The organism is Thermopolyspora sp. NPDC052614, from assembly GCF_040678635.1.
In the GTDB taxonomy this organism is placed as follows: domain Bacteria; phylum Actinomycetota; class Actinomycetes; order Streptosporangiales; family Streptosporangiaceae; genus Thermopolyspora.
The window spans coordinates 298,947-354,762 of sequence record NZ_JBFATZ010000001.1 but is presented as its reverse complement, the minus strand read 5'-3'; the positions used below and the strand labels follow the sequence as shown (position 1 = coordinate 354,762).

Sequence of the window (55,816 nt, the reverse complement as noted above, 5' to 3'; positions counted from 1 at the left end):
TGGTAGTAGTTGTGGCAGCCCGAGTCCATCGCCGAGGCGTGCGCGGCGAGCTGGCGGTCCAGCCAGCGCACGTGCCGCTCCAGCGCGCGGGGGTGGGTGTCGACCAGCTTGGCGCGCTTGCGCAGCACCGTGCGGATGGCCCGCACCGCGATCTCCGCCTGGCGTTCGAGCTGGGCGATGATGGAGAAACCGCCGTTGGTGTTCGGGCCGTACAGGATGAAGAAGTTGGGGAAGCCGGGGACGGTGGTGCCGAGCAGGGCGCGCGGCCGGTCGCCCCAGTAGTCCTGGATGCTCTTCCCGTTGCGCCCGATCACGGTGAACTGGGACAGGAACCGGGTCGGCTGGAACCCGGTGCTCAGGATGAGGACGTCGGCCTCGTGCTCGACGCCGCGCACGTCGACCACGCCCTTGGGGGTGACCTCCTTGACCGCGTGCGGGACCAGCTCGACGTTCGGGCGGTTCAGGGCGGGATAGTAGTTGCTCGCATAGATCGGGCGTTTGCATCCCCACGGGTACGACGGGGTCACCGCCTGACGGGTCGCCGGATCCTTGATGGTGTCGGCGATGTAGCGCAGGCACAGCTCGCGCATCCGTTGCTGCTCGCGTCCCTTCAGGTCATACGCCTTGAAGCGGCGGGCCGAGCCGAGGAACAGCCTGAGCCGGTAGAGCCTGCGCAGCAGCGGGTAGCGCCGGAAGCGCGCCCGCTCGGCGGGGGTGAAGTCGCGTTCGCCCTTCGGCTCCACCCACCCGGGCTCGCGCTGGAACACCTGGAGCCGCTCGACGTGCGGCGCGATCGCGGGCACGACCTGCACGGCGGTGGAGCCGGTGCCGACGATCGCGACGCGCTTGCCGGTCAGATCCACCTTCTCGTCCCAGCGCGAGGTGTGGAAGCACGGTCCCTCGAAGTCGTCCAGGCCGGGCCAGGACGGGTAGTTCGGGACGTTCAGCAGGCCGACGGCGCTGATGACGAAGCGGAAGCGGCGTTCGACGCCGTCGTCGGTCCGCACCAGGTAGGACCCGGCCTCGTGGTCCCAGGTGACCGACTCCACGCCGACGCCGAACCGGAAGTGGGGGCGCAGGTGGAAGCGGTCGAGCACGGACTCGGCGTACTGCTGGAGCTCCGGCTGGGTGGCGTGGGTGCGGGGCCAGTCGTGGGGGGCGAAGGAGAAGGAATAGGCGTGGGAGGGGATGTCCACCTCGCAACCGGGGTAGCGGTTGTCCCACCAGGTGCCCCCCGGACCCGGCGACCGTTCGAAGACGGTGAAGTTGGAGATCCCGGCCTTCCGCAGCTTGACGGCGGCGGCGATGCCGCCGAAGCCGCCGCCGATGATGGCGACCGTTCGGGTCTCCGGCGGGGATGCGGACATGAAACTCCTTCGTACGGTTTTCTGCGTTCAGCGTCTGCGGTCGGCGTCCGCGGTCGGCGAATGCGGTCGGCGTCCGCGTTCAGCCGGGTTCAGCCGGGTTCAGCCGGGTTCAGCCGGGTTCAGCCGGCGTTGTCGGGCGGCAGGACGCCGAAGACGGCGAGCTGCGTGGCGGTCATCTCGTAGTAGCCGATGAGCACGGTGATCTCGAACAGTCCCCGCGCCCCGAGCAGGGCGACGGCCCGCTCATAGGTCGCGTCGTCCAGGTCGCCCGATTCGATCAGGGTCCGGGCGACCTCGAACGCGACGCGTTCGCTCTCGTCGGTGAGGCCCGGGTCGCGGCCCGCGCACAGCTCCTCGATCTCCTCGGCGGTCATCCCCGCCAGGGGGGCGGTGAGCCGGTGGGCGTACTTCTCGTACGGGCTGTCGCGGTGGGCGGCGACCAGGAAGGTCACGATCTCGCGGATCCGGTGACTGATCGACAAGTCGAACCTGATGGCCGCGCCGAGCAACTCGAACGCCTCGCCGACCGGCGGGCTGAGCAGCCAGGCGTTGGTGGGGCCCTCCAGCCGTCCGCGCTCGTCCACGAGCGGGTACGGCTGGGGCTTGCCGACGCGCCGGCCGCCCACGATCCGGTCGTAGATCTTCCGCTGGGCGGCGTCGAGGTCGGCCACCTCGAAGCGTTCGAGCCTCGTGGCCCGCCCGCTCACTGGTCGGCCTCCGGCGGCATCGGGTACTCGTCGGCGTTCAGCACCCAGCCGTCCATCTTCGAGAAGTCGAGCCTGGGCGGGGAGAAGATGTCGATCAGGTGGTTGGTGCCCGGCGCGATCGCCTGGCTGGTGTGCAGCGCCGGGGGCGGGATCACGGTCAGGGAGGGGCTGTCGCACCGCTCGTGCTGGTCCTCGCGCCACTCGCTCAGGTCGGTCGTCCACGGCCAGCGCAGGTGGTGGATGTACTCGCCCTCCAGGACGAGGGAGCACTGCTCGAAGTCGGCGTGGGTGTGCGGCGACATGCGGGTGGTGTCGCGCGGCCCGGTACGCGGGTCGATGTAGTTGACCATGAAGGTCGAGGAGCGGAAGAGCCGGAACGGCGGCTCGGCGAGGGCGGGCACGGTCAGGTCGTAGGTGCGCAGGCGGAAGCCGCCGACCGGGTCCGGCCAGGCGACCAGGGGCGCGACGTGCGGGTGGGGCTCCCGGTAGGAGGCCTCGTTGGCCGCGCGGACCGACGGGGGCGCGCTGCGCACGGTGAAGAGCGTGACGACGCGGCCGTGGCCGCTGAGCCGGACCGTGCCCTCCTCCGGCGGCACGAAGGTGAGGGTCTTCCCGGCGATCTCGGTGGTCTCCTCCCCCAGCGTGATCCGCGCGGTGACGGTGTCGTCCGGCAGCAGCACCGCGCACTCGTCGGCGTACTCGCCGACCTTGCCCGGCAGGGCGAAGCCGGTCTCGCCGGCCAGCGCCGTGTAGCCGATGATCAGGTGCTGGCTGCGGCCGTACCAGGTACGGCTCTCGCCGTCGGTGACGGAGGGGGGCAGCGCGTAGAACTTGACGTGCTCGGCGTCCGCGACCGGGCCGGGCTTGGTGACGGTGGCGCTCGATCCCGGCAGCTTGGAGCGCGCGTCGCTCGGATCGTAGGGCATGGGTTGTCTCCTTGGATGACGGCCCCAGCGACCGGTTCCGGTGACCGGACCGGTGGTCGGCTCGGGCCGCGGCTCAGGCGGCCGGCCCGTGCCGCGTACCGACGCTGGGTGCTTAAGGTGGAGGTCAGAGGGGCTAAGGGCGGAAGGTGAGGGGCCTTCAGCCCTCGGCGCGCAGCGGCAGGGTGCCGGCGGCCCGGCGGATCTCGGCCGCAGCCGTCCCGAAGATGGTCGCGTCGTTGCTGATCATGACGTAGGAGTAGCCGCGCTCGACGGCCGCGCGGGCGGCGGCCGCGTCGCGGACCGCGGTGCCGACGGGCAGGTCGCGGGCCTTGGCCAGGCCGAGCAGGCGGTCGACGTGCTTGCGCAGGTCGGGGTCGTCGGCGGGGAGGCCGGTGGAGAGGGTCAGGTCGCCCATGCCGACGAACACCGCGTTGAGGCCGGGGGTGTCGAGGATCGCCTCGGCGTCCTCCAGCGCGCCCATGTCCTCGATCTGCGGGATGCGCAGGGTCTCCTCGTTGCCGCGCCGGACGTAGTCGGCGGTGACGTCCAGGCCCCAGGCGCCGGCGCGCGAGGTGGTGCCGAGGCCCCGGGTGCCGAGCGGCGGGAAGAGCATGCCGCCGATCGCCCGCTCGGCGTCGGCCCTCCCGGTGACGTGCGGGACCAGGATGCCGTCGACGCCCATGTCGAGCACGCGCTGCAGGTGGCTGCCGCCCGCGTCGGGCACCCGTACCAGGACGTGCACGCCGAGCCCCTGCGCGACCACGGTCGCCCGGTACGCCGACTCCAGGCTGAGCGGGCTGTGCTCCATGTCGATCACGATGAAGTCGAACCCCGCGCGGGCGAGGAGCTCGACCGTCTCCAGTGCCGGGATCTTCACCCAAGTGCCGACCAGACACCGGTCGGCGTCGCGGATCCGTTCGAGCATGCGCATCGGGGAGCCTCCTGCCGGGAGATGCGTCGTTCTGTAATCCAGGATGTCCGTCCCGCTCACCGGGATGGGGACACCGTAGGCACCTCCGATTCACCACGTCAATAGCGCCGCGTGCACGGAAACTTTGCACGCTGGAAATGCGGCTGAAACCTTGACTAACCCGGAAGGGCCTGGTCTACAGTCCCGCGTATCGAATTAGCGGACGGCCGACCCGCACTGCGGGACGAAAGGAGGGACGCCGCACAGTGGCATCCCACGGCGAACCCAGAAGCCTGGACATTCCCAGCGGCGACATCCAGGTGGTGGCGCGGGTCGTGCAGCTGCTCCGGCTGCTCGGCGAGGCCGGCAGCATCGACATCGTGTCGGCGGCGCAGGAGCTGGGGGTCGGCAAGTCGACGGCCCACCGCTACCTCGCCTCGATGGAGAACCACGGTCTCCTGCAGCGCAGGGACCGGAACCGATACGAGTTCGGCACGCTGCTTGCCGAGCTCGGCACCATGGCGTTGTCGCGTCTCGGGGTGGTCAACCTGGCCCGTCCGATCATGGAGCGGGTCAGCAACCGGGTCCGGCACACGGTCGTCCTCACCATCTGGAACGGCCGCGCGCCGGTGGTCGCCCAGGTGCACGAGGACAGCAGCCGGACCGCCCACGTCTCCATAAGGGTCGGCAGCACGCTGCGGCCCGGGACCGCGCAGGACATCATCTTCCGCGCGTTCCAGAAGGAGTCGTTCAACCTCCGGTACCGGGACGCCCCGGGCGATTTCCTCCCGGGACTGGAGGACGAGCTGGCCGAGGTACGCCGGACCGGGGTGGCGATCCGGTCCAGCGCGTCCGAGGGCGTGCGGGCGGTCGGGGTGCCGGTCCGGGACCCGGAAGGGATGGTGATCGCCGCCCTGGCCGTGGTCGGGGTGACCTCCCTGGTTCCCGACGACGAGGACAGCGACGTCGTGATGGTCCTGCGCGAGGGCGCGCAGGCGATCACACAGGCCCTGCGCTCTTCACGGGAGGGCGCGGGCGAGTAACGCGGAAGCCGTAGCGGCCTATTCGGGTGGAGGGCGAGACGGTCCGAGCGGCACGGATGGCGGGGGACCCGAAATCGCGCGTCGTGCAGGTGACGCACGGCGAGCAGTGCGAAGAGAGGCAGAAATATGAGGAACAAGCGTCTTCCCGCCTTGTTGGCCGGTGCGCTCCTCGTCGCGACGGCGGCCTGTGGCGGTGGCGGCGGTGGTGGCGGTGGCTCCGCCTCCACCGAGAAGGTCCTGACCTGGGCGAGCACCGGAGGTCAGTTCCAGGAGGACGAGAAGAAGGGCCTGCAGGAGCCCTTCACCGCTAAGACCGGTACGAAGTTCGTCAACGTCAGCCCGGCGGAGCCGGCCCAGGTCAAGGCCATGGTCGCCGCCGGCAACACCACGTGGGACCTGGCCAACATGAGCTGGATCTACGCCGGCGCGTACTGCGGCCAGCTCTTCGAGAAGCTGGACACGCCACTCATCGACCGCAGCAAGTTCCCCCCGGGGACGACGCACGACTGCTTCGTCCCCACCTATCGTTACGCGAACGTCTTCAGCTACAACGCCGACGACTATCCGAAGGATCCGCCCACCAAGATCGAGGACTTCTTCGACACGAAGCGGTTCCCGGGCAAGCGGATCGTGCAGGACTACCCCAAGAACGGCCTGCTTGAGGCGGCGCTGATCGCCGACGGCGTGCCGATCGACAAGATCTACCCCCTCGACGTCGACCGGGCCTTCCGGAAACTCGACACGATCAAGGATTCGCTGATCTTCGCGCCCAGCTACGGCGCGGTGCAGCAGATGCTGGTGGACCGGCAGGCCTCGATGGTGATGACGGTGACCGCCCGGTCGATCGTGACCAAGCAGAGCGGCGCGAACCTCAAGCCGGTCTGGGACTTCACCACCACCGACATCGGCGCGCTGGTCATCCCCAAGGGCGCCCCGCACAAGGAGCTGGCCTTCCAGGCGCTGGCGTTCGTCACCGAGCCGGAGCAGGCCCGCGCGTACGCCCAGCTCACCGGGATCGCCCCCGCCCGCCCGGACGTGGACATCTCAACCATCAAGTACACGGACGTGCAGAAGGAGTTCAATGCGTTCCTGCCGGACCGCGGCCGGCTCCTTGAGCAGAACAAGGAGTGGTGGATCAAGAACACCGACGCTCTCGTCGAGCGTTGGACGCGCTGGAAGGTCAGCTAGCCGATGACGGCCGAAGCGGTCGCCTCCCCTCAGGGTGCCGCACCGCCGCAGCCCGGCCCCGACCGGCGACGCGTGTTGTCGCCGGCCGGGCGCCGGCGCGCGGCGGGGCTGCTGCTCCTGCTGCCCGCCCTGATCGCGCTGACGGTGTTCTTCGTGCTGCCGCTGGTGAGCATCGTCGTCGACAGCTTCGTCGACCCGGATCCGACCCTGGAGAACTACGCCCAACTGTTCACCGACGGCTACACGCTGCGGGTGCTGGGCCGGACGCTGGTGGTCGCGCTGGTGGTCACCGTGGCGGGGGTGGTGTTCGCCTACCCCTACACGTACATGATGACCCTGGCCGGGCCGACGACCCGCGCGGTGATGGTGACGGTCGTGCTGGTGCCGTTCTGGACCAGCATGCTGGCGCGCAACTTCGCGTGGATGGTCCTGATGCAGGACGGCGGAGTGGTGCAGGGGGCCCTCGGCCTGGTGGGGCTGGGCGGCACGCGACTGCTCGGCACCACCTTCGCCGTGACGGTCTCGATGACCCAGGTGCTGCTGCCGTTCATGGTGCTGCCGATGTACAGCGTCATGCAGCAGATCGACCGGCGGCTGCTGCTCGCCGGGCAGAGCCTCGGCGCCGGCCGGCTGTCCTCCTTCTGGAAGGTGTACTTCCCGCTGTCGCTGCCGGGCGTGGTCGCCGGCGCCTCGCTCGGGTTCGTCCTGGCGCTCGGCTTCTACGTCACCCCGGCCCTGCTCGGCTCGCCGCAGAACGCGCTGATCGCGCAGGTGATCAGCACCCGCACCCGGGATCTGCTGGACTTCGGCGGCGGCGGCGCGATGGGAGTGTTCATGCTGGTCGTCACGCTCGCCGTGCTCGCCGCCAGCCGCGCGCTCACCGGGCGGGGCACGGCGGTCAGCGCGGGACAGGCGCTGCCGGGAGGGAACGAGCGATGAACGCACGACCCTGGCTGAAGATCGTCGCGGTGCTCATCGGGCTCTTCCTGACGGTGCCGACGATGATCGTCATACCGATGAGCTTCTCGGCGTCCTCCACCTTCCGGTTCCCGCCGACCGAGTGGTCGCTGAAGTGGTACGAGAGCCTGTTCACCTCCCCGCAGTGGACGGACGCGATCCTGAACTCCCTGCAGGTCGGGCTGATCGCGGCGGGCCTGGCCACCGTGCTCGGCACCGCCGCGGCGATCGGGCTGAGCCGGCTGAGCGAGCGGGTGCGGGGCCTGGCCACCGGGTTCCTGCTGTCGCCGATCATCATCCCGAACATCCTGATCGCCCTGGTGATCTTCACGGCGTTCCTGCGGGCCGGGCTGACCGGCAGCCTGTTCGGCATCGCGCTCGCGCACACGGCGCTGGCCCTGCCGTACGTGGTGATCGCGGTGACCACCCGGCTGCAGGGCATGAACCCGGCCCTCGGGACGGCGGGCAGCAGCCTCGGCGCCAGGCCGTGGTCGGTGTTCCGGAAGATCACCCTGCCGCTGGCGCTGCCGGGCGTGCTCTCCGGCGCGGTGCTGGCGTTCGTCATCTCCTTCGACGAGGTCGTGATCGCGCTGTTCCTGCAGTCGCCCACGGCCACGACCCTCCCCGTCCTGATGTTCAACAGCGTGACCGTGCAGATCGACCCGACCATCTCGGCGGCGTCGAGCGTCACGGTCCTGGTGGTGAGCGTGCCCATCCTGCTCGCCCAGATGATCGGCGTGCGCCGAGCCAAGAGAGAGAGGCAGCGATGACCCCTCCCGCGACCGACGGCGGGCGCATCGAGCTCACGGACCTGTGCAAGAGGTACGGCGCGGGCCCGCTCGTCGTGGACCACGTGACCATCGACATCGCCTCGGGCGAATTCCTGACGCTGCTGGGACCCAGCGGCTCCGGCAAGACCACCACGCTCAACATGATCGCCGGGTTCACCGAGGTCACCTCGGGGCACATCCGGCTCGCCGGGAAGGACATCTCACTGCTTCCGCCGTACAAGCGGAACTTCGGGATGGTCTTCCAGAACTACGCGCTCTTCCCGCACATGACGGTGGCGCAGAACATCGCCTTCCCGCTGCGGGAGCGCAAGGCGCCCAAGGCGGAGATCGAGCGGCGGGTCGGCGAGGTGCTCGAGCTCGTCGATCTCGCGGGCCTCGGGCGACGGCGGCCCGACGAGCTGTCCGGCGGGCAGCAGCAGCGCGTCGCGCTGGCGCGGGCGGTGGTGTTCTCGCCGAGCGTGTTGCTGCTCGACGAGCCGCTGAGCGCGCTCGACCGCAAGCTGCGGCAGAACCTCCAGCAGGAGATCAAGCGGCTGCACGAGGAGCTGGGGCTCACGTTCGTGTTCGTCACCCACGACCAGGACGAGGCGATGGCGCTGTCGGACCGCATCGCCGTGTTCAACAAGGGGCGAATCGAGCGGATCGGCAGCCCAGCCGACCTGTACCGCGACCCCGGCACCCGGTTCACCGCCCGGTTCCTCGGCGAGTCGAACCTCTTCGACGGGCGGCTGCACGCCGACGGCGTCTACGAGTGGGGCGACCACAAGTGGGCGGTGCGCGTGGCCGAGGGCACGCCGGAGGACCGCGACCTGGTGGTGCGGCCCGAGCGGCTGCGCATCGCCGCCACGGCGGCCGAGGTGCCGCCCGGCGCGAACCAGGCGCCCGCGACCGTGACCGGGCTGTCCTTCCAGGGCACCCACCAGCGCATCGACCTCGACTACGGCGGCGGGGTCCTCGGCTGCGCGGTCGTCTCGCCCGACGAGGCCGACGGCCTGCGGCCCGGCGGCCGGGTCATCGCCCACTGGGATCCCGCCCACCAGGCGCTGGTGACCAGGGACTGACGGCCTTTTCAGCACTTACCAGGACCTAACAGGACCTAACACCTACCAGAGAACGATCTGGGACCGATCGGGGGACCGACCCGGGACCCGGCGAACAGCAAGAATCAGGAGAACGAACGCATGGCCATCGCGGCCCCATCACTGCTCGACCCCGAACTCGACGGCGACCGGCACACTCCCGACCCGGAGGCCGACGCACTGCTCGTGGGCAGCGTCGACCTGCACCAGCACCCCGGCCCCAGCCCGTTCCCCCGGCGCATGAGCATCCTCGACGCGGCCCGTGACGCGGCCGGCGCCGGGTTCCGCGCCATCGTCGCCAAGTCGCACCACCACAGCATGGTCACCGACATCCTCGCGCTCGGCCCGGCCGGGCTCGACGACCTGCCGGTGGCCGTACGCGGCGGCGTCGCGCTCAACGACCAGGTCGGCGGCCTCAACCCGTACGCGGTCGAGATGGCCCTGCGGATGGGCGGCAGGGTGGTGTGGTTCCCCACCCTGTCGTCCACCACGCACATCGAGCACCACCGGCATCACGACACCGGGTTCCCGACCTCGACCGTCCAGCTCCGCGACAACACCCCGATCACGATCCTCGGCGAGGACGGCGAGGTGCTGCCCGAGGTGCGGGACATCCTGTCCGTCATCGCGGCCGAGAACGCCGTGCTGACCTGCGGCCACCTGGGCGTCAAGGAGACCACCGCGCTGATCGGCGCGGCGCGGCGGGAGGGCGTGGAGCGCATCCTGGTCAACCACCCCTGCTTCGTCGTCGAGGCGTCCAGCGAGCAGGTCGGCGAGTGGGCCCGGCAGGGCGTGCACATCGAGCACTGCCTGGTGATGTACTTCGGCCGGCCGGGCCGCCGCAGGGACCTCGGGGAGCTGCTCGCCTTCATCAAGGCCGCCGGTCCGGAGCTGACCGTGCTGTCCTCCGACTCCGGGCAGAAGCACAACCCGCTTCCGGTGACGCTCTTCCGGCGCGGGGCGCGCGGCCTGCTCGACGCCGGCCTGCCCGAGGACGACATCCGCCGCATGCTCGGCGACAACGCGGCGGGGCTCCTGTTCCCATGAGCACCGTCCCGTCCGTTCCGAACGGCGCGACCTGCGCGACCTACGAGGTGCTCGCGATCCGGTTCGCCGCCCGCGCCACCACCCGCTCCAGCCTGTTCCTCAACCACCACGTGTACGGCCCCGACGGGCCGATGGACATGGACTTCTTCCTGTGGGTGGCCCGCAACCGGGAGCGGACCGTCATCATCGACACCGGGTACGGCCAGGCGGCCCGCCAGACCACCCGGCTGCCGCGCACCGAGCTGGCCGAGCCGGTGGCCGCGCTCGCCGGCCTGGGCGTCCACCCGCAGGACGCGCCGATGATCATCGCCACGCACGCGCACTACGACCACATCGGCAACCTCACCGCGTTCCCCCGCTCGGAGATCGTCATCGGCCGGGCCGAGTTCGACTTCTGGACCGGCCCGTACGCCACGCGGCAACTGTTCGCGCACACCACCGAGCCCGGCGACCTCGCCCACCTGGTGGAGATCCGCGACCAGGGCCGGGCCACGTTCGTGGACCAGACCACCACCGTGGCCCCCGGCATCGAGGTGATCCCCGTGGGCGGGCACACCCCCGGCCAGCTCGTCGTCTCGATCGCCACCGCGACCGGCCGGGCCGTCCTCACCTCGGACGCCGCCCACTTCTACGAGGAGGTGGAGCTGGACCGGCCGTTCGCGTACCTGACCGACCTGATCGGCGTGTACCGGGCGTACGCGCTGCTGCGCGAGATGGCCGCCGAGCCGGACGTGGTGCTGGTGCCGGGGCACGATCCGGACGTGATGCGCCGGTTCCCCGTCGTCGACGGCGCCGACGGCCTGGTCGTCCGCATCGCGTGACCGCCCCGCACGCATACGAAGGAAGGAAGTGACAGCATGCCGGACCGGGAGGGAAGGTTCGCCGGGAAGGTGGCCGTCGTCACCGGCGGCGGCAGCGGGATCGGCGCGGCCACCGCGCTGCGGCTGTCCCGCGAGGGGGCGGACGTCGTGGTCGCCGACATCGACGGCGAGGCGGCGGCCAAGGTCGCGGGCGAGCTGCCGGGCCCGGCGGCGGCCGTCGCCGCCGACGTCTCCACCGTGGCGGGCGTGGACGCCTACATCCGCACGGCGCTGGACCGCTTCGGCCGCATCGACCTGCACCACCTCAACGCCGGGCTGCTCGGCACGATGGCGCCGCTGCCCGACGTCGAGCCCGCCGACTTCGACCACGTGATCGCGGTCAACCTGCGCGGCGTCTTCCTGGGGCTGCGCGCCGCGTTCCGTCGCTACCGGGAGCAGGAGAGCGGCGGGGCCGTCGTGGTGACCGCGTCGATCTCGTCCCTGCGCGGGGCCGCCGACCAGTTGCCGTACCAGACCTCCAAGCACGGCGTGCTCGGCCTGGTGCACGGCGCGGCCATGTACGGCGCGCCGCGCGGCATCCGGGTCAACGCCGTGGCCCCGGGCCTGATCCCGACCGGCATCTTCGCCGCGTCCGGCCTCGCCGACCGGGCGGCGACCCTGTCCCGCCGGGGCCGTACCGTGCCCATGCGCCGCGTCGGCACCGTGGACGAGATCGCCGGGGTCGTCGCCTTCCTGTTCAGCGACGACGCCTCGTACGTCACCGGCGAGGTCGTCTCCGCCGACGGCGGCGCGTTCATGGTCAACACGGTGGTCCGCTCCGGCGGCTCGGGCGCCTGGACCCCCGAGGACTGACCCCCGAGAACTGACCCCCGAGAACTGACCCCCGAGAACTGACCGCCCCCCGCGCCCGCGTCAGGCCGGGCCGCCGGGGTCCGCGGTCTCCTCGCCGCGCGGCAGGAGGCCCGGGTCGCGGGGGGCGAGCTCGGCGTCGGCGCGTTCCACGACCTGGCGGGCGCGGTCCATGCCGCCGGCGTTGCCGAGGCTGGTGTAGATGTCCAGGGCCCGGACGGCGTGGCGGCGGCCCTCGTGGGGGTCTCCGGCGTCGATGAGACAGGTGGCGAGGGCGCGCAGGCTGCGGGCCTGCCACCAGCGGTCGCCGAGTTCGGCGAAGTGGGCGGCGGCGAGGCGCAGCACGGAGATCGCCTCGGGGAGGCGTCCGCGGCGGCGCAGGGCGTAGCCCTCGGCGAGTTCGGAGCGGGCCACGCCCCAGGAGTCGCCGAGGCGTTCGAGCATCTGTTTGGCGTCCTGGACGTACAGGTGCTCCAGCAGGAGGTTCTGCGGGTCGCCGATGCCGCCGGCGGCGCGCAGGGCGCGGGCCTCCTCCCACTCCTCGTGGCGGTCGCGAAACGCCTTGATCGCGAATCTGAGCGCGTTTCCGGCGAGGATGTACTTGGCGGCGGCGCCCTGGCCGTCGCCGCGTTCGGACAGGACGCGGGCCTCGGCGGCGAGGACCTCGCCGAGGACACGCTGGGTCTGGGCCTCGGAGTAGCGGTTGCCGTCGCGCTGGAAGACGGCCAGGGCCCGCTCGACCAGCTCGCGGGCCTCGGCGTACGAGCGCTGGGCGAGCCGCAGCTCGGCGAGGTTGCGCTGGGTGCGGGCGAGCCACCAGGGGTCGTCGATCGCCTCGAACGCGCCGAGGGCGTCGAGCAGGTGGTTCTGGCCCCGGTCGAGGTTGCCGGAGTTGAACAGCGTCATGCCGATGCTGCGCATCGCCCGCGCCGCCCACCAGGTCTCGCCGAGCCGGTTGAAGATCTCCAGGGCGCGTTCGGCGTCGGCGCGGGCGCGTTCGGCGTTGCCGAGGTTGCCGACGACGACGGCCCGCTCCAGCAGGGCGATGCCGAGGGCGCGGTCGTCGCCCATGGCCTCGGCGGCCTGGTAGGTGATCTCGGCGACGCTGCGCCAGTCGGCCCAGAACGCCCGCATGGAGTGGCACAGCGAGCAGAACGCCCGGCCGATGCCCCACGCCTGCTCCCACATGCGCTGGTCGCGGGCGAGGTGGACGGCGGCGAGCAGGCCGAGCCGCTCGGCGGTGAACCAGTCGGAGGCCGGGGACCGCACGTCGCCGTCCGTCCGCTCCCCCACGTCCTCGGCGGGGCGCCGTACCACGCCGCGGCGGCTCCAGTCCTGGGGCCAGCGGTAGGTGGCGTACGCCTCGGCGCGGCGGCGGTAGCCGGACAGGAAACGCTCGATCGCGGCGCGGCGCGCCGGCTCGGGGTCTTCGCGCAGGGTCTGCTCGCGGGCGAACAGCCGGACCAGGTCGTGCAGCCGGTAGCGCATCTCGCCGGTGGCGTCGCGGCCGGAGGTCTCGGCGAGCTGGGTGTCCACCAGGGCCTCAAGCTGGTCGGCGCCGTCCAGTTGCGAGGTGTCGAGCAGTTCGCCTGCCGCCCACGCCCGCACGTCGGGGGCGGTGAGCAGGCCGAGCAGGCGCAGCAGCCGCCGCTGCAGGTCGGTGCAGGCGTCGTAGGACAGTTGCACCGAGGCGCGCACGCTCTTGTCGACCTGCGGGCCCAGTTCCAGGTGGTCGAGGCGGCGGCGCTCGTCGCGCAGGCGGTCGGCGAGCTCGCGCAGGCTCCAGCCGGGGCGGGTGGCGAGCCGGCCGCCGCAGATGCTGATCGCGAGGGGCAGGTGGCCGCAGAGCCGTACGATCTCCTGGGCGGACTCGACGTCGGCGGCGACACGCTCGTCGCCCGCCAGCCGGGCCAGCAGTTCGATGCCCTGGGCCTCGGTGAACGCGCCGAGCTGTATGTCGTAGTCGTTGCGCAGGAAAAGCGGGCGGCGCGAGGTGACGAGGACGGCGCAGCCGGGCTCGGGCGGAATCAGCGCCTGCACCTGGTCACCATTCTGCGCGTTATCCAGAAATATTAGGATTCGGCGGTCTTTGGTCCAGGTCCACCACAATTTCTGGAGTTCGCGCAGGCCGCCGGGGTCGGTGGTGAGGCGCACGCCGAGGGCGCGCAGGAAACCGGTGAGCACCTCCTCCGGCCGCACGTCCGCCGTCTCGTCCCCCGCCACGTCCCCCGCCACGTCCCCCGCGGTGCCGCGCAGGTCGAAGTAGAGCTGCCCGTCGGGGAAATCGCGGAGCACCTCGTGCGCGAACCGGGTGACAAGCGCCGACTTGCCCACCCCGCCCTGGCCGTAGACCGACACCACCAGCGGCGTCACCGGGGACCGGCGGCGCTGCGCCGCAGCGAACCGGTCCCGCAGCTCGGCGAGCACGTCCCCGCGCCCGGTGAAGTGGGCGATGCGCGGCGGAAGCTGCGCCGGAGGCGGCACGTCCTCACCGCCGGGCCGTACCGGCCGGCGTTCGCCGCCGCCCTGCAGCGAGGTCGCCCACGTGCCCACCCCGACCAGCAGCGAGGCGACCACGGTGATGGCGATGCGGACGGCCACCGGCAGGTCCCAGATGTCGATGGAGGTGAGCATGCTGGTCGCGACGGCCGTGATCGACCCGGCCGCGGCGGGCGCGGCCAACCGCGTCCGGCGAGAACCGGCGCGCTCGTCGTCTCCTCTCCGCTGCAACGCGGGCATGCGATCCTTTCGAAACGGGCCGCCTTATGCGGCTTCAGACGCTGCCTGTCGCTGTGCAATAGCTATGCAATGGATTCAACCAGACGAAAGCGATTTTCTCGGTGGGTTGCCGAAGCGACGGCCGAGGCCGCACGAGCTTCCGGTTCCCGCCGTCCACGGTGGCGGCGCGACACGCACGATCGACGCGCGCCGGGCGCGCGAGCATGGCCACGGCCGCGATCCGGTCCGGCGACTGCCGGGGCCGTACGAGCTTCCGGTTCCCGCCATCCACAGTGGCGGCGCGACACGCACGATCGACGCGCGCCGGGCGCGCGAGCATGGCCACGGCCGCGATCCGGTCCGGCGGCCGCCGTCGCCACGGCCGATGATCATCCCGGTGACGGTGAACGCGTCGCTCGACGCGGAGGACACGGCGAACGCCATGCGGCCGCGGGGTTTCGGCACGGCCCGGCGGGCGGACCTGGAGGCGGAAACCGGCCTTCGACCGGACCAATGACGCGTAATCGGCGTTTTTTCCCTGCTCTCGGCCGTTATGACCACTGCCGAAATCACTATCTTGACGGGTACGGTATGGGTACCGTTTACCCATTATTCTCTCAAACTTCCCCTAAGGGACGGCATGACGACCGCGAGGACGAGGCACAGGGTGGCCTCCGGCGCGGGCGGGCGGGGTTCGGCGGGGGTCGTCGTTCACTCCGCTCCCCTCATGCTGCCGGTCGCCGGTCCGCCGCTGCGCGAGGGCGCGCTCGCCGTACGGCGGGGGCGGGTGCTCGCCGCCGGGCCGCGCCGCGAGGTCGCGGGCGCCTTCCGCGAGCACCGCGAGGTGCGGTGGGACGGGGTCGTCGTGGCCGGGCTGGTCAACGCGCACACGCACCTGCAGTTCAGCTGCCTGGCCCGGCTGGGCCGCCGCCGGTACGGCTCGCTTGAGGAGTGGTCGACGGCCTTCGACGCCGCGTACGCCGAGGCCAGCAGCGCCCCCGACGCCCTCGCGACCGGCAGGAGACGCGGCCGCAAGGTCGACTGGGCGGCCGCCGCGCGCAAGGGCGCCCGCGCGGCGATCGCGAGCGGCACCACGGCCGTCGCCGACGTGGTCACCGACATGGAGGCCGCCGCCGCGTACGCCGAGGCGGGCCTGACCGGCATGGCGTACCTGGAGGTGCTCGGCGACACCGAGGAGAGCTGGCACGCCGAGGGCCGCGAACGCCTCATCACCGCCCTGCAGGAGGCCGGGCTGCCGATGGGCGTCTCCCCGCACGCCGTCTACGCGCTCGACGTGGCCGTGCTTGAGGATCTCGCCTTGCTGGCCAGGTCGTACCGGGTGCGCCAGCAGATCCACCTGGCCGAGTCGGCGCACGAGCGCGAATACACCGTCCGCGGCACCGGCCCGCTGGCCCGCATGGTGCGCGACCTCGGCTTCGACTTCGCCGTGCTGCGCGAGGGCGGCACCGGGCTCGGCCCGGTCGACCTGCTCGACGGCATGGGCGTGTTCGGCGAGCACTGCCACGTCGCGCACGCCGTCTACCTCACCCCCGACGAGCGACGCGTACTGCGCAAGCGAGGCACGGTGATCGCCTTGTGCCCCCGGTCCAACCGCACCCTCGGCCTGGACACGCCGCAGGTCGCGGCCCTCCTGGAGGAGGGCAACCCCATCGCCGTCGGCACCGACTCCCTGGCCTCCAGCCCGTCGATGGACCTGCTGGAGGACGTGCGGCTGCTACGCGACCTCGCCCGCGAACAGGGCTACACCGACGCCGACCTGGAGCGCCGCCTCGTCGGCGCGGCCACCGAGGGCGGCGCGCGGGCGCTCGGCATGGCCTCGGGGCCGGGGCGCATCGGGGCGCTCATTCCGGGAGCGCGGGCCGACTTCGCGGTGTTCGACATCGACACCGGTACGCGGGAGCCGTACCGAACCCTGATCGAGGAGGGGCCGGGCCGCTGCGCGGCCACGGTGATCGCGGGACGCCGGGTGTGGCAGCGGGCGAGAAGCTGAGACCGGTGACTGGGCCGCCGCGGCACCTTCCGGGCTCAGCGTCCCTGGAACTCGGGCTTCCGCTTGGCCAGAAACGCCTCAACGGCGCCGGAATGGTCGGCGGTCAGACCCAGCCGCGCCTGGGCACGCCCCTCCGCCGCCAGCACCGTGCCGAGGTCCCGCCCCCAGGACTCCGCGATCAGCCGTTTGGACTCCGCGTAGGCGGCGGTGGGCCCGGCCGCGAGCCTGGCCGCGAGCTCACGGCCCGCCGTACCGACCTCCGCCTGCGGCACCAGACGCCCCGAGATGCCCCACTCCACCGCCTGCCGGGCGCTGAACGACTCGCCGAGCAGCACGAGTTCCCTGGCCCGCGCCTCGCCGACGGCCCGGGTGAGCGTCAGCGACAGCCCGGAGTCGCAGGTGAGCCCGATCGCGGTGAACGCCGTGGCGAGTACGGCCTCCTCGGCGAACACCCGCAGATCGCAGGCGAGCGCCAGAGCCAGCCCCGCGCCGACGCACGTGCCACTGACGGCGGCGACGACCGGCTTGCCCATCGTGGCCAGGAGCCGAACGATCGGCGCGTAATCCTCCTCGACGGTGTCGAACGCGTGCTCGGCATCGGCGCGCAACGCCGCCGCGTGCTCGGCCAGGTCCTGTCCGGCGCAGAACGCGCCGCCCGCACCGGTCAGCAGCACGGCCCGGACGGCGTCGTCGGACGCCACCTCCTCCAGCGCCCGCCGCAGCGCCGTTTTGAGCCCGGCATCCAGCGCGTTGCGCCGCTTTGGGCGGTTGAGCGTCACGACGGCCACGGCGCCGTCACGCTCCAGGACAACGGGGGCGGCGTCCACCTCAGACCTCCCTGCCGTCGGCCGGGGCCTTGAGCAAGGCCGTCCGCTCACCAAGGGTCAGGCATTTCAACACCGTCGTCTCCTTCCGGCGGCCGGAGCAGCCGTTCCGCTGCACAGGATGCCCGGTCCGTGCAACCGTATTACTGACCGATCGATACGTAAATGCGACACCCCTCTGGCCTGGCCTGCCGGAATGCTGCGGTACAGATGACGTCGGCCCGGGGGAACGCGGTACAAAGCAGCGGCCCGGACCAACGAGTCGATCTAAGCTGTGGCCATGGGGCGTAGCAGATTGCGATCGATCACCATCGAGGGGTATACCTCGATTCGCTCAGCGCGGGTGCAGTTGCGCGATCTCAACGTCCTGGTCGGCGCCAACGGGGCGGGCAAGAGCAACTTCATTTCCGCTCTCGCCCTGCTCGGCCGCATCGTCGACGGAGAGCTCAACCTCTTCGTCGGGCAGGCGGGCGGCGCGGCCGCCCTGCTCCATGGCGGGCCCAAGGGCGACGCACGCATCGCGCTGCGGCTGGATTCCCCGCCGAACGAGTACCGTGCGACGCTCATCCCCTCGGCACGGGATGAGCTGATCTTCGGCGAGGAACGCATCCTGTTCCACGGCGACGGGTACCCCGAGCCGTTCGTCTCGTCACTGGGCCGAGGCCACCGGGAGACCCACCTGCTGGATGAGATCGGCCGGTTTGGGCAGCAGTCGGTCGCCGGTCACGTGGTGGACATCCTGCGCGGGTGCCGGGTCTTCCACTTTCACGACACGAGCAGGAACGCTCCCGTCAAGCAGACCGGTTACGCCTCCGACAACCTCGCGCTGCACCCCGACGCGGGTAACCTGGCCGCGATTCTGCTCCGCCTGCGGGAAACCGACAGGGCGTCTTATCGCCGGATCGTACGGACCGTCCGGCAGGTCGCCCCGTTCTTCCGGGATTTCGTCCTCGTCGAGGAGAACGACCGCCTGCGCCTGCGCTGGCGGCAGGACGGCTCCGACGTGGTCTTCCCCGCCGACGCCCTGTCGGACGGAACGCTGCGGTTCATCTGCCTTACCACGCTCCTGAGCATGCCCGATCTTCCCCAGTTGGTCGTACTGGACGAGCCGGAACTGGGCCTGCACCCGTACGCGATCGTCCAACTGGCCGAGATGCTGCGCGCGGCCGGCCGCGAAAGCCAGGTGCTGATAGCCACGCAGTCGGTGACACTGATGAACCAGTTCGAGCTCGACGACCTCATCGTCGTCGAACGCGCCGAGGGTGCTTCGGTCTTCAGCCGCCCCGATCCGGAACACCTCCGGGACTGGCTGACCGACTACTCCCTGGGGGAACTGTGGGAGAAGAACCTGCTCGGCGGCCGACCCCAGGCAGAGTCACGGTGACCGGAGTGCGCCGGCTGCACATCCTGTGCGAGGGGCAGACCGAGGAGACCGTCGTCCGCGAGGTCATCGACCCGTATCTGAGTTCGGCCGACATCGTCGTCACCCAGTCGATATTCACGACGAGACGACCTGCGGGCGGTGCCGCCCCACAAGGGTGGGCTGGCCGCGTGGGGCAGACTCGCGAGGGAGATCCGTCTGCTTCTGCGCGACCCCTCGATCACCACGTTGACGACGCTGCTCGACTACTACGGGCTTCCAGCGGATGTTCCGGGGATGTCCACGCGGCCACCGGGGACACCGCATGAACGCGTGGCCCATGTCGAACGTGCCATTGGCGAAGCCATCGGCGACCATCGCTTCCTGCCCAACCTGGTCCTGCACGAGATCGAGGCGTGGGTGCTGCTCGGTCACGATGAGCTGGGGGCGTTGAGCGGCGATGCCACGCTGCCCGCCGCCGTACGCAAACTCGTCGCCGACGCGGAGGGGGCCGAACTCGTGAACGACGGCCCCAGCACCGCCCCCTCCAAACGACTTCTGAACCTGTGCCCGCGCTACCGCAAGACGTCTGATGGCCCCCTGGTCATAGCCGAGGTCGGCATCGACGCGATCAGGCGAGCGTGTCCGCACGCCGACGCCTGGTTCGCCGCGCTCACCGCCGCCTTGGTGGGGCGGGGTGCAGGCCGTACAGTCTGAGGCGTGCGGCACACGCGATATGCCCGTAACGGAATGGTTTGTACGGTTGATCACCTCGCCTCGTTCGCCGGGTTGCTGATGCTGGAGCGCGGCGGGTCGGCGGTGGACGCCGCGATCGCGGCGAACGCGGTGCTGGCGGTGACCTCGCCGCACATGTGCGGCCTCGGCGGCGACCTGTTCGCGCTCGTCCACGCCTCGGCCGGGCCGCCGGAGGCGTTGAACGCGTCCGGGCGGGCGGGGTCGGGGGCCGATCCGGAGCGGCTGCGGGGCGAGGGGCATCGGCGGATGCCGTTTCAATGGGACATCCGGTCGGTGACGGTGCCGGGATGCGTGGATGGCTGGCTGGCGTTGCACGCGCGGCACGGGCGGCTGCCGCTGCCCGAGCTGCTGGCGCCGGCGATCGGGCACGCGCGGGACGGATTCCCGGCCGCGCCGCTGCTCGCCCGCATGGCCACCGCCATGCCCGAGGTCCCGGAGCCGATCTCCGCGGGCGACCTGATCCGGCGCCCCGGCGTGGCGCGGGCCCTTGAGGCGATCGCCAAGGACGGGCGGGACGGCTTCTACCTCGGCGAGTTCGGGGCCGGGCTGATCGAGCTCGGCGGCGGGGAGTACGTCGAGGAGGATCTGGCCCGCGGCAACGCCGAATGGGTGGAGCCGCTCGGCGCGCGGGTGTTCGGGCACGATGTGTGGACGATCCCGCCGAACTCGCAGGGATACCTGCTGCCGCTGTCGCTGACGATCGCCGCCGGTCTGGAGCCGCTGAACGACCTGGACGACCCGGACGACGCCGCGTGGGCGCACCTGCTCGTCGAGTCCGCCCGGGTGGCGGGCCACGACCGGCCCGATGTGCTGCACGACGGCGCGGACGTCGGCCCGGTGCTGGCCTCGGCCGACGAGCGGCGGGCCATGATCGACCCGACGCGGCGGGCGACCGTGCGGGACCTGGCGTCGCCCGGCGACACCACCTACCTGTGCGTGGTGGACGGCGACGGCATGGGCGTCTCGCTGATCCAGTCGAACGCGGCCGGGTTCGGCAGCATGCTCTTCGAACCCCGAACCGGCATCAACCTGCACAATCGCGGGCTGGGGTTCTGCCTGACGCCCGGTCATCCGGCCGAGTACGGGCCGGGGCGGCGTCCGCCGCACACGCTGACCCCCGCCCTGGTGACCCGGCCCGACGGGTCGCTGCGGACGGTGGCCGGGACGATGGGCGGCGACGGGCAGCCGCAGATCCTGCTGCAGGTGCTCACCCGGCTGCTGCGGCACGGCGAGTCGCCCGGCCGGGCGATTCGCTCGCCCCGCTGGGTCACCGGCACGGGGCCGACCGGCTTCGACGCCTGGGACTCCCCCGACGAGGCGAGCGTCCGCGTCGAGGAGGGCTCGCCGTGGGCCGACGGGCTGCGGGAGCGCGGCCACACCGTGGAGGCCCGGCCGTACGGGGGCGGCTTCGGCCACGCCCACCTCATCGACGTACGCCCCGACGGGACGCTCGCCGGCGCGTCCGACCCGCGCGCCGTCACCGGCGCGGCCATCGGCCGATGACCGCTTGACCTTGACGCCGGTGTCAAGGCTTACCGTCGTTGACGGCCACCAGATCAGGAGGGGGACCGATGCGGATCGGAGAGCTGGCCGAACGCGCCGGTGCCAGCACCCGCTCGCTGCGCTACTACGAGCAGCAGGGGCTGCTGCGGGCGCGGCGGACGGCGAACGGCTACCGGGAGTACGACGAGTCGGACGTGCGCCTGGTCCGCGAGATCCGGTCCCTGCTGGCGGTCGGCTTCACGCTGGAGGACGTACGCCCCTTCATCGAGTGCCTGCGCGACGGACACGCGTCCGGCGACGCCTGCCCGGAGTCGATCGCCGTCTACCGCCGCAAACTCGCCGAGATCGACGCGGAGATCGACGCCCTGGTCCGGCGCAGAGCCGAGGTGGCCGGCCAACTGTCGCGCGCCTGCCCCGGCTGCGCCTTCTCCCCGGGAGACAGCAATGCTCACCCTGACCACCGAGAACTTCGACGAGCAGGTGCTCCGCGCCGACAAGCCGGTACTGGTCGACTTCTGGGCGGAGTGGTGCCCCCCGTGCAAGATGATCGCCCCGGTCCTTGAGCAGATCGAGTCCGAGTACGGCGACCGCCTCACCATCGCCAAGCTCAACGGCGACGACCACCCCGAAATCATCCGCCGCTACGGCATCTTGGGGTTCCCGACCCTCACCCTCTTCCGCCACGGCACCCTCGTCCAGCGCATCGTCGGCGCCAAGCCCAAGCGCCTCCTCCTCGCCGACATCGAACCCCACCTGTGATCGGCGGGGCCGGTGGACAAGCGCGTCCCCGTCCGACCCGGAACCTGGCGTGACCGACGGCGAAGATCTACTCAGGCTCGCCGACGATCGACTGTCACACTTCGGCGGCCTGAGCGATCGCGTACGGGTCATACAGCCGTGCTCGGGTAACAGGTGCCGCGATCGCTTGTACACGGCGAAAAGGTCGCTCATTATCGGCTCCGATCGATGAGGCCGATGCGGGCAGGCGAGTCACGACCGGAACGTCGTACTCGTTCATAGTAGGATTGCATCTAAGTAAGAAGCGATCTTACCTTGGAGCCATGGAGTTCGTCGGCCGATCCGAAGATCTTCGCGTGCTGGAGGAGCAGCTTCGTGTGGTTGTCGAAGGCAGAGGCGGCACACGCGGTCGGGCCCTCATCATCACGGGGCGTCGGCGCGTGGGGAAGTCGCGGCTCGTCCAGGAGTTCTGCGATCGGTCAGGTCTGCCGTACGTGGTGTTCCAGGCGACCAAAGGGCGTAGCCCGGCGGCGGAGCGGCGGGACCTCGCCCAGGCCATCGCGTGCTCGGCGCTGCCGGGGAGGCAGCTCGTCGAAGGGCTCGAACCCGCGGACTGGAACCACGCGCTTCGTTCCGTCGCCGTGGCCGCGAGCGAGCAGAGTCCATGCGTCGTCGTCCTGGACGAGGTCCCCTGGCTGGTGGAGCAGGATCGCGAGTTCGAAGGGGCGCTTCAGACCGCCTGGGATCGGCACCTGTCCTCTCGGCCGATCCTGTTGATCCTGGTCGGCAGCGACCTGTCGGTGATGGAGTCGCTGCAGGAGTACGGCCGGCCGTTCTTCGGTCGGGCGGCCCGGATGACCGTACGCCCGCTGCACCTCGGCGACGTCGCGGAAATGACGGGGCTGAGCGCCACCGACGCCGTCGACGCCCTTCTCATCACCGGCGGATTCCCCGAGGTGGTCCGCTCGTGGACCCCCGGGATGACCCGGGCCGACTTCCTGCGGGCGAGCCTGGCCAACCCCTTGTCTCCCCTGCTCGCCTCCGGCGAGCTGTCGATGCTGGGCGAGTTCCCGGCGGCCACCCTGGCGCGTGCCGTACTGGAGGCGATCGGTACGGGCGAGCGCACCTTCGCCGCCATCGCCAAACGGGCCGGCGTCACAGGACCGCTGCCCTCCGGCACGCTCGCCCCCATCGTCAACAACCTGATCGCCAAACGGGTCGTGAGCGTGGACCTGCCGCTGTCGACGCAACCCGACACCAGGAACAAGCGGTATCGGGTGGCCGATCCCTACCTGCGCTTCTGGCTGGCGTTCCTGCAGCGGGCCGTAGCCGAAAGCGAACGCGGTCGCCCGGATATGGCGTTGCGCCGCATCGAGCGCTCCTGGACCGCCTGGCGTGGCCGCGCCGTGGAGCCGATCATTCGTGAATCCCTGGCCCGCCTCCTGCCGGACGACGCCTGGCCCGAGACCGAGGCCATCGGCGGCTGGTGGAACCGCCGGAACAACCCCGAGATCGACCTCGTCGGCGCAGACAGGGAACCGGTAGCCGGACAAATCCACTTCGTCGGGTCGATCAAATGGCTGGATTCCCAGCCCTTCGATCGCCACGACTACGACGCACTCGCCCGCGACGCCACCTTCGTCCCCGGCACCACCCCCACAACGCCCAAGGTCGCGGTATCAAGGGCAGGAGTCGAACCGGCGCTGCCACTGGACGCGATCTGGACGCCAGAAGACCTTCTCGCAGCCTGGACCAGCCCACCGGCGGCGCCACGGCATTGACTTCGCGGGACCGCCGCCTCCCCCGTGCGGGGCTCTCCGGAATCAGAGATTGTGGGAACCTCCAGGGCTAGGGCGACCCGAGACTCCACACACCAGATCGACCCAGGCGCGATCAAACCGGGGCAGACGGCTGTGCTGGAGCTCAGCGTCGGCGAGGGCGAGGCGGGCACGGTCGCGGGCATCTGGGCCGGCATCTCCAATGGACCGGTGGCCCCGTGCGAGCTGGTCGACAGCGACGAGGCCCCGCTCGGCCCGGTGAACTGATCTACGAATTCCGTGCCTGGTCGGGCGTCTTAACGATTTCGAACCAGGTGGTACGGCCCGCGTCGTCGGCCCAGGTTCCCCAGTCCCGGGCCAGGCACTCCACCAGGAACATGCCGCGCCCGTAGGTGGCGTCGGACACGTACAGCACTCTCGGGACGTCGGCGGAACCGCCCGCGTCGATGACCTCGACACGGTAGGCGTCGCCGACGTCGAGCACCGCGACGGTGAAGACCCCGTCGGCGCTCGACGTGTGGCGGATCGCGTTGGCGGCGAGTTCGCTGGTGAGCAGGACGATGTCGTGCAGGACGGCGGGATCGGCGATCGGGGCGAGCAGGCGGCGCACCATTCGGCGGGCATCCCCCACCGCGGCCGTCACGCCCGGGAACTCCAGCGCCCCGAGCACGGTGGCGCTCGCCATCCCGCCGTCCGGGACGCGGCGGGTCGTGACGGTCGGGGTCTGCTCCCGGCGGCGGTGGCTCACGTCTGACACCTCTTTTTGGCTCGATTTTTAGATTCGGCCACCAACCCTGCCCGAGAGCATCACTGTACGTGATTGAATGATGACTGCAGTCGGGATCCGTCGCCGTCTCGGGGGCGGCGACGGACCGGTTGAGCTCGGTCAAGCGCGTGTTGAGATGAGGAGAGCCGAGCCATGGACGTGTTGCCCAGACCCGACCCGAGCGCAAGCCCCCTGGCCTTCTTCGGGTATGAGCTCCGGCGCATCCGCGAAGAGGCGGGCCTGACCCAGGAGCAACTCGGCGAACTCATCAACTACTCGGGCGCCCAGGTCAGCGCGGTCGAGAACGCCAAACGCAACCCAAAGAAGGACTTCGCCGACCGCTGCGACGAAGCCCTCAAAACCGGCGGCCATCTCGCCAGCACCTGGGTGATGGTCCGCCGCGGAGCTCACCGTCCGCCGGTTCGCTCGTTCTTGGAACTTGAACGTGAGGCGACGTGCATACGCAACTTCCAACCCATCAACGTGCCTGGACTACTGCAAACAGAGGCTTACGCTCGGGCTCTCATGCGCGCGGCATGTCCTGGCGACGAGGACGAGCAGATCGAAGCACGTGTCGCAGAGCGCATGGAGCGCAAGAAGATCATGCAGGGGACCAGCCACGTCAGGCTATTCGCCGTATTTGACGAGGTGGTTCTTCACCGACGCGTCGGAGACGAACGCATAATGTGTGATCAGCTCCAGAGCCTCCTCGATGCTCTGCGCCATCCGAGGGTCACGCTTCAGGTTATTCCTGCCTCTGTTGGCGCCCATCCAGGGTCGAACGGCCCGATCGTGCTCCTGTCCTTTCAGCGCTCGTCGGATGTGGTGTACTTTGACCATGCTGGCGGAGGGCAGGTCGTTGACAGTTCCGACGAGGTTGCGGAGGCGAGCTATCTCTTCGATGCACTGCGCTCAGAGGCTCTACCGCAGAGTGCGTCGAGCGAGCTGATCAGGGAGGCCATGAAACGATGGACCCAATGAAACCGATATGGCGCAAATCCAGTTACAGCGGCGGGCATAATGAATGCGTGGAAGCAGCGGCCATATGGCGAAGGTCCAGCCGGAGTGTCGATAACGAAAAATACACCGAAGCAGCAAGTTTGAATCGGTTTGTTGCGCTACGCGACAGCAAAGATCCGACCGGCCTTCACCTATATTTCACCCCGACCGAATGGAACGCCTTCCTTCTTGAAATCCGAGAGAGCAGCCGCTAACTATTTCCCGAGATCACATTTATATAGTTCCGCGTAACGCTTCTGCCCAATCCTCATCAACTCGATCATATCATTGATCGAGTTCCTGCCGCTGACAAACTCCCGGAATCTCATGATGAGCAGCCTCACTTTACCACCACAGGTAAATTTAGAGACTACTTGATACGGCTCCTCATCTCCGGGAATATAGGCGGCCATGCCTTTACCCAGCGACTCCGGAACCGCAGTCCCATCATGTCGAGTCAGCGTCTCAATTCGATCACTGACAAGATTATCTATATCCTTATCCGTCCAGTCGCCATGCACGCTCGACCAAGCCACGTCCAGCAGGCCGGAGGAATTATTATGCGCATCGCAATCGCCGTCATCTGATGTTCCGTCCGAGACTTCCGATAGCGGCTGCGTAGAGCCACTTATCAGCCGCAGAGCATGTTCAGGGACGAACTTGCACACATATGGCGGCGCGTCGACTATCGCCGGAATCGCGGTCGGAGTCGGCGCGTCTGCCGGTTCATTGCTGCACGCAGCGACAACGAGAAGAAGCGAGGCAAGCGAAGCACCAAATCGATAAGAGGTCAACGATCTGCCTCCGTATTAGACGAGGTGCGCAAGTTGAGATAGTCGTCAACCTCGTTCGTTTTGCGGAAGGTCGTATCGAAACGATCACGCAAGTCATACGCACCCCCTTTCTCACCGGCCCATTCAAGGAAGTCTGCATACTGGGCTGGGGTCATTTTCTCAAACGGTATTATGGCATCTTTTCCTTCGACCGCGAAGGATTGCCCTCGCAAAGGCACGCCGTCGAATACTCCCTTGCTCAGCATGGCCGTGGCGATGAGCTGTTCGGAAAGCTTGCTCACGGCTAGGCGGTTACCCGCAAGCACAGAATGCGTTTCCCCTAGGCTGCGCCCACTTTCTGAGATTGTACTTGCAACCCGCCGAGCTATTTCATCGTAGCCCATGTTTGTGATCTTCTCATATTCCTTGGTAAGCAGTGAGCCAAATGCTCCGGTCGCAAGTTCACTGACCTGTTTAGCTCCTGGCACGGGGAACAAACCAATGGCGTCGCGCACCATGGTTCTCAGTGCCTCATCCGCCTTTTTGTCCTCTAGACCCTGCGCTATCAACGCCTGCCGTCTGATCTCCACGATATGGCCGAATGGGCGCGCTTCCGCCACGATCAGGTTAACCAGTGCATCCTTGACATCGCTCTTGCTCAACACTCCATCTTGATCGCCGTCATATTGTTTGAGGTCATCAATGCTGTAACCGAACTCCGCAAGATCGGACTTGTTCAGTCCAACCGGTGGGGCCCCGGCGAGGGCATGGCGCATATGCTCCGTCTGCGCACGCATAAGAGCCTCGAATGCCTTGTCATCGCGGACGGCAAGGGCAATCGCCCAGGACATCCGCTCCGCGTCGACACCATGGAATGTCGCACGATTTACCAGGAGTCGAAATACTTGATCAATATTCGCGGCAAGAGCACGTCCAAGCGGGTATTGCAAATGGTCCATCCGGTCTAGTGCCGCTCCGTTAGCAATCTCTAAATTGCCATCGTCGCCCGTTCGGAAGTGTTTCTCCGCCTCCACCGAGAGTGCGTTGATCATATCGGCGGCCAATTTCTTGGAGTTCGGATCCTGGCCGGTCGTGGTGTTGATCAGTATTGAGTTGAGTAGCGACTGTTGGTGGGTGTACTTGAAGACGTCGAGGCGTGTGGTGACAAGATGCGCCAGGATCGAGACTTTCCAGCCGGGCGGGGTGTGGGCGAGGAGGGCCTGAGAAGCCTCCTTGTTGAAACCTGCGGCGTGCAGTAGATCTTCTACGACCGATGGCTTGATCTTCGTGCCTTCGGCCGTTGCCACGCCTGGGCCTGGTTTGAGATATGTGCCGAGGTCGAGCACGCCAGCGATGTTGGGCAGGCTCAGGTGCGAGAAGCCATAAGACTTGCTTGCGGCCCAGCGGTCCGCGTACAACTCCGCCTCGTAGGCGATGGCGTCCTGGCCGACGGTCTGCATGAACTTGGCGGAGAAGGGGGGCTTGCCGTCGTGGGCGGCCCAGATCAGGGCCTGGGACTGGTAGCCGGAGTAGCGGATGTCGCCGAGGAGGTGTTCGGCGCGGCCTTCCTTCTGCAGGGCGTCGAGAAAGGCGTCGCCCGCGTAGGCGGGGTGTTTGGGGTCGGTGGCCTGGGCGAGGGCCTCGCTGAGCATGGCCAATACCTGCTTGCCCTGCTCGGAGAGGTGGTTCAGGCGCTCGGCGTCCTTTTCCCTTCTGGCCTCGTGCAGAGACTTGGCCAGGGCTGCCGGGAGGCCGGTCAGGCCGTGGGCGCCGAGTTTTTCGATGAAGACCTTGGTGAATTCGGCGTCGTTGAGGCGGTCGGCGTACTTTTTCAAGCGTTCCAGGGCCTTGGCGTCGCCTTGGGCGGCCTGGCGGGCGGCGTTGGCGGCCACGCTGCCGTCGAGGAGGGCGCGGGCGGTCTCCAATTTGTCGGGGAGGTGTAGGTAGGAGCCTTCGGGTAGGGAGAGGCCGAAGGCGACCTTTTCGCGCTGCATCTCCTGGATGAGTACCTGGCGGCGGCGCAGATCCTCTGCCTGGCGGCCGACCTGGGCGGCGAGTTCGCGGATGCGGGCGGCGGGGGTGGTGTCGAGACCCGCGCCTTGGAGTTCGCGGTGCAGGGCTCGGGCGAGCTCCTCCAGGCGGTCGGCGGCCTGCGTGTGCTTAGCCGCCATCACGTCGAACTCGGGCAGTTTCACGCCGGTGAAATCGGAGCCGCCGCTCATGGCCTCTCCGGCAGCGCGGCCAGGCGGGCGCGGGCGCTTTCCACGGCGTTGGCCAGGCATTCACGCAATGTCCGCTGATGGGCGTGCACGTCGGCCCCGAACCGATCGCCGCTGGGGCCCAGCCACGCCCGGTTCCGCATCAGCCCGCAGGTGGCGTCGAGCGCCCACCAGTGCTCGTCCGACAACCGCTGAATCCGCTCCACCGCCGCTTGCAGGTCCGCCCGACTGGGATCGGCCACACCGGTCTCCTCGTATGGCTCGCCGAATGGTAGGGGGCTGTGAGGCAGCTCTCCACGTCTGACTAACGCCACTCAACACCATAGCGTCGAATGCCGTAGAAATTTGTTCAGTTCAGATGCGGCATGGAGGAGACTCACATCGGTCAGTCAACGAGGACCGATCTCGACTGATAGAAATGCCCTATTTATACCGTCCGAAACCATTACCATTCAGGCGTATATGCGCGCCGAACCGCTGCGAGTGGTGATTCAGCAGCGCGCGCATCGTCGGGTAACCGGAGCGAGACGAGCGCTACTTCGTGTGCTCTGCAGCGATTGTCTCCATTTGGCTGATGACGAGCGCGATCGCCTCCTGCTGCGCGTCCGGCGGGTAGCCGTGCCTGGCCAGGAGCCGCTTGATGGTCGAACGGACCTTGGCTCGCACGTCATCGCGGTACACCCAGTCGGTCTTCACGTCCTTCTTCACGATCCTGACCAGGTCGCGTGCGATGTCCGCCAGTTTTCCTTCACCCATCACCGACACGGCCGACTCATTGGCGGCAACCGCGTCGTAGAACGCCAACTCGTCCGGGTTGAGCTCTGGATTGAAGTTCTTGCCTCGGTCGGCGTCGGTCGCGACATCCCGGGCAAGCCGTACAAGCTCTTCGATGATCTGCGCGGCGGTGAGGTTCTGGTTGGTGTACTTGCGCATGAGTTCCATCAGCTTGTCACTGAAGCTCTGCTGCCGGACGATGTTGTTTCGGGTGACCTCTCGCATCTTGCCCTCGATGAGCCGGCGTAGCGCCTCGATGGCCAAGTGAGGATTGCGCGCCTGACGCATGCGCCGGATGAAGTCGTCATTGAGGGTTGAGAGGTTCGGCCTGTCGATGCCAGCCGCGGCATAGATGTCGGTGACCCCGTCGGCCTCGATCGCGCTCGCGGTCAACTGGCGCAGGTAGAGCTCGACGTCAGCGGGGATGGGCAGACCGCGGGCCCGGCGCTCCTCGGCGTCGAACTTGGCCATCCAGACTCGGACCGCCACGAAGAACGCGATATCGTCGCGGAAGTCGCTCAGGTCCGTGGAACGGGAGCAGAGCGCCCAGAGCCGTTCCAACTTGGTCGCGGCCCTGGTGAACCGTGCACCCAGCGGGTGTTCCGCGTCCGGCGGGGTGTTGGCGGGATTGCGCAGAAACTCGACGGCTCCGGTCACGGCGTGGATGAACGCCTTAGGTGATCTGGCGGCCAGTCGCCTGCGCCACGGGTAGCCGTGCAGAATGCCCTCGATGACGGCGTGCTGGTTCTTCACCTCGTCCACCGCGCGATCGATGTCACGCCCCAGCGGTTGGCGCTGCCGATCTTCGTCGGTGTACTCCGCGATCGCCCTCATGAGGTTGTCGCTGAGCGGGGCGTACCCGACGAGCAGGCCGTCCTGCTTGCCGCGGAATCTACGGTTGACGCGGGCGAGGGTCTGCATGAGCTGGGCGTCCTTCATCGGACGGTCGACATACAGCGTGTGCAGCGGCGGGGCGTCGAAGCCGGTCAGCCACATCGACTGGACGATCACGATCTCCAGTCCGTCGTCCGGGTTCTTCATCCGGGCCTGGATGGCGCTCACCTGCGACTTGCGCCGGACGTGCTTGGCGACCTTCGCGGTGTCCTTGCTGCTTCCGGTGTAGACCGCCTTGATCTTCCCGGTGGCGTCATCATCCGTGTGCCAGTCACGCTTTAAGCTGATAATTCGGTCGTAGACATCGGCGCAGATCTCCCGCGTGGCACAGACGATCATCGCCTTACCGCGTACCCCGATGAACTTCTCCATCTGCGTCGCGCGCTCGTCCCAGTGCGCGACGATATCCTCAGCCAGGGTCCGCACCCGGTCATCAGCGCCGTACACGGCATTGATGACCTGGACGTTCCGCCGGATACGCTCCTTCTCCGAGTCGTCCATGCCGGCCATGGCCTCGTCGGCACGTTCGTCGATCTCGTCGGGGTCGACGTCCGCCGGCAAGGTCACCGGAATGAGCCTGCTCTCGTAGTACACCGGGACCGTGGTGCCGTCGTCCACCGCCCGGGTGAGGTCGTAGATCGGGCGAATGTAGTCGCCGAAGACCTGCCGGGTGTTGCGGTCCTCTTTCGAGATCGGCGTGCCGGTGAACGCGATCATCGTGGCGTGCGGCAGGGCGTCCCGCAGGTGCCGGGCGTATCCGTCCAGGTCGTCGTAGTGGCTCCGATGAGCCTCATCGACGATCACGACGATGTTGTTACGGTCCGAGAGCAGCGGATGCTTGGCACCCGCCTCCTTCTCCGCCTTGGTCTTTCCGAACTTCTGCAACGTGGAGAAGATGATCCCGCCGTAGGTCCGCCCCGTGAGTTCGGCCCGGAGCTCCTCGCGGGTGGACGCCTGCACCGCCTTCTCAGGAAGCAACTCGCTCGCGGCGAACGTGCCCCAGAGCTGGTCGTCCAGGTCGGTCCGGTCGGTGAGCACGAGAATCGTCGGATTGCCGAGGGCCGGGTGCCGCATCACCTGGTTGGCGTACAGCTCCATCTCCATGGACTTCCCGGAGCCCTGGGTGTGCCAGACCACCCCGCCCAGGCCGTTGGTCCGCACCGCCTCGACGGTTCGAACCACCGCCTCCTCCACCACGAAATACTGATGGGGCTTGGCAATCCGCTTGATCAAGCCGCTCTTGCCATGGGCGAAGGTGACATAGCCGTCGACGAGCTTGACGAACCGCTCCTGATCGAACAGCCCGTGCAGAAGAAGGTTGAGCGGGAGATTCTCGTCCGCGTCCAGTCGATCGGTGACCTTCTCGCCCTTATCGTCGACGTTCCACCGTGTGAAATGCTCGAACGGCGTGAACGGTGTGCCGTACGCCGCCGTGATCCCATCGCTGACCACGCCGGCCACGGTGGCGCTGAACGCCAGCGGGAACTCCGCGACATACCGCATGAGCTGCGCGTGCGCCCCGCGCAGATCCGCCCCTTCGGCCCCGGCCTTCTTCAGCTCGACGACCGCGACCGGCAGCCCGTTGCAGAACAGCACGATGTCGAATCGGCGATGGTGCTCGCCCTGTCGGACCGTCACCTGGTTCGCCACGACAAAGTCGTTGTCGTACGGCTCCCGCAGGTCGATCAGCCGGATCGTCGGAGTGCGCTCGATCCCTTGCCCATCGGTGTAGGTGATCCGAAGGCCGCTGTCCCGCCCGACCATGTAGTCGTGGATCCGCTTGTTCTCGGCGATGCCATGCTGTGAGGCCGGGGACACGACTCGCTGGAGCGCGTCCTCCACCACCGATGGCGGCAGCTCCGGGTTGAGCTTCACGATCGCCTCACGGAGCCGACCCCGGAGGATCAGCTCCGACCACGACGCCCGTTCCCCCGACCCCGGGTTGAGCGAGATTCCTGAGACCGGACGCCATCCCAGCTCGCCCAGGATGTCCAGGGCGAGCGCTTCCCACTGAGCCTCAGACAGATCCTTCATGACGTCCTTCGTCTCTGTCATCGTCAAGCCGCTCAAGCTCGTCGATCGCATCCGGGTATACCTGTGCGAACAGGTCCCGCTCCTCGCGCAGGGCTTCGGTCTCAGCGCGCGCGGCCTCCAGTTCACGGCGCTGCGCGTCGAAATCGAGGAATCGCTCGTGCGCGATCGCCCTGGCCGCATCGGCGGAGACGGAACCGGCCCCGGCGAGCACCGGCATGTCGTTCATCTCAATGAACCGGTCAGTCGCGATCACCCAATCGGCCATCGAGATCTGCTGCCGCCTCCTGGTCCGCAGCTCGGCGAAGTCCAGAAACTGGGTGGTCAGCATGTTCAACGTGGCAATCTCCTCGGAATCCAGGTAGTTCTTGGACACCACCACGTCGTCCTTCCTGACCCGTGACCCCTTCCACGAGGTCAGCCCCATGTTGGGCTTCGCCGCGTCCGCCCGCTTGACGATCATCTCGGCCGCCGTGCAGCCGGTCACCGCGTAGATCAGCTTGTTCTGGACGGTCGCGAAAAAGGTCCGGGCCGTCTCGGAGGTGCCCTCGTAGTCGACGCTCGTAGCAGCGAACAGATCCCGGATCTTCTGGTAGAACCGCTTCTCCGAGGCACGGATCTCCCGGATCCGCTCCAGCAGCTCGTCGAAGTAGTCGAAGCCGCCGGGGTCCTTGAGCCGCTCATCGTTAAGGGCGAATCCCTTGACGAGGTAGTCCCGGAGCACGGTCGTCGCCCAGGTCCGGAACTGGATACCGCGCGGTGAACGAACCCGGTACCCGACTGCGAGGATCATGTCGAGGTTGTAGACCTGCACCTCACGGCGAACCCGCCGTGAACCCTCCATTCGAACTATTTCCTGTTGGGAAATAGTTGCGTTGGTGAGCTCCCCGTCGTCAAGGATCGACGCGATGTGCTTGTTGATGTTCGGCACACCCGTGTCGAACAGCTCGGCCATCTGAGCCTGCGACAGCCATACCGTCCCGCCGACTGCGCGGAACTGGATATGGGAGCGCCCGTCCTCGGTGCGGTAGAGAACAAAACCTCCGTCAGAGTCACTCATGTTGCCTCCTCCGCCAGCTTCTCTGCATCCCTGACGCGGACCTGTCCCGATATGAGCTTCGGCAGCAAGGTGTCTCGAAGTTCGGCCAAACTTTCTGATTCGCGAGCCAACTGGTGCTGAAGGCCCATGAGCGGCCTCGAGAATTCAGTGAAGGCGCAGGCCACCTCTACGCTCGGAAGCTCGACTTTCAGCGAAAGAGCAGCATCCCGGTTCAGTCCCGGAATTGCAGAATCACCCACCCTGCCCCGAAGGTCGACAGAGCCGAGAAGGAAGAACAGGAACTCCATCGGATAAACTTCAGTTAGTGGCGACACATAAAAAGCTGTATCGATAGGCCAGAACCCTTCCTGAGACCAGGAAACAGACCCCGCATTTGCCCCCTTTCTGCCAATAATAATTCCTGGCCCCTCTACAAGCGCGAAATCATGCAGCCCCGACACACCGTTACCGCCATAGACGGGAACTTTCCCATGCACTCGATCTCCCACCTTTAGCGCCTTGCCATACTTCAGTTCGATAATGTGCCTCAATTCCGTCACTCTCCCCCCGTCAAGGCACCTTAAACCATCAAACTTAGCCTGCAGCAATTTCTTCGAGGTAGCGATCGCGAGGCCATTTACGGCGATCTTGTCGTCAATCGCGCCCAGCACCTCGACTACAGCATCCTGGTACGACCGCTCCGGTAGCCGGATTGTGATCCTATCCAGTGCCGACCGGGTCAGCTTCGGCTGCGTGGATCCCGTTATATAGCCCGATATATCGGTCCCAGATAACACGTAGGACAGGTAGCGAGTGTTCGCATATTCGTTCCCCTGAACTACATGTGCGTGGTTATTGACCCAGAATTTTCCTGAGACCATAAAGGCGATCGGAGTTTTCCGGGTTCTCAGATTTTCTCCATCTTCCGATATAAGCAGATAGTCGCCATCGAAAAGATATCCGTCGACGTAATCGACAACCCCCGAAGCTCCATAATAAGGATATGGGCCAGGTCTTCTATCGGCTCCCGCAACCGGGACTCGCCGCGCGTCATAGTTCACCGTCACATTCCCCAGAAGGAAAGTCTCCCAATCAGACATCAATGCGCTCCAGGCTCCGACGAACAACCTTTTCTAGTCGCGCAGACTCGTCGAAGTGAGCGAGTAGTTCCGCAGTCAAGCGCTCAACTTTCTCGACGATCGGCTCGCCGTCTGCGTCCTCGGCTTCAACGGTACCCACATACCGGCCGGGAGTGAGCACGTAGTCCTGCTCACTGACCTTCTCCTTCGTGGCGGAGTAACAGAATCCAGGAACATCCTTATAAATTCTCCCGGCTGCGCGGGCGGAAGTTACACCCAACCAGGCGTGGTAGGTATTCGAGACGAGTGCAATGTCCTCATCAGTGAGCACCCGCTCGGTCCGGTCCACCATTGAGCCCATATTCCGAGCGTCGATAAATAGAATCTGACCGCGTCGGTCGTGTTTACCTTCCCGCCCGCTCTTATCCTTGGCGAAAATCCACAAACAAGCCGGAATCTGCGTGGTTCGGAAGAGCTGTGGGGGAAGCGCGACCATGCATGCCACAACGTCGTGCTCGACGAGTTTTCTCCGGATATCCCCTTCCCCCGATTGCCTGGACGCCATCGATCCGTTCGCCATCACGACGCCGGCGACGCCACGCTCCCCAAGCTTGGAGATGATGTGCTGCATCCAGGCGAAGTTGGCGTTTCCGGCCGGAGGCGTACCGAAGCGCCAGCGGGGGTCGTCGGCGACGCGGTGCCAGTCGGACATGTTGAAGGGGGGGTTGGCCAGGATGTAGTCGGCCTTGAGATCGGGGTGGCGGTCGGAGTGGAAGGTGTCGGCCCAGGACGAGGAGAGGTCGGCGCCGATGCCGTGGATGGCGAGGTTCATCTTGGCCAGGCGCCAGGTGCGCTCGTTGGCCTCTTGGCCGTAGACGGCGAGGTCGGTCCGGTGGTTCTTGCCGCGGTGCGCCTCGACGAACTTCTCGGCTTGGACGAACATGCCGCCTGAGCCGCAGCAGGGGTCGTAGATGCGTCCCTCGTACGGCTCCAGCATCTCGACCAGGAGCCGTACGACGCTGGAGGGGGTGTAGAACTCGCCGCCACGCTTGCCCTCGGCTCGGGCGAACTTCTCCAGGAAGTACTCGTAGACCTCACCGAGCACGTCCCGTGCCGAACGGTCACCATGGCCGGTGAAGCGAGCATCACTGATCAAGTCGACCAGTTCGCCGAGGCGCCGCTGGTCGACGCCCTCCCGGTTGAAGATCTTGGCGAGCACGCCCTTGAGCGGCGGGTTCTCGTCCATGATGGCCTGCATCGCGCCATCGAGCAGCCGACCGATGCCGGCGCTCTTGGCGTTGGCAGCGAGGTAGGACCAGCGCGCCGCCTCGGGCACCCAGAAAACTCCGTGGCCACGGTATTCGTCGATGTCGTCGAGGAAGGCGTCGAGCTGCGTCTCGGGAATGCCGTCGGCGAGGATCTCCTCCCGGATCTGCCCCCTGCGCTCGTCGAAGGCGTCGGAGATGTACTTCAGGAAGACCAGGCCGAGAACGAAGTCCTTGTACTGCGCGGCGTCCATGGAGCCGCGCAGTTTGTCCGCGGCCTTCCACAGGGTCTCGCGCAGGTCGGCCATGGTTCGCATGCCGGGGAGTTCGCCCTGGCCGGAGTTCTTCTTACGGGGTGGCAATCTGACTCCTGGGGGTGAGCATCATCGTTCCGTCGCCGAGGCCGGTCAGGATGATCCGGCCAAGCTCGTCTAGCGCGTCCAGTTCGGCCTGGGCCGTACGCCGCCGCCGGTCCATCTCGCGCAGCAGCGCGTCAAGACTAGTGACCTCCTCCGGCGGCAGGAGCGGGATCTCGATGTCCTCCAGCTTTCTGGCCCGTACGGCTCCCGCCGAGCGTTCGGTCGCGGGCGCGTGGCTGAGCAGCGCCGCGAGGACATGCGGGGTGAGTTGCCGCTCATTCCTGTGGATGCGCAGGACCCGGGCCGGGAACTCGGCCATCGAGTTCCCCTCGTGGTCGATGTGGACGGCCAGCCGGGGCGAAGTGGTCACGATGACGTCGCCCGGCCGGGTACGGCGTCGCCGCAGGCGGTCGGCGACACCTTTGTCCCCGCCCAGGACCCTGGTCCAGTCGACGCCCAGCCCTCGGTCCTCCCCGGTCAGCTCGGGAACACCGACGACCCGATATCTGCCGTGCTCTGTCATGGGGGACGAGGGCAGACCCCGGGATCCGTTGATCACGCGCAGGCCGCCGAGGTCGATCAGCTGGGCGATGGTCGCCGTGGTGCGCGGGCGGGTGCGCCGTTGCGAGAGGTTCCCGTGAATCGGGGACCGGTCGCGGAGCGCGAGCTGTGACAACTCGGCTTCTATGTGGTGCGCGCGAGCGATGCGAGCGGGCACCACCTCCAGCACCTGCCGAGCGCTCGGCCTCGGCTTCCGCACGAGGAAACCGCCCTGGCCGGCGTCCCCCGTCAACTCGGCGACCTGGACCGGCCAGGCGAGCTCGCGGGAGCGGGCGTCGGGGTTGTAGCCGGGGCGACGCCACGTCACCACATCTTCGATCAGGATTTTCGAGAGCTCGGGGGTCAGGGTCTGGTCGGAGATGTCCGCGACGAGAACCCGCTTCGACTGTTCGCCGCCGCGTCTGAGCACCCACAGCGCCGTCTCATAGCCGGGCCGGAACGGCACGAGCCCGCCCGGCAACCGGATGATCGCTTCGACCACGCCGCTCGCCAGGAGTTTGTCACGCAGGTTCGCGGCGTCGGACCGTGGTTTGAGCGGGCCGGTCAACGCGTCCGCCGGGCCGAGGATCACGGCCGTCGCGTCGAGCGGAAGCCGTACATAGACATCGTCGACCGCCTCCAGCGCGACGATCGGCGAGCGTTCCTCGCCGGGGCGGTAGGGGATCTGGGTGACCACGATTTCCGCGTTCTCGATGAGGTCGTCGCCGAGTGCGATCTCGTCGGGTTCCACGCCGCTGACGATCAGCCGACGTCGCAGCAGGCGCGACAGATAGGAGTCGGGATCGGTGGCGTGGAAACTCGGTAGGCATTCCTCCCCCAGTTGCCCGGCCACGGCCGCCAGCAGATCGCCCGGTCCGGCGGATGGATCGGCGACGGTGACGGAGATGGCGTGCGCGGCGTGCTCCGCCGCGCCCGACAAGCCTGCGATCATCTCGGCCAACTCGGGCTTGACGGCCTGGGCGTAGAGGTCGGCCGCCCCCAAACGTTCCCGCTGGGCCATGAACCACTCGAACGCCTGGCGAACGTCCCACGCGGCCTCGATGAGGCTGTCGGCCAGTGAGGCGAGGCCGTGCGCGTGCGAGACCTCGGACAGGAGAAACTCATCGTCGGGGTCGGCACTCCGGGCGCGCTCGTCAAGGTCATCCTCGCGAAGCGGCATGCCGTCCAGGTGATGGAGGCAAAGAAGAGCGGTGATCGACGCGAAGAGGTCCCGAGCCGGACGAGTCCGTCCCAGGCTCGCCAAGGTGTGAAGCGCGAGTTCGGCCTCAACCCGGCTCCTGTCGGCACGCCCGCTGGAGACCAACCAGTCGGCGATCTCACGGGCGACGAAGAGAGGCTGGGGGGTCGTCGTCGCGGGAGACGGAAAGTCCTTATGACGGCGGCGCCAGGTGGATACCGAGGGACGCCCAACGTTCGCCAGCCGGGCAATTTCCGGCATTGAGATCAGCAGCATCGCCGTCACCTCCTCTCCCGAACGGCCTAAGCCACCGTAGCGACTCGACGGCACGCCCCGCAGCGATTCAGCTGACAACCCGGGTTGTCGGCATCACCCATTGGTTTCCGATGGACACAGGCGCGTCAGGGCTGTCACTCTCGGCCTCACGATCATCTTTGGCTCGCAGACCCCACGAGGCCCCCTTGCGCCTCCCGCGGTCCTGCGTGCCTTTCCCGCAACCGTCAACGCTCTCGTTACGAGGAGACTCACATGAGCCCTTCCCTGGAGGAGAACGCCCAGGACGTCGCGGAGGCGAACGTCCCCCGTACCCGGCGCAGCACGCTGTACCTGCTGCAGGGCGTCGAACCCGACTTCGACGCCCTGCACCATGCCTTGAACCTGAGGTACCGGGACCAGCACAACTTCACGATTCGACAGGTCGCTGTCGGGGGCACGCGTTGCCTGCTGTACAGCGGAGTGATCAGCGGGGACCGCCCTCCCGAGTGGGTGGACACGGTCCAGCGGATTACCTCGGTCCGGCCCGACGTGCACAATCGGACCGCCGCCGGTGCGCTCCTCGTCCCCGTTGACAAAGAGGTGTTCGCCATCACTTTCGGGATGGGTCACCTTCTTCTCGACCACGCCCGCGTGACGCCCGGCTTCGGCTTCGGCTTCGCCGTCAGGGCCCTCATGCCGAGTGCCGTCCGTCAGGTGACCCGCAGCATGATGGACGCTCGCGGGCGTACCGATCGGAATTCGGCGGCACAGGACCAGCACATCCGCGCCTTCGCGATCGAGGAGTACGGCGAGGTGGTCAGCCGTCTCGCCGGCAAGCTGGGAGAGACCTCCCTCACCCTGAGCAAGGGGCGCAGGCAGTCCGTGCAGATCGCCGGCACCGACGCTCTCAAGATTCACCTGGCGACCGCGCCTCAGGAGTTGCTCTCCGACCTGTCCACGATCGGTCGCATCTCCGCCGAGGCGTCACCCGCACCCGAGTTCGACGCGATCGCCCGCGTCCGGCCGCTCAAGTCTGACGACGTCCGCCGCGAGGAGCTTGACCGGCGCCTCGACGACCTGCTGGGCAGTCCTGCGGACGGCAGCCTCGCCTTGACTCCGCCCACGGTCTGCCTGGACGAGATCGACGGCGCCGTCTCCTTCTGGGTCAAGATCGGTCCCCGGAGGCAGGCGATCGCCGACCTGGACCTGGACCACATCCTGAAGAAGACTTCCGCCCTGCAGGCGGGGAAGCGCCTGGCCTCGCTCGCCAAAGGCCACATCCAGCTCTGCAGGGACGAGGCGGGCAAGGACGTCGCCAGTGCCCAGATCGCGGCGCACAAGTGGCTGGCCGCCGAGGTCTCGCTCGGGACGAGTCGCTTCTTCTACCACGAGGGGCGGTGGTACGAGGTCGGCGACCGGCACCTGGAGAGCATCCGCCAACAGGTTCATGAACTGCTCACCACCCCTGCGGGAGTCTCGCTCATCGACTGGACCGCCGATCTGAAGGAGGAGAAGGACTACAACGAGGCGGCGGCCGCGGCGAGCGGCTTCGCTTGCATGGACAGGCGCCTCATCCACACCGAACAGCACCCGCGCGGATTCGAGTCGTGTGATCTGCTGGGCTTGGAGAACGAACTCATCCACATCAAGCGCGCCGCGTCCACCGCCCCGTTGAACCACCTCTTCGCCCAGGGCAGGGTCTCCGCCGACGCCCTTCGGCTGCACAGCTCGGCGCGTGCCGAGTTTCTCAGGGAGGTGCGCAAGCAGGCTCCCGGCCATCCGATCACGGATGACTTCATGCCCAAGAAGGTGATCTATGGGATCTCCCTCAAGAACGGCACGCCTCTCACGGTCAAGAACCTGTTCACCTTCGCGCAGGTGTCGCTCCTGCAGGCCGCCGTGGCGCTCCGCGGCGTCGGCATCGACGTCGCGGTGGTGAACATCCCCACGGTGTCACGACTCAGCCGCGGAGGTATTTGACGAGTTACGTCATGGCGCCGAGCATGCCGACGACCACCAGACGGTCGCCGGGCCAGCAGAGGCGGCCGAGGTTCCGCTGAATGAGATCGAGGTGTCGTCGCGGACGATGGCTATCACCATCGCTCGTCGGGTACCGGCACCTCGATCTCGCTGAGGCGGCGGCCCACGGCCAGGGAGGCGGCCCGACGGTGTAGATCACTCCGCCGTGTTCGCGGAAGCGACCTAGAGTGGGCCCGACGCCTGAGGACGACCGACGGGAGCGACATGACCGAGCGAGCCGAGCCTGTGGTCCGTGTGCGTGGGGAAACCACGCTCGAAGTGGAGCCCGAGATCGCCCGGCTGACCGTCGTGGTCCGGGCGCAGGACAAGAACCGGCGGCGGACGCTGGAGTCGCTCACCGAACGCAACCAGGCGTGCCTGGACCTCATCGGGCGCTACGGAGACGCCGTCGAGGACGTGGATACCTCCGCGGTGGCGGTCGTTCCGGAGCTGCGCGAGGGGCGTGGGGAGAGGGTCAGGGCCTACCACGGCGGCGTACGAATCCGGGTCACCGTCCGGGACTTCGGGGTGCTCGGCGAGTTGGTCACCCTGCTCGGCGACGAGGAGCTGACCACCGTGGAGGGTCCGCGCTGGGAGCTTAGACCCGGATCCGGGGTATACGACCAGGCAGCCGAGCAGGCCGTGCACGCCGCGCTGGCCAAGGCGAAGACGTACGCGCGGACCCTCGGCACGGAGATCACCGGGGTGGTGGAGATCGCCGACGCAGGGCTCAGCAGCACGCCGACCCCGGGCGACTACGCCCTGGCGCCCACCGCGATGGCGTTCCAGCGGGCGAGTGCCTTCGACGCGGGCGGGCCACCCGCGATCGCCCTGGAGCCGGAGACCATCCAGGTCCACGCCGTCGTGGAGGCCACGTTCCGGCTGGCCCCGCCCACGTCCTTGTAACGGCCGGGAAAGATGCAGGTCGCGCCCGCGTGGAGAGACCTCGGCCGATGACATTCCCACATGACGCAAGTTATCTTCGACGAAATGGGAACGTCGGTGCCGGACCTTCTTCCGCTCTTCCGCTCTCAACTCCAAGCCCGTCTCCTCGCCGAGGTGTACCTCGCCGCGGGCCAAGAGTCGTCGAAGTCGATCACATGTAACGAATCAGCCGGCGTGGCCGAGTCCGGCTACGCGAGCATGAGGACGGCCCGGACCGGGTGGTGTGCCGGGCGGGCCGTCGGGCGAGGGGTGTCGCCCGGTGGGGTCAGTAGGCGAGGGTGATGCGGCGGCGGATCGCCTCGCCCTTCTCCATGACGTCGAGCAGGCCGATGGCGAAGTCCTCGGCGCTGATCCGGCTGTTGCCTTCGGCGTCGAAGAGGACCTGGTCACCGCCCAGGCGGTAGTCGCCGGTGCGCTCCCCCGGTTCGATGAGGTTCGCGGGTGAGATGTAGGTCCAATCCAGGTCGCCGGCCTGGTCGCGAATGACGCCGAGCAGTTCCGCTTGGGCGAGAGCCTCTTTCTTCCACTCCTGGGGGAACTCGGGGTGGTCGACTAGGCGCAACCCCAGGGCGACCTCCAGGCTGCCCGCGCCGCCGACGATGACCAGGCGGCGTACTCCCGCGCGGCGCATGCCGTCGAGCACGCCGCGGCCGCTCTCCAGCAGGCCGGATGTCGGGTCCGACCCGTCACGCGGCGGGGTGATCGACAGGACGACGGCGTCGTGGCCGGCGGCGAGTCGGGCGATCGCGTCGGCGTCCTTGGCCTGCGCGGCCTGGGTGCCCTCCGAGCCGCTGCGGGTGACACCGGTGACCTCGTGGCCCCGGCTCCTCGCCTCGGCCGCGATCCGGCTTCCGATCATGCCGGTGGCTCCGAGCAGCAGAATCTTCAAGGCTGACCTCCTGTACGAGATGTCGAAGCAGCGACCTCGCCAGGACGGTATCCGTTGGATACTGGTTACTTCAACGTGCCATTGATACCCTGAGGAAACTATGAACAAAGGCGACCTTTTCGATCCAAACTGCCCCACTCGCCTGGTGTTGGATCGCATCGGCGACAAGTGGTCGGCGCTGGTCATGCTGACCCTGCTGAACGGGCCGCGCCGCTTCACCGAGATCCGTGACAGGATCGGCGGCGTGACCCCCAAGGTGCTCACCCAGACCCTGCGTGCCATGGCCCGCGACGGGTTGCTCACCCGCCGCGTCCATGCCGAGGTGCCGCCCCGCGTCGAGTACGAGCTGACCCCGCTGGGCCGGTCGCTGGAGGCGCCGATCCGGGCGATCGCCGTGTGGGCCGAGGAGAACGTCGACGAGGTGATGGCCGCCCGAGCCGCCGCCGACGCGTGACCGCACGCCCGGGTGACGCTTGCCAGGGGCGACCGCGGGGGATGCGTCCGGTGTCGTACCGCTGGTGCAGAATCTAGCGGCGGGTGCGCGGGCCGTGCCCTTGGCGCTGCCCTGAGCAGGGAGGACTGTGCGGTGAAGTATCTGATGCTGATCTATGGCAACGAGGAGATATGGAACGGCCAGGGGCCGGAGGAGCTGGCGAAGCTCATCGACGAGGTGGACGGGTTCAACGAGGCCCTGCGCGCGTCCGGCGAGCTCCTTGAGTCCGAGGGGCTGATTCCCCGGGCCAGGTCGGTGCGGTCGAAGGGCGGCGATGTGGTGATCACCGACGGGCCGTACATCGAGGCCAAGGAGTTCGTCGGGTCCTACTTCGTGGTCGAGGTGGACGGGGAGGAGCGGGCGCTGGAGATCGCGCGGAGCTATCCGGGGATACGGCACGGCGGCGGCCTGGAGATGTGGCCGCTGATGGGGCGCGGCTGGGCCAGCGGTGCGGAGTGACGAGCCGGTCGAGGAGCTGCTGAGGTCGCTGGCGTCTCAGGTCCTCGGTTCGCTGGTACGGCGGTACGGGGACTTCGCCCGGTGCGAGGACGCGGTGCAGGAGGCACTGATCGCCGCCGCTCAGGCCTGGCCGCGGGACGGCGTACCCGAGCATCCGCTGGGCTGGCTCAACAAGGTCGCCGCGAATCGGTACGTCGACCAGGTCCGGGCCGACAGCGCGCGGGAGCGCCGGGAGCGGGCCGAGGCGGAGGCGATGCCGCGTGACGCGCTGCTCGCGCCGCCGCCGGACGCCGAGGAGCCCCGGGACGACCTGCTGGAGCTGCTGTTCCTGTGCTGCCACCCGGCGCTGACCGTGCCGTCGCAGCTCGCGCTCACGCTGCGGGCGGTGGCCGGGCTGACCACCGGCGAGATCGCGGCGTGCTTCCTGGTGCCGGAGAAGACGATGGGGCAGCGCATCTCGCGGGCCAAGCAGCGGCTGCGGGAGGCGGGGGCGCGGTTTGAGCTGCCTCCCGACCCCGAGCGGGGGCCGCGGCTGGGGGTGGTGCTGCACGTGCTGTCGCGGGCGGCGGCACGCTGCTGCGGCAGGTGATCGCGGCCGGTCTCCTGGACGAGCTGGAGCTGCACATCGTCCCCGTCGTGCTCGGCTCGGGGATGCGCTTCCTCGACGACGCCCTCGGCCTCGGCGACAAGGAGGGTCTCGAACTCACGCCCACGCGGGTCATCCACACGCCCGAGGTCACGCACATCCGCTACACCGTCAACGGGCGGGCCGCCCTGGTGCTCGACGACCGGGGCAGCGGAAAGTCCCTGAGCGAGATCGGCATGGCGTAACGTCGCCGAACGCCACATCCCGCTCGGACCGCCGCGGCGCCGGGGAGACGCGTACTGCATCTTCCCGGCGCCGCGCGGCATTTTCCCGTCGCCGCCGGCGCGGCGCGCGATCGCCGCTCGGGGCGCGCAGTCGCCGCGAGGTCTCCTCCCCTGGGCGAGGGAGCTGGCCGGCCAGGCCGACGGGAGTGACCTCCTGCATGCCTCGCACTCCTGGGCGGGGGGCGATGCCGGCCCGCCCCGCCCTGGAACTCGCCGCGCCCGATCGCGCCAGAACAATCACGCTACACTTTGTCCGTTATGTCCATATAGTTACGGACATGCGGGGTAGCGGGGTCGCGAGGAGGACCATCATGCCTACTGATGTCATCGGCTTGATCACCGCCGACCACCGTGACGTTGAATCTCTTTTCAAGCAGATTAAGGCGCATCCGGAGAACCGCCCCGCGCTGTTCGCCGAGGCGTGCGCCAAGTTCCTCGCCCATTCCGTGGCGGAGGAGGAGAGGGTTTACCCGCAAATCGCCAGGCTTGCCCCCGACCAGAGGGAGGAGGTCGAGCACGGTGCCGAGGAGCACCACAAGGCCGAGGAGATCCTCTTCCAGCTTCAGAAAGTCGACCCCGACAGCCCGGAGTTCGAGCAGGGGCTGATGCAGCTTGTCGAGGCCGTGAACGAGCATGTCCAGGAGGAGGAGAGCAGGGTCCTGCCCCTCCTGGCGAAAGCCGCCCCGCAGGAGTTGCTGATGGAGCTGGGCCGTACCTTCAGCGAGGGGAAGGCCGAGGTCCTGCGTAACCCGAGCGCCGTGACCCCGGCCAAGCTCAAGCAGAACGCCAAGCACAAGAGCCGGCCCGCCAAGCCCAAGGACACCGGGAAGTCCAAGGGCTCCGGGCAGGCCAAGGGCGGCCATGCCGGCGCAGACCTCTCCAAGGAAGAGCTCTACGAGAAGGCCAAGCAGGCCGACATTCCCGGCCGCTCCCAGATGAGCAAGGACGAGCTGGCCAAGGCCGTCGAGAAGGGCAAGCACTGATCGTCGATCCTCGCCGCGTCCGCACGACCAGGCGGTCTCCAGGATTCGTTCCGGAAACTCGGCGAGGACCTGCCGATGGAAAATCGGCCACCTGATCGCGCCGACGGGCGTCGCGTCGCCCGAGCGCTTCCATACCTCGGCACGATCGCCCACGTCACGTGGCCTGTACCCGAGCTCGCCGCCGCTGAGGCCGCGAACGGGAAGGGCTAGGGCGTTCGTCCGGGGGCGCGGTCCGCACCGCTCGGCCGGGAGGGTCCGAGCGGTGCGACCGTTGCCACGCCGGTGACCCCCGTGCCGTGGGCCGCCGTGCGCCGGTGGCAGGACCGGGGGCGCTAGCCGGTGAGCTGGTCCATCGCCTTGCGGATGCGCTTTTCGGAGATCGGGTACGGCGTGCCGAGCGTCTGGGCGAAGAAGCTGACCCGCAGTTCCTCGATCATCCAGCGGATGCGCACGACCGCCTCGTCGGTACGGCGGGCCGGAGGCAGCTTTTCGAGAAGATCGTGGTAGTCGTCCTCGATGGCGTGGATCGCGTCCATGCGATCGCGGTCCCGGTAGGGGTCGTCGGGGAGCTTTTCGAGGCGGCGGTCGATGGCGCGGACGTACCGGAGCAGGTCGGCGAGCCGGGGCTGCCCGGTCTCGGTGATGAAGCCGGGGTGGACCAGGGCCTCCAACCGGTCCTTCATGTCGTCGAGCGCCGGGGCGAGCAGGGGCGCGGGAGCGGTCGCGGTCATGGATTCGAGGCGGGTGACCGCGGCGTGCCAGGCCGCCAGGATGTGCTCTGACCTGGTGACGACGTCGAGCGTGGTGTCGTAGAGCTCGGCGCGTACGTGGTCGTGGAGGCGGGCGAAGTCGCCGGCGTTCCAGGCCACTCCCCCGGCGTCAGCCATGAGTTTGTCGGCGGCGCAGGTGACGCAGTCGTCGAACAGGGCCGCCGCGCCGCCGTGGGGGCCGCGGCTGAGGGCGAGTTTCTGCTGGTTGGTGAGCCCGGCGAGGATCTGTTTGGCCGGGGAGGTGGTGTTGAGCAGCAGGAGGCGGCGGGTGCCGGCCCACATCGCGGAAAGCTGCTCGGTCTCGGTCTCGAACATGCGGATCGCGACGCTGTCGCCCTCGTCGACGAGCGCCGGGTACGCCTTCATGCGGCCCTGTTCGAAGAGGCGCGGCAGCTCGCCGAAGTCCCAGCGGCGCAGGCCGCGCCGTTCCAGGTCCTGCCCGGCCTTGGCGAGGTGGGCGCGGAGTTTCGGGGCGAGGCGGCGTTTGAGGGCGTCGAGGTCCTTGTCCTCGGCGATCGTGCGTTTGCGCTCGTCGATCACCCGGTACGTCATGCGCAGGTGGTCGGGGACGGCGTCGAGGTTCCACGCCTCGCGGGGCACGGTGACGCCGGTGAGCCGCAGCAGTTCGCGTTCGAGCACGTCGAGGACGGGTTCGCGGCCGGGGACGATGCCGTCGCGTGCGGCCCGTTCCAGCACCGCCTTGGCGAAGTTGGGGGCGGGGACGAAGTTGCGGCGCAGTTGCTTGGGCAGTGAGCGGATCAGGGCGGTGAGGAGTTCCTCGCGCAGGCCGGGGATCTGCCAGTCGAAGCCCTCCGAGCCGATCTGGTTGAGCACCTGCAGCGGTACGTGCACGGTGACGCCGTCGGCGTCGGCGCCCGGCTCGAACTGGTAGGTGAGGTGCATGCGCTGGCCGTTTTGCCGCCACACGTCCGGATAGTCGCGGGCGCTGATGTCGGCGCCCTCGTTGACGAGCATCTCCGGGGTGAAGGTGAGCAGGTCGGGGGTGGCGTGCCGGGCCTTCTTCCACCAGGCGTCGAAGTGGCGGCCGGACACCACCTCGGCCGGGACGCGCTTGTCGTAGAAGTCGAACAGCGTCTCGTCGTCGACGAGGATGTCGCGGCGGCGGGCGCGGTTCTCCAGCTCCTCGACGTCCTCCAGGAGCTTGCGGTTCTCGCGCAGGAACTTGTGGTGGGTGTTCCAGTCGCCCTCGACGAGCGCGTGCCGGATGAACAGCTCGCGGCACAGCTCCGGGTCGATGCGGCCGTAGTTGACCTTGCGCTGGGCCACGATGGGCACGCCGTACAGGGTGACCTTCTCGTAGGCCATCACCGCGGCCTGGTCCTTCTCCCAGTGCGGCTCGCTGTAGGTGCGTTTGACCAGGTGCTGGGCGAGCGGCTCGACCCACTCCGGCTCGATCTTGGCGTTGATGCGCGCCCACAGCCGGGAGGTCTCCACGAGCTCGGCCGACATCACCCAGCGCGGCGGCTTCTTGAACAGCGCCGATCCGGGGAAGATGGCGAACCGGGCGTTGCGGGCACCGATGTACTCGCGGATGGCGCGGCGCGCGCCCGGCCCCTCGTCCTTGCGGTCGACGTCCATGACGCCGATGTGCGACAGCAGGCCCGCGAGCAGCGAGACGTGGATTCGGTACGGATCCGCCGGCTCGTCGGACCGCTCCCCCAGCGAGATGCCGAGGGTGAGCGCGACCTGGCGGAGCTGGCTGTAGATGTCCTGCCACTCCCGCACCCGCAGGTAGTTGAGGAACTCGGCGCGGCACATGCGGCGGAACTGGCTGGAGGACAACTCCTTCTGCTTGGCCCGCAGGTAATCCCACAGCCGCAGATAGGTGAGGAAGTCCGACTCCTTGTCGCGGAAGCGGTTGTGCCTCTCGTCGGCGGCCTGCTGCTTGTCGGCGGGGCGTTCGCGCGGGTCCTGGATGGACAGCGCGGCGGCGATCACCATGACCTCGCGTACGCAGCCGTTCTTGTCGGCCTCCACGACCATGCGGGCGAGCCGGGGGTCCACCGGAAGCTGGGCGATCTTGCGGCCGAGCGGGGTGATGCGGCGCTCGGCGTCGAACGCGCCCAGCTCCATCAGCAGGTTGACGCCGTCGCGTACCTGCCGCTGGTCGGGGGCCTCGACGAACGGGAACGCGGCGATGTCGCCGAGCCCGAGCGTGGTCATCTGCAGGATGACGGAGGCGAGGTTGGTACGCAGGATCTCCGGGTCGGTGAACTCGGGGCGGCCGAGGAAGTCCTCCTCGGAGTAGAGGCGGATGCAGATGCCGTCGGAGGTGCGTCCGCAGCGGCCCTTGCGCTGGTTCGCCGACGCCTGGGAGATCGCCTCGATGGGCAGCCGCTGCACCTTGAGGCGGTGGCTGTAGCGGGAGATGCGGGCGGTGCCGGGGTCGATGACGTACTTGATGCCGGGGACGGTGAGGGACGTCTCGGCCACGTTGGTGGCGAGCACGATGCGGCGGCCCCGGTGCGGCTGGAAGACGCGGTGCTGCTCGGCGGCCGACAGGCGGGCGTACAGGGGGAGGATCTCGGCGTCGTCGCGTTTGGCGAGCGCCTCGGCGGTGTCGCGGATCTCGCGCTCGCCGGAGAGGAAGACCAGGATGTCGCCGGGGCCCTCGGCGCACAACTCGTCGACCGCGTCGGCGATCGCCTGGATCTGGTCGCGGTCCTCGTCGGCGTCCTCATTGATGGGCCGGTAGCGCACCTCGACCGGGTACATGCGGCCGGAGACCTCGATGATCGGGGCGCCGCCGAAGTGGCGGGAGAAGCGCTCGGGGTCGATCGTCGCCGAGGTGATGATCACCTTGAGGTCGAGGCGCTTGGGCAGGAGCTGCTTGAGGTAGCCGAGGATGAAGTCGATGTTGAGGCTGCGCTCGTGCGCCTCGTCGATGATGAGCGTGTCGTACGCCGACAGCAGCCGGTCCTGCTGCATCTCGGCGAGCAGGATGCCGTCGGTCATGACCTTGACCAGGGTGCCGTCGGAGACCTGGTCGGTGAAGCGCACCTTGTAGCCGACGGCCTCGCCGAGCGGGGTGTCGAGTTCCTCGGCGATGCGCTCGGCGACGGTGCGGGCGGCGATGCGGCGCGGCTGGGTGTGCCCGACGACGCCGGAGACGCCGCGGCCCAGCTCAAGGCAGATCTTGGGGATCTGGGTGGTCTTGCCGGACCCGGTCTCGCCCGCGATGATCACGACCTGGTGGTCGCGGACGGCGGCGAGGATCTCGTCCTTCTTCTGGCTGACCGGGAGCCGCTCGGGATAGGTGATCGCGGGTACGGCCGCGCGACGTGCGGCGACGCGGAGCTCGGCGGCCTCGATGTCGGCGGCGATCTGCTCGGCGATGGCCTGGCGGGCGGCGGCGTCGCGCACCTTGCGGGCACCTTCGAGGCGACGGCGCAGGCGGCGCTGGTCGCGCAGCATGAGGTCGCTGAGACGGGCGTGCAGGTCGGCGAACGGGGACCGCGGCCCCCGAGACGATGACGACCTCGACGACGGCCGTGGCGATGACGTTTTCATTCCACAGCAAGGATAGGCAACCCCCCGCACCCCGACGCCAACCCTTTATCGCCGCCCCCTGTCGCAGCAGGCCCGGGAAACCCGGTGGCGTGCGGCTGCATCGCCCATTATCCTGAACGCGCATTAAGGAAAAAGGGAGAGCGATGCCTACCATCCAGCAGCTCGTCCGCAAGGGCCGTAAGCGACGCGTCCGCACGACCAAGTCGCCCGCCCTGGCGGGCGCCCCGATGCGTCAGGGCGTGTGCACGCGCGTCTACACGACGACTCCGAAGAAGCCGAACTCGGCGCTGCGCAAGGTCGCCCGCGTGCGCTTCTCCGACGGCACCGAGGTCACCGCGTACGTGCCCGGGGAACGTCACAACCTGCAGGAACACTCGATCGTGCTGGTGCGCGGCGGACGGGTGAAGGACCTGCCCGGCGTCCGCTACAAGATCGTCAGAGGGACGCGCGACGCCCAGGGCGTCAAGGATCGCAAGCAGGCGCGGAGCAAGTACGGCACGCGGAAGTCCTGAGCCGGGGGCGTCGTCGCGCTCCGCCGCGTCCGATGCGGGCAAGTAGGCTGCTGGGCGTGGCAGGGGTGAAGGGCCAGGTTCAGCGTCGCGGGGTCGAGCGGCGGAAGGCCATCATCGACGCCGCGATCGAGCTGTTCTCGCGCCAGGGGTACCGGGGCACGGGCATCTCCGCGGTCGCCGAGGCGGCCGGGGTCACCGCGCCTGCCGTACTCCACCACTTCGGCAGCAAGGAGCGACTGCTGGAAGCAGTGATCAACGAGATCGACCGGCGGGCCCTGGAGCGGGTGGCCGAGTACGCCGGGCTCGACCCGCTGTCGGCGTTGCAGGCGATCGTGCGCGACGTCGAGTTCACCGTCGCCGCGCCCGGACCCGCGCGGCTGTACACGGTTTTGGAGGCGGAGAACCTCGAACCGGACGATCCGCTCAACGAGACGTTCCGCACCCGTAGTCGGCAGTTGCGGCACCATCTGGGCCTGCTGCTGCGGGACGGGGTCGAGGCGGGGCAGATCAGGGCGGACGTGGACACCGATCTGATCGCGCAGGAGATCGTCGCCTTCCTTGAGGGCTCCCAGTTGATGTGGCTGCTCGACCCGGAGGTGGATCTGGTCGGGCTGTGCCGCTCCTACATCGACGGGGTGGTCATGCGGATCGCCGCCGACGCCGGGTCGGGTTCGGCGGCGAAGGGTTCCGCTGTGGGGGTCGGCGGTGAGGAGCTCGGCGGTGGGGGCTCGGCGGTGGGGGCTCGGCGGCCACCGGAGGCGTGAAGACGAAGCGGGGGCCCTCGCCGTAGCCGGTGCCAAGGCGATGACGCCGCCGTGGTACTCGACGATCCCCTTGCAGAGGGCGCGACCGATTCCGGTGCCGTCATAGGCGTCCCGGCCGTGCAGGTTATCCACAGGCCCGGATTACGAGAGGCGAACAGGCGGCTACGCTTGGCATGCTGGGGGCATGGACGAGGAGAAGATCCGGATCGAGGTGGACCCCGAGCTGTGGCTCTTCCTGCTCCCCGGCAACCGGGGACGGGAGCTGACCGTCACCTCCGACGACACGGCGTCGCTGGGCCACGTGATCGAATCGGTCGGCATTCCGCTGCCCGAGGTGGGCCCCGTCGAGGTCGACGGCCGTCGCGCCGGGCACGAGTACCGGCCCCGGCCGGGCGAGCGGATCCGGATCCTCCCCGTGGAACGGCCCCAGGCCGTACCGATCGATCCGCCGATCTTCCTGCTCGACGTGCACCTGGGCACGCTCGCCCGGCGCCTGCGCCTGGTCGGCGTGGACACCGCCTACGGCAACGACCTCGACGACGACACACTCATCGAGATCGCCAACGCCGAGCGCCGGATCCTGCTCACGCAGGACCGCGGCCTGCTGCGCCGCCGCACCCTGTGGCTGGGCGCGCACGTGCGCAGCCAGAACCCCGACGACCAGCTCGTCGACGTGCTGACGCGCTTCGCCCCGCCGCTCGCCCCCTGGACGCGCTGTACGGCCTGCAACGCCCCGCTCGAAGCGGTCGGCAAGAGCGAGGTGGAGTCCCTGCTGGAGGCGGGCACGTCGCGCACCTACGACGTCTTCGCCCGCTGCTCATCCTGCGAACGCGTCTACTGGCGCGGCGCCCACCACCGCCACCTGCAGGAGATCGTCGAACGAGCCACCACCGTCGTGGCCTCCACCGCCGCCTCCTGACCGGTCCGGGCCCCGCGATCACGGAACGCGATCAGTGGGAGTGGCGGGGAACCTCGCGGCCCCGGACGCCGGTGAGGAAGTCCAGGTCGGCGCCCTTATCGGCCTGGGTGACGTGCTCGACGTACAGGGACTCGTAGCCGCCCTTGGGGGTCCAGGCGGGAGGTGCCGGGGTGCGGCGGGCGAGTTCGTCGTCCGGGACCTCCAGGCGGAGCAGGCGGCGCTCGACGTCGAGGGTGATCTCGTCGCCGGTGCGGACGAGGGCGAGCGGGCCGCCGACGGCGGACTCGGGGGCGACGTGCAGCACGACGGTGCCGTAGGCGGTGCCGCTCATCCGCGCGTCGCTGATTCGGACCACGTCGCGCACGCCGCGTTCGAGCAGTTTGGCCGGGAGCGGCATGTTGCCGACCTCGGGCATGCCGGGGTAGCCGCGGGGGCCGCAGCCGCGCATGACCATGACGGTGTTCTCGTCGACGTCGAGGTCGGGGTCGTCGAGGCGGTGGTGCAGTTCCTCGGGCGACTCGAACACGATCGCCCGGCCCCGGTGGGACAGCAGGTGCGGGCTCGCCGCGGCGGGCTTGATGATCGCGCCGTCGGGGGCGAGGTTGCCCCGCAGTACGGCGATGCCCGCGGCGGGCCGGAGCGGGTCGGACGCCGGGCGGATCACGCCGGGGTCGGTGATCTCGGCCGTCTCCAGGCCCTCGACGAGGGGGCGGCCGAGCACGTTGATCGCCTCGTGGTCGAGCCGGTCGGAGATCTCGCGCAGCACGGCGCGCAGCCCGCCGGCGCGGAAGAAGTCCTCCATCAGGTGCGTCCCGGCCGGTTGCAGGTCCACCAGCAGCGGCACGTCGTGGAAGGGGTCCACGTCGTCGAGCGACAGCGGCGCCCCGACCCGCCCGGCGATGGCGAGCAGGTGCACGACCGCGTTGGTGGAGCCGCCGATCGCCGCCAGCGCGGCCAGCGCGTTGCGGAACGAGCCGTGCGTGAGGATGCGGCTCGGCGTGAGATCCTCGGCGACCATCGCCACGATGCGCCGCCCGGCCAGGTGCGACAGTTGCAGCAGGCGGCTGTCGGGCGCGGGGATGCCCGCGTTGCCGGGCATGGTCATGCCGAGCGCCTCGGTCACGCACGCCATCGTGGAGGCGGTGCCCATCGTGTTGCAGTGCCCACGGCTGCGGATCATCGCCGACTCGGCCCGCTGGAAGTCCTCGGGGCTGAGCGTCCCGGCGCGTACCTCCTCCGACAGCCGCCACACGTCGGTGCCGCAGCCGAGGGGGCGGCCCCGCCAGGTGCCGTTGAGCATCGGGCCGCCGGCGACGACCAGGGCGGGCAGGTCCACCGAGCAGGCGCCCATGAGCAGCGCGGGGATGGTCTTGTCGCAGCCGCCGAGCAGCACCACCCCGTCGACCGGGTTGGCGCGGATCATCTCCTCGACGGCCATCGCGGCGAGGTTGCGGTACAGCATGGCCGTGGGCCGCATCTGCGTCTCGCCCATGCTGGGCACGGGCATCTCCAGCGGCACGCCGCCGGCCTCCCAGACGCCCCGGGCGACGTGCTCGGCGACCTCTTTGAGGTGGCTGTTGCACGGGCTGAGGTCCGACCAGGTGGTGCAGATGGCGATGTGCGGCTTGCCGTCGAAGGCGTCGTCGGGCAGTCCCCGCCGCATCCAGGCCCGATGGATGAAACCGTTCCGATCCTGCCCGCCGTACCAGGCCTGCGACCGCACCGCCATACTTCCCCCTGCACCGAAAGAGAACGTCTCGCCTATTTGTATCGTTCTCTGGGGAAACCGGACAGCCCACGGTTGACAGATCAATTCGGGGATTAGGAAACTCCCTAAACATGACTACAGAGCCGAACGCCGCCGACGAGCCGGACGCCTATGAGCGGCTGATCACGCTGCTGGACGAGGCCGGAGCCAGGTACCGCGTCATCGACCACGAGCCCGAGGGGCGCACCGAGCTCGTCAGCGTCCTGCGCGGCAACCCGATCGAGCGGGCGGCCAAATGCCTCATCGCGATGATCAAGATAGGGAAGAAGCAGACGCGCTACGCGCTCGCGGTGGTGTCCGGCGACCGCCGGGTGGATCTTCAGGAGCTCAAGACCCTGTACGGCGGCACCTACGTGGCGTTCGCCTCCGCGGACCGGGCCGAGGCGCTGGCCGGGAGCGTCAGCGGCACGATCCTGCCCTTCAGTTTCCATCCCGACCTCGAACTCGTCGCGGACCCGGCCCTGCTGGAGCACGAGACGATCTTCTTCAACGCCGCACGGCTCGACCGCTCCCTGGAACTGCACACCGCCGACTACGTACGGCTCGCCGCCCCGCGCGTCCACCCGGTCGCCCAGCCCCTCGCTCAGCCCCTCACCCAGCCCCTCACCCAGCCAGTCGCGAAGGAGCCGGTGTGACCACCGAGACGTCCTGGCCCCCGGCCGCCCTCGCCCCGGGCTTGACGCACACCGCCCGGCTGACCGTCGACGACGGGCTGACCGTGCCCGCCGTCTCCCCCGCGTTCGGCAACTTCGCCGACATGCCGCGCGTCTTCGCCACCGCCTACCTGGTGGCGTTCGTCGAGTCGGCCTGCGTCGCGGCGATCACGCCGTACCTGCCGGAGGGACACAAGACGGTCGGCACCCACGTGGACCTGAGCCACGTCGCCGCCACCCCGCCCGGCATGACCGTCACCGCCGAGGTGCGTCTCGTCGAGCTGGACGGACGGCGGCTGCGCTTCGCCGTCACCTGCCGCGACGAGCGGGACGTGATCGGGACCGGGCACCACGAGCGGCACCTCATCGACACCGCGCGGTTCGAACGGCGGGTCGCGGCGAAGGCCGCCGGTTCCGCCTGACGGCACCCGGGTTGCTTATTTAGGTTAGGCAAAGCTAACTTTTACCGGGAAGAGAACAGCCGACCCGGAAGCAGGCACATGGCCAGCACGCGCACCCACACCCAGGACGTGGAGATCCAGCCGTACACGACCTTTCACGTGGAGGTCGCCCGCACCGAGCGGCTCAGCCCGAACTTCCTGCGGGTCACCTTCACCGGCGACGCGCTGGACCGCTTCGCCGACAACGGCGCCGACCAGCGCATCAAGCTGGTCGTCCCGCTGCCCGGCACCGGCCTCGCCGACTTCCCCGACGGCCCCGACTGGTACGGCCGGTGGCGAGCGCTGCCCGACGAGCGCCGCAACCCCCTGCGCACCTACACCGTCCGCGCCGTACGGCAGGACCTGCGCGAACTCGACGTCGACTTCGTGCTGCACGGCGACGGCGGCCCCGCCTCCCGCTGGGCGAACGCCGCCCGCCCCGGCACCCCGGCGGCGGTCGTCGGCCCCGACGCCCGCCACCCCGGGCCCCATGGCGGCCGGGAGTGGACGCCTCCGCCGGACGCCTCCCGGCTGCTGCTCGCCGGCGACGAGACCGCCGTACCCGCGATCTGCGCCATCGCCGAATCGCTGAGCGGGGACGTCCCCGCCACGATCCTGCTGGAGGTGCCGCAGGCCGAGGACATCCTCGACCTGCGCACCCGCCCCGGCGTCGAGATCACCTGGCTGCCCAGGGACGGAGCCGCCCACGGCGACGCCCTCATCCCGGCCGTACGCGAGGCGACCGGCGCACCGGCCCGCACCATGGCCTCGAACCCTGCCACGAACCCAGCCGTGAACCCTGCCGTGAACCCTGCCGAGACGGGCGACCTCAACGACATCGACGTGGACCGCGACCTGCTGTGGGAGGTCCCCGACCCGACCGCAGCCGCCGCGTGCGACGGCCTGTACGCCTGGCTCGCCGGCGAGGCCGCCATGGTCAAGACCCTCCGCCGTCACCTGGTCCAGCAGGTCGGCGTGGACCGCCGCGCGGTCGCCTTCATGGGCTACTGGCGCCTCGGCCGCGCCGAAGCCAACTGACCCTCCCTCCCGGGCCCTCTTGGGCCCTCTTGAACCCCGGCCGCGGTCAGGATGACGAAGCGGCGTCGGGCGGCGGAGGGAGTTCTCCGGAGCCGCGGGGGATGAGGCGGGCGGGAAGTTTCACGGTGCGGGCGCGACTGCGTTCCCCGGAGAGGCGGGAGATCGCCATCTGGGCGGCGGCGACGCCGAGGTGGGTGGCGTCCTGGGCGAGCACGGTGATGGCGGGGTCGAAGGCGTCGGCGAGGTCGAAGTCGTCGAAGCCGACCAGGGCGAGGTCGCGGCGGCGGGTGCGGGACAGGGCCTTGAGCGCGCCCATGCAGGCGAAGTTGTTGGCCGCGAAGATCGCGGTGGGGGGCGTCGGGCGGGCGATCAGGTCGAGGGCGGCGGCGGCGAACTCCTGGGGGTGGTGGCCGTGGGCGACCATGCGGGGGTCGAACGGGAGACCGGCGTCCTCCAGGGCCGCGCGGTAGCCGCGGAGGCGTTCCTGGCGGGTGTAGAGGTTGTGCGGCAGGTCGCCGAGGAAGGCGATGCGGCGGTGGCCGTGCCGGATCAGGTGGGCCACGCCCTCGCGGGCCGCGGCGAAGTTCTCGGTCACGGCGCAGTCGGCGGTCATCCGTACCGGGGGGCGGTCGATGAAGACGATCGGCATGCCGCGGCGGCGTTCGGGGCGCAGGTAGGCGTGGTCGCCCGAGGCGACCGGGACGATCAGCACGGCGGCGGCCTGACGGTCCAGGAACGAGGTGACCAGCAGGCGTTCGCGGTCGGGCCGCTCGTCGGAGGAGCCCACGATGAGGGTGAGCCCGTGCTCGCGGATGACGCTCTCCACCCCGGCGGCCACCGAGGCGAAGAACGGGTTGGCCAGCTCGGGGATGACCAGCGCCACCGCCTGGTCGCGGGCACCCGCACGCATGTGCCTGGCCAGGACGTTCGGCCGGAAGCCGAGCGTGTCGACGACTCTGAGCACGCGCTCCCGGGTCTCGGGGCTGATGCGGGGCTCGTCGTTGAGCGCCCGGGAGACGGTTTTGATGCTGACCCCGGCCTCCCGGGCGACGTCCTTCAGCGTGGGGCGCGGCACGTGCGGTTTCATTGGCGGCGATGTTACGGCCTGTCGCCTCCGGATAAGCGGGGAGGCTCGCCCTCCCCGTCTTCGGGGCCGGGCCCGTGCTCCTCGGCGTCCCGCCGGGATAAGCGCTCGTCCT

52 protein-coding genes (1 of these 52 running past the window's edge) are annotated in these 55,816 nt (G+C 68.8%); 32 read left to right on the top strand and 20 right to left on the bottom strand.

Annotated elements, in window-relative coordinates:
• The 4 genes from AB0K60_RS01485 to AB0K60_RS01470 form a co-directional block, all read right to left on the bottom strand.
• Positions 1 to 1,367, bottom strand: partial view of an NAD(P)/FAD-dependent oxidoreductase gene (locus AB0K60_RS01485; protein ID WP_364047339.1) — the 5' portion only. The gene continues 106 nt to the left of window position 1, outside the view; 1,367 of the gene's 1,473 nt are visible here — the first part of the coding sequence; it begins with the start codon at positions 1,365 to 1,367; the stop codon falls past the left edge of the window.
• Positions 1,368 to 1,486: 119 nt separating this feature from the next.
• Positions 1,487 to 2,074 (bottom strand): carboxymuconolactone decarboxylase family protein, encoded by a 588-nt coding sequence (locus tag AB0K60_RS01480; RefSeq protein ID WP_364047337.1) that lies wholly within the window; start codon positions 2,072 to 2,074, stop codon positions 1,487 to 1,489.
• Positions 2,071 to 3,000 carry a hypothetical protein gene (locus tag AB0K60_RS01475; protein WP_364047335.1) on the bottom strand — a complete coding sequence of 310 codons (930 nt, stop codon included), beginning with the start codon at positions 2,998 to 3,000 and terminating at the stop codon, positions 2,071 to 2,073. Before AB0K60_RS01475 ends, AB0K60_RS01480 begins: the two co-directional genes overlap by 4 nt.
• A gap of 157 nt (positions 3,001 to 3,157) precedes the next feature.
• Complete coding sequence (locus AB0K60_RS01470) at positions 3,158 to 3,931, bottom strand: aldolase/citrate lyase family protein (RefSeq protein WP_364047333.1); 774 nt, start codon at positions 3,929 to 3,931, stop codon at positions 3,158 to 3,160.
• Positions 3,932 to 4,176: 245 nt separating this feature from the next.
• On the opposite strand from AB0K60_RS01470, the gene AB0K60_RS01465 reads away from it, so the two are divergent.
• The 8 genes from AB0K60_RS01465 (at position 4,177) to AB0K60_RS01430 (ending at position 11,688) form a co-directional block, all read left to right on the top strand.
• Entirely contained in the window at positions 4,177 to 4,953 is a 777-nt protein-coding gene (locus AB0K60_RS01465) for an IclR family transcriptional regulator (RefSeq protein WP_364047331.1), read from the top strand.
• Between the two features lie 126 nt (positions 4,954 to 5,079).
• Positions 5,080 to 6,141, top strand: a complete 1,062-nt coding sequence (locus AB0K60_RS01460; RefSeq protein WP_364047329.1) for an extracellular solute-binding protein — start codon at positions 5,080 to 5,082, stop codon at positions 6,139 to 6,141.
• A gap of 3 nt (positions 6,142 to 6,144) precedes the next feature.
• Complete coding sequence (locus tag AB0K60_RS01455) at positions 6,145 to 7,080, top strand: ABC transporter permease (protein ID WP_364047328.1); 936 nt, start codon at positions 6,145 to 6,147, stop codon at positions 7,078 to 7,080.
• The gene (locus tag AB0K60_RS01450) at positions 7,077 to 7,868 is read left to right on the top strand and encodes an ABC transporter permease (protein WP_364047326.1); all 792 of its coding nucleotides are present in this window, start codon (positions 7,077 to 7,079) and stop codon (positions 7,866 to 7,868) included. The genes AB0K60_RS01455 and AB0K60_RS01450 overlap by 4 nt, the downstream gene beginning before the upstream one ends.
• Positions 7,865 to 8,950, top strand: a complete 1,086-nt coding sequence (locus AB0K60_RS01445) for an ABC transporter ATP-binding protein (RefSeq protein ID WP_364047324.1) — start codon at positions 7,865 to 7,867, stop codon at positions 8,948 to 8,950. The genes AB0K60_RS01450 and AB0K60_RS01445 overlap by 4 nt, the downstream gene beginning before the upstream one ends.
• A 120-nt stretch (positions 8,951 to 9,070) precedes the next feature.
• On the top strand, positions 9,071 to 10,015 hold the full coding sequence (locus AB0K60_RS01440) for a DUF6282 family protein (protein WP_364047322.1): 945 nt from the start codon (positions 9,071 to 9,073) through the stop codon (positions 10,013 to 10,015).
• Positions 10,012 to 10,836 (top strand): N-acyl homoserine lactonase family protein, encoded by an 825-nt coding sequence (locus AB0K60_RS01435; RefSeq protein ID WP_364047320.1) that lies wholly within the window; start codon positions 10,012 to 10,014, stop codon positions 10,834 to 10,836. The genes AB0K60_RS01440 and AB0K60_RS01435 overlap by 4 nt, the downstream gene beginning before the upstream one ends.
• Before the next feature lie 36 nt (positions 10,837 to 10,872).
• Positions 10,873 to 11,688, top strand: coding sequence for an SDR family NAD(P)-dependent oxidoreductase (locus AB0K60_RS01430; RefSeq protein WP_364047318.1), 816 nt, complete (start codon positions 10,873 to 10,875; stop codon positions 11,686 to 11,688).
• 60 nt (positions 11,689 to 11,748) lie between these two features.
• Here AB0K60_RS01430 and AB0K60_RS01425 read toward each other — a convergent pair whose 3' ends face one another.
• A complete protein-coding gene (locus AB0K60_RS01425; RefSeq protein ID WP_364047316.1) occupies positions 11,749 to 14,424 on the bottom strand; it encodes a tetratricopeptide repeat protein in 2,676 nt (891 codons plus the stop codon).
• Between the two features lie 64 nt (positions 14,425 to 14,488).
• On the opposite strand from AB0K60_RS01425, the gene AB0K60_RS01420 reads away from it, so the two are divergent.
• Positions 14,489 to 14,920, top strand: a complete 432-nt coding sequence (locus tag AB0K60_RS01420) for a hypothetical protein (protein ID WP_364047314.1) — start codon at positions 14,489 to 14,491, stop codon at positions 14,918 to 14,920.
• 123 nt (positions 14,921 to 15,043) lie between these two features.
• Positions 15,044 to 16,414: an amidohydrolase family protein gene (locus tag AB0K60_RS01415; protein ID WP_364047312.1), complete on the top strand. Its 1,371-nt coding sequence runs from the start codon at positions 15,044 to 15,046 to the stop codon at positions 16,412 to 16,414.
• 35 nt (positions 16,415 to 16,449) lie between these two features.
• On the opposite strand, the gene AB0K60_RS01410 is transcribed toward AB0K60_RS01415, so the two are convergent.
• Positions 16,450 to 17,241, bottom strand: coding sequence for an enoyl-CoA hydratase-related protein (locus AB0K60_RS01410; protein WP_364047310.1), 792 nt, complete (start codon positions 17,239 to 17,241; stop codon positions 16,450 to 16,452).
• A gap of 277 nt (positions 17,242 to 17,518) precedes the next feature.
• On the opposite strand from AB0K60_RS01410, the gene AB0K60_RS01405 reads away from it, so the two are divergent.
• From AB0K60_RS01405 to trxA, 5 genes are all read left to right on the top strand, one after another.
• Positions 17,519 to 18,622, top strand: a complete 1,104-nt coding sequence (locus tag AB0K60_RS01405) for an AAA family ATPase (RefSeq protein ID WP_364047308.1) — start codon at positions 17,519 to 17,521, stop codon at positions 18,620 to 18,622.
• A gap of 138 nt (positions 18,623 to 18,760) precedes the next feature.
• On the top strand, positions 18,761 to 19,315 hold the full coding sequence (locus AB0K60_RS01400; protein ID WP_364047305.1) for a DUF4276 family protein: 555 nt from the start codon (positions 18,761 to 18,763) through the stop codon (positions 19,313 to 19,315).
• A 33-nt stretch (positions 19,316 to 19,348) separates the two neighbouring features.
• The gene (locus tag AB0K60_RS01395) at positions 19,349 to 20,857 is read left to right on the top strand and encodes a gamma-glutamyltransferase (protein ID WP_364047302.1); all 1,509 of its coding nucleotides are present in this window, start codon (positions 19,349 to 19,351) and stop codon (positions 20,855 to 20,857) included.
• Between the two features lie 68 nt (positions 20,858 to 20,925).
• Complete coding sequence (locus AB0K60_RS01390; RefSeq protein WP_364047299.1) at positions 20,926 to 21,420, top strand: MerR family transcriptional regulator; 495 nt, start codon at positions 20,926 to 20,928, stop codon at positions 21,418 to 21,420.
• A complete protein-coding gene (gene trxA / locus AB0K60_RS01385; protein WP_364047296.1) occupies positions 21,302 to 21,616 on the top strand; it encodes a thioredoxin in 315 nt (104 codons plus the stop codon). Before AB0K60_RS01390 ends, trxA begins: the two co-directional genes overlap by 119 nt.
• 94 nt (positions 21,617 to 21,710) lie before the next feature.
• On the opposite strand, the gene AB0K60_RS01380 is transcribed toward trxA, so the two are convergent.
• Positions 21,711 to 21,875 carry a hypothetical protein gene (locus AB0K60_RS01380; RefSeq protein WP_364047293.1) on the bottom strand — a complete coding sequence of 55 codons (165 nt, stop codon included), beginning with the start codon at positions 21,873 to 21,875 and terminating at the stop codon, positions 21,711 to 21,713.
• Between the two features lie 43 nt (positions 21,876 to 21,918).
• Between AB0K60_RS01380 and AB0K60_RS01375 the strand changes: the two genes are divergently transcribed.
• Both AB0K60_RS01375 and AB0K60_RS01370 read left to right on the top strand, forming a co-directional pair.
• Positions 21,919 to 23,376 (top strand): ATP-binding protein, encoded by a 1,458-nt coding sequence (locus AB0K60_RS01375; protein ID WP_364047290.1) that lies wholly within the window; start codon positions 21,919 to 21,921, stop codon positions 23,374 to 23,376.
• A gap of 132 nt (positions 23,377 to 23,508) precedes the next feature.
• On the top strand, positions 23,509 to 23,640 hold the full coding sequence (locus AB0K60_RS01370; protein ID WP_364047287.1) for a hypothetical protein: 132 nt from the start codon (positions 23,509 to 23,511) through the stop codon (positions 23,638 to 23,640).
• Between the two features lies 1 nt (position 23,641).
• On the opposite strand, the gene AB0K60_RS01365 is transcribed toward AB0K60_RS01370, so the two are convergent.
• On the bottom strand, positions 23,642 to 24,121 hold the full coding sequence (locus AB0K60_RS01365) for an ATP-binding protein (RefSeq protein ID WP_364047284.1): 480 nt from the start codon (positions 24,119 to 24,121) through the stop codon (positions 23,642 to 23,644).
• A 171-nt stretch (positions 24,122 to 24,292) separates the two neighbouring features.
• On the opposite strand from AB0K60_RS01365, the gene AB0K60_RS01360 reads away from it, so the two are divergent.
• Together AB0K60_RS01360 and AB0K60_RS01355 are read left to right on the top strand one after the other, a co-directional pair.
• The gene (locus AB0K60_RS01360) at positions 24,293 to 25,120 is read left to right on the top strand and encodes a helix-turn-helix transcriptional regulator (protein WP_364047281.1); all 828 of its coding nucleotides are present in this window, start codon (positions 24,293 to 24,295) and stop codon (positions 25,118 to 25,120) included.
• Entirely contained in the window at positions 25,108 to 25,353 is a 246-nt protein-coding gene (locus tag AB0K60_RS01355; RefSeq protein WP_364047278.1) for a DUF397 domain-containing protein, read from the top strand. The genes AB0K60_RS01360 and AB0K60_RS01355 overlap by 13 nt, the downstream gene beginning before the upstream one ends.
• On the opposite strand, the gene AB0K60_RS01350 is transcribed toward AB0K60_RS01355, so the two are convergent.
• From AB0K60_RS01350 to AB0K60_RS01315, 8 genes are all read right to left on the bottom strand, one after another.
• Positions 25,354 to 25,932, bottom strand: coding sequence for a hypothetical protein (locus tag AB0K60_RS01350; RefSeq protein WP_364047275.1), 579 nt, complete (start codon positions 25,930 to 25,932; stop codon positions 25,354 to 25,356).
• Positions 25,929 to 28,133, bottom strand: coding sequence for a hypothetical protein (locus AB0K60_RS01345; RefSeq protein WP_364047272.1), 2,205 nt, complete (start codon positions 28,131 to 28,133; stop codon positions 25,929 to 25,931). Before AB0K60_RS01345 ends, AB0K60_RS01350 begins: the two co-directional genes overlap by 4 nt.
• A complete protein-coding gene (locus AB0K60_RS01340; RefSeq protein ID WP_364047269.1) occupies positions 28,130 to 28,372 on the bottom strand; it encodes a hypothetical protein in 243 nt (80 codons plus the stop codon). The genes AB0K60_RS01345 and AB0K60_RS01340 overlap by 4 nt, the downstream gene beginning before the upstream one ends.
• 292 nt (positions 28,373 to 28,664) lie before the next feature.
• A complete protein-coding gene (locus AB0K60_RS01335; protein WP_364048131.1) occupies positions 28,665 to 31,832 on the bottom strand; it encodes a type I restriction endonuclease subunit R in 3,168 nt (1,055 codons plus the stop codon).
• Positions 31,816 to 32,889, bottom strand: coding sequence for a virulence RhuM family protein (locus AB0K60_RS01330; RefSeq protein ID WP_364047266.1), 1,074 nt, complete (start codon positions 32,887 to 32,889; stop codon positions 31,816 to 31,818). The genes AB0K60_RS01335 and AB0K60_RS01330 overlap by 17 nt, the downstream gene beginning before the upstream one ends.
• A complete protein-coding gene (locus AB0K60_RS01325) occupies positions 32,886 to 33,968 on the bottom strand; it encodes a restriction endonuclease subunit S (RefSeq protein ID WP_364047263.1) in 1,083 nt (360 codons plus the stop codon). Before AB0K60_RS01325 ends, AB0K60_RS01330 begins: the two co-directional genes overlap by 4 nt.
• Entirely contained in the window at positions 33,961 to 35,520 is a 1,560-nt protein-coding gene (locus tag AB0K60_RS01320) for a class I SAM-dependent DNA methyltransferase (protein ID WP_364047260.1), read from the bottom strand. The genes AB0K60_RS01325 and AB0K60_RS01320 overlap by 8 nt, the downstream gene beginning before the upstream one ends.
• 40 nt (positions 35,521 to 35,560) lie before the next feature.
• The gene (locus AB0K60_RS01315; protein ID WP_364047257.1) at positions 35,561 to 37,291 is read right to left on the bottom strand and encodes a hypothetical protein; all 1,731 of its coding nucleotides are present in this window, start codon (positions 37,289 to 37,291) and stop codon (positions 35,561 to 35,563) included.
• 546 nt (positions 37,292 to 37,837) lie between these two features.
• Here AB0K60_RS01315 and AB0K60_RS01310 point away from each other — a divergent pair.
• Positions 37,838 to 39,544, top strand: coding sequence for a DUF6119 family protein (locus AB0K60_RS01310; protein WP_364047254.1), 1,707 nt, complete (start codon positions 37,838 to 37,840; stop codon positions 39,542 to 39,544).
• Positions 39,545 to 39,808: 264 nt separating this feature from the next.
• Positions 39,809 to 40,489 carry an SIMPL domain-containing protein gene (locus AB0K60_RS01305; RefSeq protein ID WP_364047251.1) on the top strand — a complete coding sequence of 227 codons (681 nt, stop codon included), beginning with the start codon at positions 39,809 to 39,811 and terminating at the stop codon, positions 40,487 to 40,489.
• A gap of 304 nt (positions 40,490 to 40,793) precedes the next feature.
• Here AB0K60_RS01305 and AB0K60_RS01300 read toward each other — a convergent pair whose 3' ends face one another.
• Complete coding sequence (locus AB0K60_RS01300) at positions 40,794 to 41,417, bottom strand: NAD(P)H-binding protein (protein WP_364047248.1); 624 nt, start codon at positions 41,415 to 41,417, stop codon at positions 40,794 to 40,796.
• A gap of 145 nt (positions 41,418 to 41,562) precedes the next feature.
• Here AB0K60_RS01300 and AB0K60_RS01295 point away from each other — a divergent pair, with 145 nt between their 5' ends.
• The 5 genes from AB0K60_RS01295 to AB0K60_RS01275 all read left to right on the top strand — a co-directional run bounded on the left by AB0K60_RS01295 (position 41,563) and on the right by AB0K60_RS01275 (position 44,222).
• Complete coding sequence (locus AB0K60_RS01295) at positions 41,563 to 41,871, top strand: helix-turn-helix domain-containing protein (RefSeq protein WP_364047245.1); 309 nt, start codon at positions 41,563 to 41,565, stop codon at positions 41,869 to 41,871.
• Positions 41,872 to 42,003: 132 nt separating this feature from the next.
• Positions 42,004 to 42,369: a YciI family protein gene (locus tag AB0K60_RS01290; protein WP_364047242.1), complete on the top strand. Its 366-nt coding sequence runs from the start codon at positions 42,004 to 42,006 to the stop codon at positions 42,367 to 42,369.
• Positions 42,359 to 42,958, top strand: coding sequence for a sigma-70 family RNA polymerase sigma factor (locus AB0K60_RS01285; protein ID WP_364047239.1), 600 nt, complete (start codon positions 42,359 to 42,361; stop codon positions 42,956 to 42,958). The genes AB0K60_RS01290 and AB0K60_RS01285 overlap by 11 nt, the downstream gene beginning before the upstream one ends.
• Positions 42,955 to 43,200 (top strand): hypothetical protein, encoded by a 246-nt coding sequence (locus AB0K60_RS01280; protein ID WP_364047236.1) that lies wholly within the window; start codon positions 42,955 to 42,957, stop codon positions 43,198 to 43,200. The genes AB0K60_RS01285 and AB0K60_RS01280 overlap by 4 nt, the downstream gene beginning before the upstream one ends.
• 350 nt (positions 43,201 to 43,550) lie before the next feature.
• Positions 43,551 to 44,222, top strand: coding sequence for a hemerythrin domain-containing protein (locus tag AB0K60_RS01275; RefSeq protein ID WP_364047233.1), 672 nt, complete (start codon positions 43,551 to 43,553; stop codon positions 44,220 to 44,222).
• A 332-nt stretch (positions 44,223 to 44,554) separates the two neighbouring features.
• Here the strand turns inward: AB0K60_RS01275 and hrpA are convergent, their stop codons facing one another.
• The gene (gene hrpA / locus AB0K60_RS01270) at positions 44,555 to 48,523 is read right to left on the bottom strand and encodes an ATP-dependent RNA helicase HrpA (RefSeq protein ID WP_364047230.1); all 3,969 of its coding nucleotides are present in this window, start codon (positions 48,521 to 48,523) and stop codon (positions 44,555 to 44,557) included.
• 143 nt (positions 48,524 to 48,666) lie between these two features.
• Between hrpA and rpsL the strand changes: the two genes are divergently transcribed.
• The 3 genes from rpsL to AB0K60_RS01255 all read left to right on the top strand — a co-directional run bounded on the left by rpsL (position 48,667) and on the right by AB0K60_RS01255 (position 50,718).
• Positions 48,667 to 49,035: a 30S ribosomal protein S12 gene (gene rpsL / locus AB0K60_RS01265; protein ID WP_364047227.1), complete on the top strand. Its 369-nt coding sequence runs from the start codon at positions 48,667 to 48,669 to the stop codon at positions 49,033 to 49,035.
• A gap of 56 nt (positions 49,036 to 49,091) precedes the next feature.
• Positions 49,092 to 49,799 carry a helix-turn-helix domain-containing protein gene (locus tag AB0K60_RS01260; protein WP_364047224.1) on the top strand — a complete coding sequence of 236 codons (708 nt, stop codon included), beginning with the start codon at positions 49,092 to 49,094 and terminating at the stop codon, positions 49,797 to 49,799.
• 184 nt (positions 49,800 to 49,983) lie between these two features.
• The gene (locus tag AB0K60_RS01255; protein WP_364047221.1) at positions 49,984 to 50,718 is read left to right on the top strand and encodes a Mut7-C RNAse domain-containing protein; all 735 of its coding nucleotides are present in this window, start codon (positions 49,984 to 49,986) and stop codon (positions 50,716 to 50,718) included.
• A gap of 31 nt (positions 50,719 to 50,749) precedes the next feature.
• Here AB0K60_RS01255 and AB0K60_RS01250 read toward each other — a convergent pair whose 3' ends face one another.
• Positions 50,750 to 52,447 carry an IlvD/Edd family dehydratase gene (locus tag AB0K60_RS01250; RefSeq protein WP_364047218.1) on the bottom strand — a complete coding sequence of 566 codons (1,698 nt, stop codon included), beginning with the start codon at positions 52,445 to 52,447 and terminating at the stop codon, positions 50,750 to 50,752.
• 110 nt (positions 52,448 to 52,557) lie between these two features.
• Between AB0K60_RS01250 and AB0K60_RS01245 the strand changes: the two genes are divergently transcribed.
• From AB0K60_RS01245 to AB0K60_RS01235, 3 genes are all read left to right on the top strand, one after another.
• Positions 52,558 to 53,121 carry a YbaK/EbsC family protein gene (locus AB0K60_RS01245; protein WP_364047215.1) on the top strand — a complete coding sequence of 188 codons (564 nt, stop codon included), beginning with the start codon at positions 52,558 to 52,560 and terminating at the stop codon, positions 53,119 to 53,121.
• Entirely contained in the window at positions 53,118 to 53,561 is a 444-nt protein-coding gene (locus AB0K60_RS01240) for a thioesterase family protein (protein ID WP_364047212.1), read from the top strand. Before AB0K60_RS01245 ends, AB0K60_RS01240 begins: the two co-directional genes overlap by 4 nt.
• Before the next feature lie 78 nt (positions 53,562 to 53,639).
• On the top strand, positions 53,640 to 54,617 hold the full coding sequence (locus AB0K60_RS01235; RefSeq protein WP_364047209.1) for a siderophore-interacting protein: 978 nt from the start codon (positions 53,640 to 53,642) through the stop codon (positions 54,615 to 54,617).
• Positions 54,618 to 54,663: 46 nt separating this feature from the next.
• Here the strand turns inward: AB0K60_RS01235 and AB0K60_RS01230 are convergent, their stop codons facing one another.
• Positions 54,664 to 55,704 carry a LacI family DNA-binding transcriptional regulator gene (locus tag AB0K60_RS01230; RefSeq protein ID WP_364047206.1) on the bottom strand — a complete coding sequence of 347 codons (1,041 nt, stop codon included), beginning with the start codon at positions 55,702 to 55,704 and terminating at the stop codon, positions 54,664 to 54,666.
• Positions 55,705 to 55,816: the final 112 nt, after the last annotated feature.

Excerpts from the sequence above, each read along its gene's own strand:
- AB0K60_RS01475 (WP_364047335.1), bottom strand. The coding sequence starts at position 3,000 with ATGCCCTACGATCCGAGCGACGCGCGCTCCAAGCTGCCGGGATCGAGC.
- AB0K60_RS01470 (WP_364047333.1), bottom strand. The coding sequence starts at position 3,931 with ATGCGCATGCTCGAACGGATCCGCGACGCCGACCGGTGTCTGGTCGGC.
- AB0K60_RS01460 (WP_364047329.1), top strand. The coding sequence starts at position 5,080 with ATGAGGAACAAGCGTCTTCCCGCCTTGTTGGCCGGTGCGCTCCTCGTC.
- AB0K60_RS01455 (WP_364047328.1), top strand. The coding sequence starts at position 6,145 with ATGACGGCCGAAGCGGTCGCCTCCCCTCAGGGTGCCGCACCGCCGCAG.
- AB0K60_RS01450 (WP_364047326.1), top strand. The coding sequence starts at position 7,077 with ATGAACGCACGACCCTGGCTGAAGATCGTCGCGGTGCTCATCGGGCTC.
- AB0K60_RS01445 (WP_364047324.1), top strand. The coding sequence starts at position 7,865 with ATGACCCCTCCCGCGACCGACGGCGGGCGCATCGAGCTCACGGACCTG.
- AB0K60_RS01440 (WP_364047322.1), top strand. The coding sequence starts at position 9,071 with ATGGCCATCGCGGCCCCATCACTGCTCGACCCCGAACTCGACGGCGAC.
- AB0K60_RS01435 (WP_364047320.1), top strand. The coding sequence starts at position 10,012 with ATGAGCACCGTCCCGTCCGTTCCGAACGGCGCGACCTGCGCGACCTAC.
- AB0K60_RS01430 (WP_364047318.1), top strand. The coding sequence starts at position 10,873 with ATGCCGGACCGGGAGGGAAGGTTCGCCGGGAAGGTGGCCGTCGTCACC.
- AB0K60_RS01425 (WP_364047316.1), bottom strand. The coding sequence starts at position 14,424 with ATGCCCGCGTTGCAGCGGAGAGGAGACGACGAGCGCGCCGGTTCTCGC.
- AB0K60_RS01420 (WP_364047314.1), top strand. The coding sequence starts at position 14,489 with ATGCAATGGATTCAACCAGACGAAAGCGATTTTCTCGGTGGGTTGCCG.
- AB0K60_RS01415 (WP_364047312.1), top strand. The coding sequence starts at position 15,044 with ATGACGACCGCGAGGACGAGGCACAGGGTGGCCTCCGGCGCGGGCGGG.
- AB0K60_RS01405 (WP_364047308.1), top strand. The coding sequence starts at position 17,519 with ATGGGGCGTAGCAGATTGCGATCGATCACCATCGAGGGGTATACCTCG.
- AB0K60_RS01395 (WP_364047302.1), top strand. The coding sequence starts at position 19,349 with ATGGTTTGTACGGTTGATCACCTCGCCTCGTTCGCCGGGTTGCTGATG.
- AB0K60_RS01390 (WP_364047299.1), top strand. The coding sequence starts at position 20,926 with ATGCGGATCGGAGAGCTGGCCGAACGCGCCGGTGCCAGCACCCGCTCG.
- trxA (WP_364047296.1), top strand. The coding sequence starts at position 21,302 with ATGCTCACCCTGACCACCGAGAACTTCGACGAGCAGGTGCTCCGCGCC.
- AB0K60_RS01380 (WP_364047293.1), bottom strand. The coding sequence starts at position 21,875 with ATGAACGAGTACGACGTTCCGGTCGTGACTCGCCTGCCCGCATCGGCC.
- AB0K60_RS01375 (WP_364047290.1), top strand. The coding sequence starts at position 21,919 with ATGGAGTTCGTCGGCCGATCCGAAGATCTTCGCGTGCTGGAGGAGCAG.
- AB0K60_RS01360 (WP_364047281.1), top strand. The coding sequence starts at position 24,293 with ATGGACGTGTTGCCCAGACCCGACCCGAGCGCAAGCCCCCTGGCCTTC.
- AB0K60_RS01355 (WP_364047278.1), top strand. The coding sequence starts at position 25,108 with ATGGACCCAATGAAACCGATATGGCGCAAATCCAGTTACAGCGGCGGG.
- AB0K60_RS01345 (WP_364047272.1), bottom strand. The coding sequence starts at position 28,133 with ATGAGCGGCGGCTCCGATTTCACCGGCGTGAAACTGCCCGAGTTCGAC.
- AB0K60_RS01335 (WP_364048131.1), bottom strand. The coding sequence starts at position 31,832 with ATGAAGGATCTGTCTGAGGCTCAGTGGGAAGCGCTCGCCCTGGACATC.
- AB0K60_RS01330 (WP_364047266.1), bottom strand. The coding sequence starts at position 32,889 with ATGAGTGACTCTGACGGAGGTTTTGTTCTCTACCGCACCGAGGACGGG.
- AB0K60_RS01325 (WP_364047263.1), bottom strand. The coding sequence starts at position 33,968 with ATGTCTGATTGGGAGACTTTCCTTCTGGGGAATGTGACGGTGAACTAT.
- AB0K60_RS01320 (WP_364047260.1), bottom strand. The coding sequence starts at position 35,520 with ATGGCCGACCTGCGCGAGACCCTGTGGAAGGCCGCGGACAAACTGCGC.
- AB0K60_RS01315 (WP_364047257.1), bottom strand. The coding sequence starts at position 37,291 with ATGCCGCTTCGCGAGGATGACCTTGACGAGCGCGCCCGGAGTGCCGAC.
- AB0K60_RS01310 (WP_364047254.1), top strand. The coding sequence starts at position 37,838 with ATGAGCCCTTCCCTGGAGGAGAACGCCCAGGACGTCGCGGAGGCGAAC.
- AB0K60_RS01305 (WP_364047251.1), top strand. The coding sequence starts at position 39,809 with ATGACCGAGCGAGCCGAGCCTGTGGTCCGTGTGCGTGGGGAAACCACG.
- AB0K60_RS01275 (WP_364047233.1), top strand. The coding sequence starts at position 43,551 with ATGCCTACTGATGTCATCGGCTTGATCACCGCCGACCACCGTGACGTT.
- hrpA (WP_364047230.1), bottom strand. The coding sequence starts at position 48,523 with ATGAAAACGTCATCGCCACGGCCGTCGTCGAGGTCGTCATCGTCTCGG.
- rpsL (WP_364047227.1), top strand. The coding sequence starts at position 48,667 with ATGCCTACCATCCAGCAGCTCGTCCGCAAGGGCCGTAAGCGACGCGTC.
- AB0K60_RS01255 (WP_364047221.1), top strand. The coding sequence starts at position 49,984 with ATGGACGAGGAGAAGATCCGGATCGAGGTGGACCCCGAGCTGTGGCTC.
- AB0K60_RS01250 (WP_364047218.1), bottom strand. The coding sequence starts at position 52,447 with ATGGCGGTGCGGTCGCAGGCCTGGTACGGCGGGCAGGATCGGAACGGT.
- AB0K60_RS01245 (WP_364047215.1), top strand. The coding sequence starts at position 52,558 with ATGACTACAGAGCCGAACGCCGCCGACGAGCCGGACGCCTATGAGCGG.
- AB0K60_RS01235 (WP_364047209.1), top strand. The coding sequence starts at position 53,640 with ATGGCCAGCACGCGCACCCACACCCAGGACGTGGAGATCCAGCCGTAC.
- AB0K60_RS01230 (WP_364047206.1), bottom strand. The coding sequence starts at position 55,704 with ATGAAACCGCACGTGCCGCGCCCCACGCTGAAGGACGTCGCCCGGGAG.